The organism is Yoonia sp. (assembly GCF_017854565.1).
GTDB lineage: Bacteria > Pseudomonadota > Alphaproteobacteria > Rhodobacterales > Rhodobacteraceae > Yoonia.
The window spans coordinates 1-56,593 of record NZ_JAFMHJ010000013.1; the positions used below are offsets into that span (position 1 = coordinate 1).

Annotated in this window: 57 protein-coding genes (1 of these 57 cut by a window edge); 23 read left to right on the plus strand and 34 right to left on the minus strand. The window is 59.1% G+C overall.

Annotated elements, in window-relative coordinates:
- Window positions 1-262: 262 nt before the first annotated feature.
- Together QZ196_RS07395 and QZ196_RS07400 are read left to right on the plus strand one after the other, a co-directional pair.
- A complete protein-coding gene (locus tag QZ196_RS07395) occupies window positions 263-727 on the plus strand; it encodes a (2Fe-2S)-binding protein (protein WP_296425169.1) in 465 nt (154 codons plus the stop codon).
- Window positions 728-730: 3 nt separating this feature from the next.
- Window positions 731-2,965 (plus strand): molybdopterin cofactor-binding domain-containing protein, encoded by a 2,235-nt coding sequence (locus tag QZ196_RS07400; protein ID WP_296425170.1) that lies wholly within the window; start codon window positions 731-733, stop codon window positions 2,963-2,965.
- On the opposite strand, the gene QZ196_RS07405 is transcribed toward QZ196_RS07400, so the two are convergent.
- From QZ196_RS07405 to QZ196_RS07430, 6 genes are all read right to left on the minus strand, one after another.
- Window positions 2,962-3,657 (minus strand): D-lyxose/D-mannose family sugar isomerase, encoded by a 696-nt coding sequence (locus tag QZ196_RS07405; RefSeq protein WP_296425171.1) that lies wholly within the window; start codon window positions 3,655-3,657, stop codon window positions 2,962-2,964. The two genes, QZ196_RS07400 and QZ196_RS07405, sit on opposite strands and share 4 nt — an antisense overlap.
- A gap of 64 nt (window positions 3,658-3,721) precedes the next feature.
- Window positions 3,722-4,261 (minus strand): flavodoxin domain-containing protein, encoded by a 540-nt coding sequence (locus QZ196_RS07410; RefSeq protein WP_296425172.1) that lies wholly within the window; start codon window positions 4,259-4,261, stop codon window positions 3,722-3,724.
- 80 nt (window positions 4,262-4,341) lie between these two features.
- Window positions 4,342-5,109: a gamma-glutamyl-gamma-aminobutyrate hydrolase family protein gene (locus tag QZ196_RS07415; RefSeq protein ID WP_296425173.1), complete on the minus strand. Its 768-nt coding sequence runs from the start codon at window positions 5,107-5,109 to the stop codon at window positions 4,342-4,344.
- A gap of 130 nt (window positions 5,110-5,239) precedes the next feature.
- Window positions 5,240-5,668, minus strand: a complete 429-nt coding sequence (locus QZ196_RS07420) for a heme-binding protein (protein ID WP_296425174.1) — start codon at window positions 5,666-5,668, stop codon at window positions 5,240-5,242.
- 39 nt (window positions 5,669-5,707) lie between these two features.
- Window positions 5,708-7,855 (minus strand): malate synthase G, encoded by a 2,148-nt coding sequence (locus QZ196_RS07425; RefSeq protein WP_296425175.1) that lies wholly within the window; start codon window positions 7,853-7,855, stop codon window positions 5,708-5,710.
- Window positions 7,856-7,969: 114 nt separating this feature from the next.
- Complete coding sequence (locus QZ196_RS07430) at window positions 7,970-8,119, minus strand: DUF2256 domain-containing protein (protein ID WP_296425176.1); 150 nt, start codon at window positions 8,117-8,119, stop codon at window positions 7,970-7,972.
- Window positions 8,120-8,237: 118 nt separating this feature from the next.
- Between QZ196_RS07430 and pepN the strand changes: the two genes are divergently transcribed.
- Both pepN and QZ196_RS07440 read left to right on the plus strand, forming a co-directional pair.
- Window positions 8,238-10,856 (plus strand): aminopeptidase N, encoded by a 2,619-nt coding sequence (gene pepN, locus QZ196_RS07435; protein WP_296425177.1) that lies wholly within the window; start codon window positions 8,238-8,240, stop codon window positions 10,854-10,856.
- 102 nt (window positions 10,857-10,958) lie between these two features.
- On the plus strand, window positions 10,959-11,828 hold the full coding sequence (locus QZ196_RS07440) for a lysophospholipid acyltransferase family protein (protein ID WP_296425178.1): 870 nt from the start codon (window positions 10,959-10,961) through the stop codon (window positions 11,826-11,828).
- On the opposite strand, the gene QZ196_RS07445 is transcribed toward QZ196_RS07440, so the two are convergent.
- Window positions 11,776-12,528, minus strand: a complete 753-nt coding sequence (locus QZ196_RS07445; RefSeq protein WP_296425179.1) for a transglycosylase SLT domain-containing protein — start codon at window positions 12,526-12,528, stop codon at window positions 11,776-11,778. The two genes, QZ196_RS07440 and QZ196_RS07445, sit on opposite strands and share 53 nt — an antisense overlap.
- 140 nt (window positions 12,529-12,668) lie before the next feature.
- Between QZ196_RS07445 and gatB the strand changes: the two genes are divergently transcribed.
- Entirely contained in the window at window positions 12,669-14,180 is a 1,512-nt protein-coding gene (gatB, locus tag QZ196_RS07450) for an Asp-tRNA(Asn)/Glu-tRNA(Gln) amidotransferase subunit GatB (RefSeq protein ID WP_296425180.1), read from the plus strand.
- A gap of 103 nt (window positions 14,181-14,283) precedes the next feature.
- Entirely contained in the window at window positions 14,284-14,649 is a 366-nt protein-coding gene (locus QZ196_RS07455) for a DUF4177 domain-containing protein (protein WP_296425181.1), read from the plus strand.
- Here the strand turns inward: QZ196_RS07455 and QZ196_RS07460 are convergent, their stop codons facing one another.
- A complete protein-coding gene (locus tag QZ196_RS07460; protein ID WP_296425182.1) occupies window positions 14,650-14,901 on the minus strand; it encodes a BolA family protein in 252 nt (83 codons plus the stop codon).
- A gap of 78 nt (window positions 14,902-14,979) precedes the next feature.
- Between QZ196_RS07460 and QZ196_RS07465 the strand changes: the two genes are divergently transcribed.
- The gene (locus tag QZ196_RS07465) at window positions 14,980-15,615 is read left to right on the plus strand and encodes a DnaJ domain-containing protein (protein ID WP_296425183.1); all 636 of its coding nucleotides are present in this window, start codon (window positions 14,980-14,982) and stop codon (window positions 15,613-15,615) included.
- 82 nt (window positions 15,616-15,697) lie between these two features.
- Here the strand turns inward: QZ196_RS07465 and QZ196_RS07470 are convergent, their stop codons facing one another.
- From QZ196_RS07470 to QZ196_RS07495, 6 genes are all read right to left on the minus strand, one after another.
- Window positions 15,698-16,249, minus strand: a complete 552-nt coding sequence (locus QZ196_RS07470) for a hypothetical protein (RefSeq protein ID WP_296425184.1) — start codon at window positions 16,247-16,249, stop codon at window positions 15,698-15,700.
- Window positions 16,250-16,465: 216 nt separating this feature from the next.
- A complete protein-coding gene (locus tag QZ196_RS07475) occupies window positions 16,466-16,960 on the minus strand; it encodes a hypothetical protein (RefSeq protein ID WP_296425185.1) in 495 nt (164 codons plus the stop codon).
- A 404-nt stretch (window positions 16,961-17,364) separates the two neighbouring features.
- Window positions 17,365-17,823, minus strand: a complete 459-nt coding sequence (gene msrB, locus QZ196_RS07480) for a peptide-methionine (R)-S-oxide reductase MsrB (RefSeq protein ID WP_296425186.1) — start codon at window positions 17,821-17,823, stop codon at window positions 17,365-17,367.
- A gap of 129 nt (window positions 17,824-17,952) precedes the next feature.
- Complete coding sequence (locus QZ196_RS07485; protein ID WP_296425187.1) at window positions 17,953-18,519, minus strand: fasciclin domain-containing protein; 567 nt, start codon at window positions 18,517-18,519, stop codon at window positions 17,953-17,955.
- 97 nt (window positions 18,520-18,616) lie between these two features.
- The gene (locus QZ196_RS07490) at window positions 18,617-19,321 is read right to left on the minus strand and encodes an anti-sigma factor (protein WP_296425188.1); all 705 of its coding nucleotides are present in this window, start codon (window positions 19,319-19,321) and stop codon (window positions 18,617-18,619) included.
- Complete coding sequence (locus QZ196_RS07495; protein ID WP_296425189.1) at window positions 19,318-19,863, minus strand: sigma-70 family RNA polymerase sigma factor; 546 nt, start codon at window positions 19,861-19,863, stop codon at window positions 19,318-19,320. Before QZ196_RS07495 ends, QZ196_RS07490 begins: the two co-directional genes overlap by 4 nt.
- Window positions 19,864-20,015: 152 nt before the next feature.
- Here QZ196_RS07495 and cobS point away from each other — a divergent pair, with 152 nt between their 5' ends.
- Window positions 20,016-21,002 carry a cobaltochelatase subunit CobS gene (gene cobS, locus QZ196_RS07500; RefSeq protein WP_296425190.1) on the plus strand — a complete coding sequence of 329 codons (987 nt, stop codon included), beginning with the start codon at window positions 20,016-20,018 and terminating at the stop codon, window positions 21,000-21,002.
- Window positions 21,003-21,110: 108 nt separating this feature from the next.
- Window positions 21,111-21,497 (plus strand): hypothetical protein, encoded by a 387-nt coding sequence (locus tag QZ196_RS07505; protein WP_296425191.1) that lies wholly within the window; start codon window positions 21,111-21,113, stop codon window positions 21,495-21,497.
- A gap of 98 nt (window positions 21,498-21,595) precedes the next feature.
- Here QZ196_RS07505 and QZ196_RS07510 read toward each other — a convergent pair whose 3' ends face one another.
- On the minus strand, window positions 21,596-22,180 hold the full coding sequence (locus QZ196_RS07510; RefSeq protein ID WP_296425192.1) for an NAD(P)H-dependent oxidoreductase: 585 nt from the start codon (window positions 22,178-22,180) through the stop codon (window positions 21,596-21,598).
- Window positions 22,181-22,330: 150 nt separating this feature from the next.
- On the opposite strand from QZ196_RS07510, the gene cobT reads away from it, so the two are divergent.
- The 3 genes from cobT (at window position 22,331) to QZ196_RS07525 (ending at window position 26,490) form a co-directional block, all read left to right on the plus strand.
- Window positions 22,331-24,208 carry a cobaltochelatase subunit CobT gene (gene cobT / locus QZ196_RS07515; protein ID WP_296425193.1) on the plus strand — a complete coding sequence of 626 codons (1,878 nt, stop codon included), beginning with the start codon at window positions 22,331-22,333 and terminating at the stop codon, window positions 24,206-24,208.
- A 75-nt stretch (window positions 24,209-24,283) separates the two neighbouring features.
- Complete coding sequence (locus tag QZ196_RS07520) at window positions 24,284-26,068, plus strand: aminopeptidase P family protein (protein WP_296425194.1); 1,785 nt, start codon at window positions 24,284-24,286, stop codon at window positions 26,066-26,068.
- Between the two features lie 80 nt (window positions 26,069-26,148).
- Entirely contained in the window at window positions 26,149-26,490 is a 342-nt protein-coding gene (locus QZ196_RS07525) for a DUF427 domain-containing protein (RefSeq protein WP_296425195.1), read from the plus strand.
- 37 nt (window positions 26,491-26,527) lie between these two features.
- Here the strand turns inward: QZ196_RS07525 and QZ196_RS07530 are convergent, their stop codons facing one another.
- The 16 genes from QZ196_RS07530 to QZ196_RS07605 form a co-directional block, all read right to left on the minus strand.
- A complete protein-coding gene (locus QZ196_RS07530; RefSeq protein ID WP_296425196.1) occupies window positions 26,528-28,216 on the minus strand; it encodes a chloride channel protein in 1,689 nt (562 codons plus the stop codon).
- An 894-nt stretch (window positions 28,217-29,110) separates the two neighbouring features.
- Complete coding sequence (gene recN, locus QZ196_RS07535; protein WP_296425197.1) at window positions 29,111-30,760, minus strand: DNA repair protein RecN; 1,650 nt, start codon at window positions 30,758-30,760, stop codon at window positions 29,111-29,113.
- 36 nt (window positions 30,761-30,796) lie between these two features.
- On the minus strand, window positions 30,797-31,642 hold the full coding sequence (locus QZ196_RS07540; RefSeq protein WP_296425198.1) for an outer membrane protein assembly factor BamD: 846 nt from the start codon (window positions 31,640-31,642) through the stop codon (window positions 30,797-30,799).
- 132 nt (window positions 31,643-31,774) lie between these two features.
- Window positions 31,775-32,692 (minus strand): UDP-3-O-acyl-N-acetylglucosamine deacetylase, encoded by a 918-nt coding sequence (gene lpxC, locus QZ196_RS07545; protein ID WP_296425199.1) that lies wholly within the window; start codon window positions 32,690-32,692, stop codon window positions 31,775-31,777.
- Window positions 32,693-32,912: 220 nt separating this feature from the next.
- Window positions 32,913-34,487 (minus strand): cell division protein FtsZ, encoded by a 1,575-nt coding sequence (gene ftsZ / locus QZ196_RS07550; protein ID WP_296425200.1) that lies wholly within the window; start codon window positions 34,485-34,487, stop codon window positions 32,913-32,915.
- Between the two features lie 175 nt (window positions 34,488-34,662).
- Window positions 34,663-35,997: a cell division protein FtsA gene (ftsA, locus tag QZ196_RS07555; RefSeq protein WP_296425201.1), complete on the minus strand. Its 1,335-nt coding sequence runs from the start codon at window positions 35,995-35,997 to the stop codon at window positions 34,663-34,665.
- Window positions 35,997-36,884 carry a cell division protein FtsQ/DivIB gene (locus QZ196_RS07560; RefSeq protein WP_296425202.1) on the minus strand — a complete coding sequence of 296 codons (888 nt, stop codon included), beginning with the start codon at window positions 36,882-36,884 and terminating at the stop codon, window positions 35,997-35,999. Before QZ196_RS07560 ends, ftsA begins: the two co-directional genes overlap by 1 nt.
- On the minus strand, window positions 36,872-37,750 hold the full coding sequence (locus tag QZ196_RS07565; RefSeq protein ID WP_296425245.1) for a D-alanine--D-alanine ligase: 879 nt from the start codon (window positions 37,748-37,750) through the stop codon (window positions 36,872-36,874). The genes QZ196_RS07560 and QZ196_RS07565 overlap by 13 nt, the downstream gene beginning before the upstream one ends.
- 116 nt (window positions 37,751-37,866) lie before the next feature.
- Entirely contained in the window at window positions 37,867-38,805 is a 939-nt protein-coding gene (murB, locus tag QZ196_RS07570; protein ID WP_296425203.1) for a UDP-N-acetylmuramate dehydrogenase, read from the minus strand.
- Window positions 38,806-38,833: 28 nt separating this feature from the next.
- Window positions 38,834-39,070: a hypothetical protein gene (locus QZ196_RS07575; RefSeq protein ID WP_296425204.1), complete on the minus strand. Its 237-nt coding sequence runs from the start codon at window positions 39,068-39,070 to the stop codon at window positions 38,834-38,836.
- Window positions 39,071-39,114: 44 nt separating this feature from the next.
- Window positions 39,115-39,363 (minus strand): DUF2484 family protein, encoded by a 249-nt coding sequence (locus QZ196_RS07580; protein WP_296425205.1) that lies wholly within the window; start codon window positions 39,361-39,363, stop codon window positions 39,115-39,117.
- Window positions 39,360-39,614 (minus strand): DUF2484 family protein, encoded by a 255-nt coding sequence (locus QZ196_RS07585; protein WP_296425206.1) that lies wholly within the window; start codon window positions 39,612-39,614, stop codon window positions 39,360-39,362. The genes QZ196_RS07580 and QZ196_RS07585 overlap by 4 nt, the downstream gene beginning before the upstream one ends.
- Entirely contained in the window at window positions 39,611-41,008 is a 1,398-nt protein-coding gene (murC, locus tag QZ196_RS07590) for a UDP-N-acetylmuramate--L-alanine ligase (protein WP_296425246.1), read from the minus strand. Before murC ends, QZ196_RS07585 begins: the two co-directional genes overlap by 4 nt.
- Before the next feature lie 17 nt (window positions 41,009-41,025).
- Complete coding sequence (locus QZ196_RS07595) at window positions 41,026-42,123, minus strand: UDP-N-acetylglucosamine--N-acetylmuramyl-(pentapeptide) pyrophosphoryl-undecaprenol N-acetylglucosamine transferase (protein ID WP_296425207.1); 1,098 nt, start codon at window positions 42,121-42,123, stop codon at window positions 41,026-41,028.
- On the minus strand, window positions 42,120-43,289 hold the full coding sequence (gene ftsW, locus QZ196_RS07600) for a putative lipid II flippase FtsW (RefSeq protein WP_296425208.1): 1,170 nt from the start codon (window positions 43,287-43,289) through the stop codon (window positions 42,120-42,122). Before ftsW ends, QZ196_RS07595 begins: the two co-directional genes overlap by 4 nt.
- A gap of 220 nt (window positions 43,290-43,509) precedes the next feature.
- On the minus strand, window positions 43,510-45,066 hold the full coding sequence (locus tag QZ196_RS07605) for a bifunctional metallophosphatase/5'-nucleotidase (RefSeq protein ID WP_296425209.1): 1,557 nt from the start codon (window positions 45,064-45,066) through the stop codon (window positions 43,510-43,512).
- 164 nt (window positions 45,067-45,230) lie between these two features.
- Between QZ196_RS07605 and QZ196_RS07610 the strand changes: the two genes are divergently transcribed.
- Both QZ196_RS07610 and QZ196_RS07615 read left to right on the plus strand, forming a co-directional pair.
- A complete protein-coding gene (locus QZ196_RS07610) occupies window positions 45,231-45,563 on the plus strand; it encodes a DUF952 domain-containing protein (RefSeq protein WP_296425210.1) in 333 nt (110 codons plus the stop codon).
- A complete protein-coding gene (locus QZ196_RS07615; protein ID WP_296425211.1) occupies window positions 45,560-46,612 on the plus strand; it encodes a quinone-dependent dihydroorotate dehydrogenase in 1,053 nt (350 codons plus the stop codon). Before QZ196_RS07610 ends, QZ196_RS07615 begins: the two co-directional genes overlap by 4 nt.
- Here the strand turns inward: QZ196_RS07615 and QZ196_RS07620 are convergent.
- The 3 genes from QZ196_RS07620 to QZ196_RS07630 are packed head-to-tail and all read right to left on the minus strand — an operon-like array spanning window position 46,589 to window position 48,856.
- Window positions 46,589-47,935 (minus strand): MATE family efflux transporter, encoded by a 1,347-nt coding sequence (locus QZ196_RS07620; RefSeq protein WP_296425212.1) that lies wholly within the window; start codon window positions 47,933-47,935, stop codon window positions 46,589-46,591. The two genes, QZ196_RS07615 and QZ196_RS07620, sit on opposite strands and share 24 nt — an antisense overlap.
- Window positions 47,928-48,419 (minus strand): PaaI family thioesterase, encoded by a 492-nt coding sequence (locus QZ196_RS07625; protein WP_296425213.1) that lies wholly within the window; start codon window positions 48,417-48,419, stop codon window positions 47,928-47,930. Before QZ196_RS07625 ends, QZ196_RS07620 begins: the two co-directional genes overlap by 8 nt.
- The gene (locus tag QZ196_RS07630) at window positions 48,416-48,856 is read right to left on the minus strand and encodes a PaaI family thioesterase (protein ID WP_296425214.1); all 441 of its coding nucleotides are present in this window, start codon (window positions 48,854-48,856) and stop codon (window positions 48,416-48,418) included. The genes QZ196_RS07625 and QZ196_RS07630 overlap by 4 nt, the downstream gene beginning before the upstream one ends.
- Window positions 48,857-48,964: 108 nt before the next feature.
- On the opposite strand from QZ196_RS07630, the gene QZ196_RS07635 reads away from it, so the two are divergent.
- The 9 genes from QZ196_RS07635 to QZ196_RS07675 form a co-directional block, all read left to right on the plus strand.
- Window positions 48,965-50,104 (plus strand): putative manganese transporter, encoded by a 1,140-nt coding sequence (locus tag QZ196_RS07635; RefSeq protein WP_296425215.1) that lies wholly within the window; start codon window positions 48,965-48,967, stop codon window positions 50,102-50,104.
- A gap of 62 nt (window positions 50,105-50,166) precedes the next feature.
- A complete protein-coding gene (locus QZ196_RS07640; RefSeq protein ID WP_296425216.1) occupies window positions 50,167-50,535 on the plus strand; it encodes a MerR family DNA-binding transcriptional regulator in 369 nt (122 codons plus the stop codon).
- 215 nt (window positions 50,536-50,750) lie between these two features.
- On the plus strand, window positions 50,751-51,152 hold the full coding sequence (locus QZ196_RS07645) for a MerR family DNA-binding transcriptional regulator (RefSeq protein WP_296425217.1): 402 nt from the start codon (window positions 50,751-50,753) through the stop codon (window positions 51,150-51,152).
- A 46-nt stretch (window positions 51,153-51,198) separates the two neighbouring features.
- Window positions 51,199-52,977 carry an acyl-CoA dehydrogenase C-terminal domain-containing protein gene (locus QZ196_RS07650; RefSeq protein WP_296425218.1) on the plus strand — a complete coding sequence of 593 codons (1,779 nt, stop codon included), beginning with the start codon at window positions 51,199-51,201 and terminating at the stop codon, window positions 52,975-52,977.
- An 87-nt stretch (window positions 52,978-53,064) separates the two neighbouring features.
- Window positions 53,065-53,691, plus strand: coding sequence for a glutathione S-transferase family protein (locus QZ196_RS07655; protein ID WP_296425219.1), 627 nt, complete (start codon window positions 53,065-53,067; stop codon window positions 53,689-53,691).
- Window positions 53,692-53,712: 21 nt separating this feature from the next.
- Window positions 53,713-54,012: a hypothetical protein gene (locus QZ196_RS07660; RefSeq protein WP_296425220.1), complete on the plus strand. Its 300-nt coding sequence runs from the start codon at window positions 53,713-53,715 to the stop codon at window positions 54,010-54,012.
- A gap of 2 nt (window positions 54,013-54,014) precedes the next feature.
- On the plus strand, window positions 54,015-55,226 hold the full coding sequence (locus QZ196_RS07665; protein ID WP_296425221.1) for an acetyl-CoA C-acetyltransferase: 1,212 nt from the start codon (window positions 54,015-54,017) through the stop codon (window positions 55,224-55,226).
- A 17-nt stretch (window positions 55,227-55,243) separates the two neighbouring features.
- Window positions 55,244-55,654 (plus strand): hypothetical protein, encoded by a 411-nt coding sequence (locus QZ196_RS07670; RefSeq protein WP_296425222.1) that lies wholly within the window; start codon window positions 55,244-55,246, stop codon window positions 55,652-55,654.
- Between the two features lie 46 nt (window positions 55,655-55,700).
- Window positions 55,701-56,593 carry the start of a 3-hydroxyacyl-CoA dehydrogenase NAD-binding domain-containing protein gene (locus tag QZ196_RS07675; RefSeq protein WP_296425223.1) on the plus strand. 1,306 nt of this gene lie beyond the right edge of the window, so only the first 893 of its 2,199 coding nucleotides appear in the window; its start codon is at window positions 55,701-55,703; its stop codon lies off the right edge, out of view.

Below are 56,593 nucleotides of genomic sequence, written 5' to 3' on the forward strand. Positions count from 1 at the left end.
GCTACCACACTGGATTCACTAGATGAATCCCTCACAGAATTTGTGCAACAGAGCCGCTTCAAAGACAACATCCCCAAACTTCTGGAGCAGATCAACGGCCTCACACACCCATAGCCCAATTTCCCCCACCTTCTTCCGAGCCGAAATATCCCCGCCGGAGGCGCAGATCTGCCAAATGCGATCCCGCCTGCAGAAAAAATTGCCCGCCACCACAACCTCCGGTAAACTAAACTTACCTGTTCACTTTCGCACGAGGCCCCAAATGCCCACGACCCTCACAATCAATGGCACCTCCCACAGTGTCGACCTGCCCGGCGATGTCCCGCTTTTGTGGGTTCTGCGCGATGCCGTTGGCCTGACCGGCACCAAATTCGGCTGCGGCGTCGCCGCCTGTGGCGCATGCACCGTCCATATCAACGGCGAGGCGGTGCGATCCTGTCAGGTCGCCCTGTCGGACGTCTGGGGTGACGTCACAACCATCGAAGGCCTGGGAACCCCTGCCGACATGGCCATAATCCAACAGGCCTGGGTCGATCACCAAGTCGCCCAATGCGGCTACTGCCAGTCCGGGCAAATCATGCAGGCTGCGGCATTGCTATCCGCGAATCCCGGACCCACCGATCAAGACATCGACGAGGCCATGCAGGGCAACTTGTGCCGCTGCGGCACCTACCCCCGCATCCGCGCCGCGATCAAAACTGCGGCCCAAAAACTGCAAGAGGCGTAAATCATGGCCAGCATCGGAAAAGTCGCCCGCCGTACCTTCCTGATCGGCTCTGCCGCCATCGTCGGCGGCGTCGCCTTCGGGGTGTACCAAATCCGCAAGGATGCCCCCAACCCGCTGACGCCGGGCCCGGGCGAGGCCACGTTGAACGCCTATGTCCTTATCAACGCCGACGGTGTGACCATCATCGCACCCCGCGCTGAAATGGGACAGGGCGTGCATACCACCCTCGCGGCGCTTGTCGCCGAAGAGATGGACGTCGCATGGGACGATATCACCGTCCTGCACGGCCCCCCCGCTCAGGCCTATTACAATCAGGCCGTGCTGGGCCTTGCCCTGCCGTTCAAACATTACGCCGACACCGCATTCATCCACAATATGCGCCAGAATGTTGGCATGGTCGGCAAATTGCTGAACCTGCAAATCACCGGCGGCTCGACCTCGACCAAAGATGCGTTTGACCGGATGCGCCACGCCGGGGCCACCGCCCGCGAGACGCTCAAACTGGCCGCCGCCAACCAATTGGGCGTCGACGCGACGACCCTGCGCACCAAAAACAGCGCCGTGATCGCGCCCGACGGGACCACCCTGCCCTATACCGCGCTGGCCCGGGCCGCCGCCGCGATCACCCCGCCGGATGTGAACCTGCGCGACAAATCAGAGTGGAAATATCTGGGCACATCCATGCCGCGGACCGACATGATCGGCAAATCCACTGGCACCGCCGCATATGCGCTCGACTCCAAGCTCGACGGTATGAAATTCGCCACCGTGCGCATGAACCCGCGCCGCAGCGGCATGGTATCTTATGACGACAGCGTGGCCAGAGATATGGCAGGCGTTGCAGCGATCATCAATCTCGGTGACGGTATCGGCGTCGTCGCCACCAATACCTGGCTTGCCATTCAGGCTGCCGAAGCGGTTGATATCACGTGGGAAAAATCGAACTATCCCGAAACGACAGCTGATCTGCGTGCGGCTGTCATTGCCTCGCTTGACAATGAACCCGACAGCACTGCCCGTGACGATGGCGATGTCACCGCCGCCCTGGACGGCACCGAAATCACGGCGGAATATTTCGTCCCCTTTCTCGCCCATGCGACGATGGAGCCGATGAACGCCACGGCGCTTTACACCGGCGACGCGCTTACCGTGTGGTGCGGCAACCAAGCCCCGATCATCGCCCGCGACAAATGCGCCAAGGCAACAGGTCTGGCCGCCGAACAGGTCACCATTCACACCACATTCATGGGTGGCGGCTTTGGCCGACGGGCCGAATTTGACTTTTCCGTGCAGGCCGCCCGCATCGCCAAGGAATTCCCCGGCACGCCGATCAAAATGATCTGGAGCCGGGAAGAAGACATGCGCAATGACTTCTATCGCCCCGCCGCCAGCGCCCGGTTTCGCGGCGTGGTCCGCGATGGCGCCGCACAGCTGGTGGATGGCAAAATCGCCGCGCCCTCCGTCACCCATAACTCAAGCATGCGTCTGTCCGGTCAGGTTCCCCCCGGCCCTGACCGGGGCCATGTCGAAGGCGCGTTTGACCAGCCCTACAAGATCCCCAACTACCGGATCACCGGCCACCTGACCGAAATCGACATCCCACTGGGCTTCTGGCGCTCGGTCGGCAATTCCTTCAACGGATTTTTCTTTGACACCTTCATCGACGAAATGGCCCATGCCGCAGGCACCGACCCGCTGCAATTCCGGCTGGCACTGGCGCAGGACGAACACGCGCCCTCTGCGGGGGTCATTGCCGCTGTGGGCGAAATGTCGGGCTGGACGGGCCAAACCCCCGCCAATATCGGGCGCGGCATCGGCTTTACCTATTCCTTTGGCACCCCCGTCGCCGAAGTGATCGAAGTCGAAGACACCGGCAATGGCATCCGCATCAACAAGGTCTGGATCGCCTGTGACGTCGGCACCGCCCTGGACCCCGCCATCATCGAGGCACAGATGATATCAGGCGCGATCTATGGGCTTTCGGCGGCGATGCAGGGCGAAATCACCTTTGCCGACGGGCAGGCAGAACAGATGAACTTCTACGACTACGACGCCCTGCGCATGCACAACACCCCACAGTTCGCCGTGCAGATCCGCGAAACCGCGCCGCATCTCGGTGGCGTCGGCGAACCCGGCACGCCGCCCGCGATGCCCGCGCTTGGCAATGCATTGTTTGACCTCACCGGCATCCGCGCGCGCGAACTGCCATTGTTCAAAACCTTCGATCTGATCCTCTAAAGCGCCTGCCGCAGCCATGTCCCGTAATCGCTGACCAGCAAATGGGTCGGGGCTGCGTCCTCTTCCACCTGCGCAAAACGGCCAATCGGGTCGTGAAAGATGTTGTCGGTCTCATCGTCATTGACGGTCGAAACCTCACCGATCAGCACATCCCCCCCTTCGCCCCAAAACGCGTGCCAGTCGCCGGGCATCAGCGTGACACTCTCACCGGGGGCAAGTTTCAGCTTTTCGCCGGGTGTAAAATCACGCCGGAGCCCATCGCAAAAGACAGTGCCCCCCGCAGTTTCATCAAAATTCCCATCCGCGTCCGAACCATAAAGCGCGACCACCAATGTTGCCCCGCCCCGGTTGATGATATCTTCCGCCTTGATGACGTGGGTATGCATCGGCGACATCTGGTCCTGCTTTGAAATCAACAGCTTTTCAGCATAACACATGCCGCCGCCACGCCGCAGGTCCGCCAGCCGCCCATTGCGCAGCGTGAACAGAAACAACCCCATCGAATCATAGCGCCCCGCGCCATAATCGGTGATATCCCAACCGCAACGGGCGTCGATCACCGCCTTGGCGGCACTGGCCCGCGCCTGAAATTCCGCGGGGGTCCAATAGGCCCATGGCGGTAATACAAAGCCATAGGACCGGATCATCTGATCCGCCTGGGCCATAATCTCGTTGATGCGGGACCGTTTCATGCCACCTCCGTGAGCGCTTGGCAATTGATGCCGCAAACGTCGGTGGTGTACAAGTTGTGACGCCTCAGCGGGACGAAGCCGCGCTTATCCAATCGGATAATGCGATGCGCAATGCGGCCCAATCGGTGTATTCCTTATCCTTATGCGGATCGACGTCCTGACCCTTTTGCGCAGCGATCCAACGCATCGCCCAGGATTTGAGGAAATCATACTCCGAAAACCGAAATGCCCCGGCCACATGCATGACCCTTGCCGGGGACCACTCTGTCTGACTGACAAAGCGGTTCACGCAGTCCTCCAGTCCCTCCCAGTCGTCTTCATCGTCACCGGCAGCGGCCAATGATACCGACATGAACGCGGCACCCATATGCGCCAAGGCATCCGCCTGCCGACTTGCCAGTGCGATCAGCGGTTTTTGATATTTGCCCCCATGGACGGACCCGGCCAGCAAGGCCGCATCAAACTGCGATAAATCGGTATCAATCGCATCCTCAGCCGGCAGCAGTTCGACGCTGTGGCCTTCCGTCGTCAGATAATCGGCACAAAACCGGACAATCTTGCGGGTCTGCCCCTCGGTCGAGGCATAGGCGATCAAAATTTTCATGGTGCGCTCCAACGTGGTTTGGACACCATAATGCCCGCCACGTCGCACCGCAGGTTGATCCAGGTCAGTGCGAACCGACGCTAACCCGCCTTGCGCAGCGCCCCGGCGGCCCATGCACGGCACGCATCGCCAAAGGCCTCGAACAAGGGCCGCGACACCGGATCACCCAGCGCATTCCACTCTGGATGCCACTGCACGGACAGGGTAAATCCCGGTGCATCAGCGACATAGATCGCCTCTGGCGTGCTGTCGGGCGCATGGCCATCAATCACGATGCGCGGTCCGGGATCTTTGATGCCCTGCCCATGCAACGTGTTCGTCATCACCGCGCGGGTCCCCATCAGCCGATGAAACGGTCCACCCTCTGCAAACGTCACCTCGTGGCGCAGCTGAAACTTTTCCTCCATCGTACCGTCGGGCGGCATCCGGTGGTTATCACGCCCCGGCAAGTCACGAATTTCGGGATAAAGCGTGCCACCCATGGCCACGTTCACCTCTTGAAACCCCCGACAAATGCCAAAGATCGGCTGCCCCTGCGCCACGCAGGCCCGGATCAGGGGCAATGCAATGCGATCGCGGTCGCGGTCAAAAGCGCCATGCGCCTCGGTTGCCGCTTCGCCATACTCCTCGGGGTGGACATTGGGGCGGCCGCCGGTGAACAAAAACCCATCACAGGTTACCATCAACTCGGCCACCGACACCACAGCGGGGTCGGTGGGAATAATGATGGGAATCGCACCGGCAACATCAGAAAGCGCCTGCGCATTCATCTGCCCCGCACCATGGACAATATATTGGTCGTTGATCAGATGACTGTTACCGATAATACCAATCACGGGCCGCCGCATGAACATTCCTTTCGGGTTTCGCCCTTGTTACATCCGAATTTCTCGCAACGGAAGACACAGCATGCGCACACAGGCCGCAGCATCCCCGCACATGTGGTCCGTATAGCGCATTTGCCGAAGATTGAGGCGCCTAGGCTTCGCCCTGTAGCCCTGCCGCCTCGATGCCCGCCATCGCGGCAATGACATCATTATCGGATGTGTCGCCCGTCACGCCGACGGCACCCATCACCGCACCGCGCTTGTCACGCAGCAGCACACCGCCCGGAACCGGCACCACCTGCCCGCCGTAAACGCCGTTCACAGCGGCCATGAAATACGCCTGCGCCTCGGCCCTTGCCATCTGCGCGGTGCCCGCCATGCCCAGCATGACCGACCCATAGGCCTTGCCATGTGCGATGCCAAACCGCCCCGGTGCGGCGCCATCCTCGCGCTCGAACGCTTTGACATGGCCACCGGCATCAAGCACGACGACAGACAAGGGTTTGAACCCCATCTCATTGCCCTTGGCCAATGCCTTGCGGATGATGGTCCGCGCCTTGCTCGCTGAAATATCAGTCATTCGTTATCTCCCGTAGGGCGGGGTCATCCCCGCCAATCCTTAATGATTACGCTGCGCCTTCAACTCTAACCGCCGCTGATGCAAGACAGGTTCGGTATAGCCTGACGGTTGAATCCGCCCCTTGAACACCAGATCACACGCCGCCTGAAACGCGATCCCGTCAAAGTTCGGCGCCATCGGGCGATACGCCGGGTCACCCGCATTCTGTGCATCCACGACGGCTGCCATCTTTTGCATGGCCTCCATCACCTGTGCCTGCGTGACAACGCCGTGATGCAGCCAGTTCGCCAGAGCCTGACTGGAAATCCGGCAGGTCGCGCGATCCTCCATGAGGCCGACATTGTTGATGTCAGGCACCTTGGAACAGCCCACGCCCTGATCAATCCAGCGCACGACATATCCCAAAATCCCTTGGGCGTTGTTTTCGACCTCTTTGATCTTTTGTGCATCCGTCCAGCGCTGATACTGCGCCAGCGGAATATCCAGGATCGACGATACATAGGCACGCCGCCCGCCCGCGCGCAGCTTGGCCTGCACGGCCATCACATTGACCTTGTGATAATGCAGCGCATGCAGCGTAGCCGCCGTCGGGCTTGGCACCCATGCGCAGTTCGCACCGGATTGCGGATGGGCAATCTTCTGCTCCAGCATTGCGGCCATCAAATCGGGCATGGCCCACATGCCCTTGCCGATCTGGGCGCGCCCGGAAAACCCGCACTCCAGCCCGATATCGACGTTCTGATCTTCGTAGGCGCCAATCCACTGCTTGCGCTTGATGAAATCCTTGCGGCTGAACGGCCCGGCTTCCATCGAGGTGTGAATTTCATCGCCCGTCCGATCCAGAAAGCCGGTGTTGATGAACGCAACGCGGGTTTTCGCCGCGCGGATACACGCCTTGAGGTTCACCGTCGTGCGGCGTTCCTCGTCCATGATCCCGATTTTGACCGTGTCGCGCGGCAGGCCCAGCGCATCCTCGACCCCGGCAAAGATGTCGTTGGTAAAGGCAACCTCCTCCGGCCCGTGCATCTTGGGCTTCACGACATAGACCGACCCAAGCGCCGAATTCCCGCCATCACGCTTTAGATCATGCATCGCCACCAGCGTGGTGATCATCGCGTCCATCAGGCCTTCGTATACTTCAGCACCGCTGGCGTCCAAGACCGCCGGATTTGTCATCAGGTGGCCGACATTGCGAATCCACAGCAATGCGCGCCCCTTTAGGGTCAGCGTGCCGCCGTCCGGCGCAGTATAGGTCAGATCCTCGGCCAACCGCCGCGTCACCGTCTGGCCACCCTTTTGCAGATCAGCCGTCAGATCGCCCTGCATCAGACCCAGCCAGTTGCCATAGGCCTCTACCTTGTCTTCCGCATCCACGCACGCGACGCTGTCCTCGCAATCCATGATCGCGGAAACGGCGCTTTCCAGCCGCACATCGGCCAGCAATGCCTGATCGCGGCTGCCAATCGGGTGGGCGCGGTCGAACACCAGCTCGACATGCAAACCGTTATTCACCAAAACCACCGCATCAGGCGCCTTTGGATTGCCGCGATAGCCAACGAACTTGGCCGGATCGCGCAGCGGGTTATCATCAATCAGCAACGCACCGTCATGCACATAGTAGCGGCGCACATCCGCATGGCTGGCACCGTTGATCGGGAACGCCTCGTCCAGAAACACGCGTGACCGCGCCACGACCCGCGCACCATGACCGCGGTCATAGGGGCCCTTGGGCGGCTGCTCGCCCATGGCATCGGTGCCATAGAACGCATCATAAAGACTGCCCCAGCGCGCGTTCGCCGCATTCAGCGCAAAGCGGGCGTTGGTGATCGGCACGACCAGCTGCGGTCCGGGGATCTTTGCAATTTCAGGGTCGACATGTGTCGTCTCGATCTCAAAATCATCGCCCTCGGGGACAAGATAGCCGATCTCGCGCAGGAACGCCTCATAGGCACGGCGATCATGTGGCGCGTCGCGGTGGGCGATATGCCACGCATCAATCCTGGCCTGCAAATCTTCGCGCTTTTCCAACAGCGCACGGTTGCGCGGTGTCATCTGCGCAATCACCCCCGCAAAGCCAGCCCAGAAGGCGTCAGGCGCAATGCCCGTTCCCGGCAGGGCGCGGTCTTCAATGAATGAAGCCAGTTCAAGGGCTACCTGCAGCCCATGCTTTTCAATACGGTCGGTCATCACGTCTCCAATTTTCTGACGGCATACAACAGCACACAATCCTCGCCCGAGAATTAGAAGAAAAGTTTCCGATAGGCAACGTCTCTGGTCATATTCAATGACCAATTTACAAGATTATGGTTTCAGACGCGCCGCACGGCACCTATCGGAGCAATAGCGCACCTGCTCCCAAACCTGCGCCCATTTCTTGCGCCACGCAAATGGGCGGCCACAGGTGGCGCAGGTTTTCTGCGGGAAATCCGATTTTTTGCGCATCTTGGCCATTGCCGACAAACTAGCATGGCAGCCATGATTTTCAAAAAGCTTTGCGCGCCAAACCAGTGGCACATCCCCGTCAGGCAACATAGGTTCCGTGCAAACACCCTGTACAAGGATCACCGAAATGAAAGACGCAGCCCCCCAAACGATCTACCTGCGCGACTATACACCGCCCAGCTTTCTGGTCGACAGCGTCCACCTGACATTCAAACTGTCCGCCACCGCGACGCGGGTGATCTCGCGCATTGCCTTGCGGCCCAACCCCGACGCCACAGCGCGTGATTTCTTTCTGCACGGCGAACACCTGACCCTGATCAGCGCCAAGATCGACGGGCAAACCATCACCCCCGATGTCAGCGAAACCGGCCTGACCTGCCCGGCCCCCAACGGCCCCTTCACCTTCGAGGCAGAGGTCGAAATCAGTCCCGAAACCAACACCGCCCTCGAAGGGCTTTATATGTCGAACGGCATGTATTGCACCCAATGCGAGGCCGAAGGGTTTCGCAAGATCACATACTACCCCGACCGCCCCGACGTGATGAGCGTTTTCACCGTCCGCATCGAAAGCGACCTGCCGGTCCTTTTGTCCAATGGCAACCCGTCCGCCAGCGGCACGGGCTGGGCCGAATGGCACGACCCCTGGCCGAAACCCGCGTATCTGTTCGCGCTCGTCGCGGGCGATCTGGTCAACCACCCCGACAGCTTTACCACCATGTCCGGCAATGCCGTGGAACTGAATATCTGGGTGCGCCCCGGCGACGACGAAGGCAAATGCGCCTTCGGGATGGAAGCGCTCAAGAAGTCCATGAAATGGGACGAAGACGTGTATGGCCGCGCATATGACCTTGATGTCTTTAATATCGTCGCGGTCGATGACTTCAATATGGGGGCGATGGAAAACAAGGGGCTGAACATCTTCAACTCCTCCGCCGTCCTTGCGTCGCCCGAAACCGCGACCGATGCCAATTTCGAACGGATCGAAGCGATCATCGCCCACGAGTATTTCCACAACTGGACCGGCAACCGCATCACCTGCCGCGACTGGTTCCAACTGTGCCTCAAGGAAGGGCTGACCGTGTTCCGCGACCAGCAATTCACCGGCGACATGCGCGGCCATGCGGTCAAACGGATCAACGACGCGGTGGTCCTGCGCGCGCACCAGTTCCGCGAAGATAACGGCCCCCTCGCGCATCCCGTCCGCCCTGACAGCTTTGTCGAGATCAACAATTTCTACACCGTCACCGTCTATGAAAAAGGTGCCGAGATCATCGGGATGCTGCGCCGTCTGGTCGGCGAAGACGCATACGCCAAGGCACTGGACCTTTATTTTGAACGCCACGACGGCGACGCGGCCACGATCGAAGACTGGCTCAAGGTCTTTGCAGACGCCACTGGCCGCGACCTGACGCAATTCGCCGAATGGTACAGTCAGGCCGGCACCCCCCGCGTGACCGTCAGCGAAAGCTGGCAACCGGGCGAGCTGTCCCGGCCCCCGAGCCGGGACCTCGACGCAGAGGCCCCGCATCACGTCCGGGGCGCGGGGCGCTATACGCTGACGTTGACCCAACACACGCCGCCCACGCCGGGACAGGACCAAAAGCACCCTATGGTGATCCCCGTCGCCGTGGGTCTGCTGAACGACAACGGCGACGAGATCGTCCCGACCACCCTGCTGGAACTGACCCAGACCGAACAAAGCTTTACGTTCGAAGGTCTTGCCAGCAAACCGATCCCATCAATCCTGCGCGACTTTTCCGCGCCCGTGATCATCGCGCATGCCCAAACCAACGCCCAGCGCGCGTTCCTTTTGGCGCATGACACCGACCCGTTCAACAAATGGGATGCCGGACGCGCCTTGGCCCAGGACGTGCTGTTGCGCATGGTGCGTGACGGCGCGACGCCGGATGCGGATTATCTCGATGGTTTGTCTGCGGTCTTGCGCGACGACAGCCTCGACCCCGCGTTCCGCGCGCTGGTGCTGGGGCTTCCTACCGAAGACGACACCGCCCAAACGCTTGTCGATGCGGGCGAAACCCCCGACCCATCGGCCATCTACGACGCCCACGAAACGCTGAAACTCCATATCGCCCAGCATCTCCAGGATATGCTGCCACGGGTCTACGCCGATATGACCGTCACCGGGGCCTACACGCCCGATGCGGCGTCTGCGGGCCGACGCGCGCTTGGCAATACCGTCCTTGGGCTGATATCGCGGCTTGATGGTGCCAGACAGGCCGCCGCACAATACGCCAGCGCAGACAATATGACCCAGCAGCTTGCCGCCCTCACCGCACTTCTCAAGACCGGCAAAGCGGATGCCGCACTCAGCGGGTTCGCGGCACAGTGGCAAAACGACCGGCTTGTCATGGACAAATGGTTTGGCCTGCAAGTTGCCTGTGCCGCCCCCGATCAGGCCGCTGAAACCGCCGCCAGATTGACCGGACATCCCGCCTTTACCATGAAAAACCCCAACCGGTTCCGCGCGGTCTTCGGCGCGCTGGCTGGCAATGCTGCGGGCTTTCACCACCCCGGTGGGGCCGGATACGACCTGCTCGCGGATTGGTTGATCAAACTTGATCCGCTGAACCCGCAAACCACAGCCCGCATGTCCACCGCCTTTTCGACATGGCGCCGCTATGATGGTGCCCGCCAAGCCAAAATCCGGGCCGCCTTGCTGCGAATCGCCGACACGCCAAACCTGTCAGCCGACACAACCGAGATGATAACGCGCATTTTGGGCTGATTATGGCCGATCCAAGATGAAATTGCCGCAGCGTTCCGCCGCTGCGGCAAGTTTTAGCAAGATGTCGTGCAACTGTTACGCACCCGTGGCCAGATATGCGCCATGGAACATCGCATTGACCCGCTGATCGCAGAACGTGCGCGCTGGCTTTACAGTGATCGCCCCGGCACCCGCATCGCCCGGCGCTGCCTGCACAAGATGCTGGGCTATGATGCCACCGTCGCCATCGCCAAAATCCTCGAAGACGCGCCCGCCGATGCGATCATGAGGGCGATGGGACAGCGTCTGGCCCAAAATGTCACCGCCAGCGGGCTGGGCCATATCCCGGCCCACGGCCCAGCCCTGATTGTGGCGAACCACCCCACGGGGATCGCCGACGGCATTATCCTGCACCACCTGATCGCCGCCACCCGGCCCGATGCATATTTCTTTGCCAACCGCGATATCCTGCGGGTCTTTCCCCAGATGGAAAGCATGATCGCCCCGGTCGAATGGCGCAGCGAACTGCGCAGCCACGCCAAGACCCGCGAAACCATGGCCTACATGCGCCAAGCCACCAGCGAAGGGCGGCTTGGCGTTATCTTCCCCTCTGGACGTCTGGCGAAACGGCGCGGCCTGCGGCTTTTTGAACGGCCTTGGATGGCCTCGGCCGCGATGCTGGCGCGCAAATTCGATCTGCCGGTCATTCCGATCAACATTCAGGCGCGCAATTCGGCGCTGTTTTACCTGTTCGACCTGCTGCACCCGACCCTGCGCGATATCACCCTGTTCCACGAGACGCTGAACAAGGCCAAACAGCCGTTCCGCGTCACGATAGGCGAGCCGATTTCAGCCGCCTCCATGCCCAAGAACGCCGAGCAAGGCATTGATCTGCTGCGCCGTGCCACGCTGGCCCTTGGAGGCAAGGACGCGCCAGCGGTCAATCTGGTCGCGGCCTCACGCTCATGGTTGAAACGGCCGCAGGCAGATTAGGGCGCGCGACCGGGCGCACAGCTTCAACCGGCACACAATAGCTTTGCCGCCGGGTCCAGCCCGCCATTTCGCTGATTTTGGCGCTGCTTGTCATCGGTCCCCAATCCGCAGCAACGCCACGCCAACGCCCGTCATGCAACGCCACCGCGCGATCACGGGCCACGGTCACGGCCATGATCCGGGCCGCACAGCTCAGGTTTTCGGCGGGGTTCTTCAGCGCCTCTCCGGTCTGTGCCCGACAGCCATAGCGGCGCGCGGTATCGGGATATATCTGCAAAAGCCCGTACCACGAATCGCCCCCGCCGACGGCGCGCGGATCATAGGTGCTTTCGTGCTTGGACAGCGCCGACATCATCCCGGCCCAAAACGCACGGCGCCGATCCGGCGACGCGGCGGCATAGCCCGGACACCACACCGCTATATCGCGCGGCACCACCGACACCAGCGGCGCACCATGTGCCGCAATCGCCGCCATCGCGGCCCGGGTCCAGACGCGCCCGCCGGGCTTGCTGTCCCAGCGCGCGCGGGGCTGAAAACTGTCGCGGGCCACCGGACGCACGTCCGGCGTGCGCGTCTCGATCGTGACGGGATAGCGGACCATATGATCGGGGCGGGCGACGGGCCGCACCGATGCCACCTGATCGGCTTGCGCAAACCCTGCCGTTACGACCAGCGCGATGATGACCCATATCTGTCTCATGGCGGTGACGTTGCCCCGCAAAACCACGCCGCTCAATACCGTCCGGCGCCCGGCGGCAATTTTTGGCTGATGTCATGGCGACTTGAAGCCGCGCCCACGTTCTTTTAGACAGCATGCGAACCTGACCAAAGGATGCGCAGATGCTCGACCTGACCTATGACACCCCAACCCCCAAAGTGATCGCCGGTGCGCAGCACGACTGGGAACTTGTCATCGGGCTGGAGGTCCACGCGCAGGTCGCGACCAAGGCGAAACTGTTTTCGGGGGCCTCTACCCAATTCGGCGCGGAACCCAACAGCAACGTGGCCTTCGTGGACGCGGGTATGCCCGGCATGTTGCCCGTCATCAACGAAGGCTGCATCAGTCAGGCGGTCAAGACCGGGCTGGGCCTGAACGCGCAGATCAACCTTTTCTCGGCCTTTGATCGCAAGAACTACTTCTACCCCGACCTGCCGCAGGGCTACCAAATCTCGCAACTCTACCACCCTATCGTGGGCGAGGGCGAAGTGCTGGTCGAAATGGGCGACGGCAAGGCACGCCTCGTGCGGATCGAACGCATCCATCTGGAACAGGACGCGGGTAAATCAATCCACGACATGGACCCCAACATGTCGTTCGTGGACCTGAACCGGACCGGCGTGGCGCTGATGGAAATCGTCAGCCGCCCCGATATCCGCGGCCCCGAAGAAGCCGCCGCATATGTGCTGAAACTGCGCCAGATCCTGCGTTACCTGGGCACCTGCGACGGCAACATGCAGAACGGCAACCTGCGGGCTGACGTCAACGTGTCGATCTGCCGCCCCGGCCAATACGAAAAATATCAGGCGACACAGGATTTCAGCCACCTCGGCACCCGCTGCGAAATCAAGAACATGAACTCCATGCGGTTCATCCAACTGGCCATCGACGTCGAGGCGCGACGCCAGATTGCCCTGCTCGAAGATGGCAAGGAAGTCACCCAGGAAACCCGCCTTTACGATCCCGACAAGAACGAAACCCGGTCGATGCGATCCAAAGAAGAAGCCCATGATTACCGCTACTTCCCGGACCCCGACCTGCTGCCGCTGGAAATCGAACAGGATTGGGTGGACAGTATCAAAGCTGCACTGCCCGAACTGCCCGACGCAAAAAAGGCGCGCTTTATCCGCGATTTCGGCTTGGCTGACTATGACGCCTCGGTGCTGACGGCGGAACTGGCCAATGCGGTGTACTTTGAACAGGTCGCCGCTGGCCGCGACGGCAAACTGGCCGCCAACTGGGTGATCAACGAACTGTTTGGCCGCCTCAAGAAAGAAGACCATAGCATCGAAGACAGCCCCGTTTCCGCCGCGCAACTGGGCGCTCTGGTCGGCCTGATCAAATCCGGCGACATCTCGGGCAAGATCGCCAAGGATGTGTTTGAAATCTGCTATACCACAGGCCGCGACCCTGCTGAAATCGTCGCTACCGAAGGTATGAAACAGGTCACTGACACAGGTGCCATCGAGGCCGCAGTTGACGAAATCATCGCCGCCAACCCCGCGCAGGTCGAAAAGGCGAAAGCCAATCCAAAGCTGGCAGGCTGGTTCGTCGGCCAAGTCATGAAAGCGACCGGCGGCAAGGCCAATCCGGGCGTTGTCAACGAATTGGTCGCGGCAAAACTGGGGCTTTAGGGCGTGGGCATGTCACGCACCGCTCATACGGTCCCATTGCGAATACTTGGATTCGTGCCATACTTTTGCTATAGGCCCTAAGGGGGCCAACAGGGGTGACGTGATGTCATACGAATACAAAGTCGTGCCGGCGCCGATGCGCGGCGTGAAGGCCAAGGGCCTCAAATCGGTCGAATACCGCTTTGCCCACGCCCTTGAGACGACCATGAACGATTTGGCAGCGTTTGGCTGGGAATACCTGCGCACAGATACCCTGCCCTGCGAACAACGCGAAGGTTTGCTGGGCAAGACGACTGTGTTTCAGAACATGTTGGTGTTCCGCCGCACGAAACTGGCCCCACAGGTCGCAGCCCCGGCGCCGACGCTGACAGCGCCGCCAAAAACCGGGGCCGAACGTGTCGCGGCCAAGCAGCAGCAGACCCCCGTGACCGCACCACAGCGGCCCTCGCCGGACGTCGCTGCCGAATAATTACTGGATATCAATTGCCAGCGCGTGAATCCGCCCGATGATATCGGAGCCCAGCGCACTATGGATGGCGCGGTGGCGCCCGATGCGCGACAAATCGTTCAACCCCGGGGCCGTGATCACGATACGCCAATGGCTTTCGCCCGACCCATCATCGCCTGCATGTCCACTGTGCAGCGCGCTTTCGTTGATCACGTCCAGCTTGGTTGGCGAAAGTACCGTCAAAGCGGTACGAATTTCGGTGTCTAGTGCCATTATTTTCCCTCTGCCCTCTTCTATCTCTCGCTGGGAGGTTTAAGGTTTATTGGCCGAGTCTGAAAGGTAAGACACGCCATGAAAAAAAATGACCCCTTTGGCTTTGACATGTCAGTGTCGAGCTCTAAGAAGAAAAACCCGCGCGGGCGACGCGGTATGTCCGGCGCGTCCGAGACATCAATGCGCGTCTGCGACCACGACGGTTGCGCGCAGGCTGGAAAGTACCGCGCGCCCAAGTCGCCGGATATTCTGGATGACTATTTCTGGTTCTGTCAGGAACACGTGCGCGAATACAACCTGAAATGGAATTTCTTCGACACCACCTCCGAGGCCGAACTGGCCGCGCAGATGGAACAGGACCGTGTCTGGGAACGCCCCACAAAGCCGTTCAAGCGCACCGTTGAAGAACGCGCATGGGCGCGGTTGGGCGTCGATGATCCACATCAGGTACTGGGGCAAAACGCGACCCGGAACCCCGGTCGTGGTGCCGCTGTCGGGCGCAAACTGCCCCCCACCGAACGCCGCGCGATGGAAATCCTCGAAGCGAAGGACAATTGGTCGAAGCCGGAAATCCGCAAGGCCTACAAGGCACTGATCAAGATCCTGCACCCCGATATGAACGGCGGCGACCGCAGTCAGGAAGAACAACTGTCAGAGGTGGTCTGGGCTTGGGAACAGATCAAAGTCAGCCGGAATTTCCGCGAAAAAGACTAGGTGCCCGACCGCCCCCCATCAAACGCAAAAGCCACGCTGAAAATACAGCGTGGCTTTCACATTTCGAAACGCCGGCGCGGGCCTAGCGTCCGTGGGTATTGCGATACAGGTTCATCTGGGACAACCGGCTCAGTTGCGACACCGCACTTTGATCCATCCGGCTGTTGCCGCTTGTCTTCTCACCCGACCAGACGACCAACAAAAAATGCCCCGCCATCGCCACGGCCACCCAGGCCACGGCCAGCCACGGCTTGGCCAGAAACGCCGCCGCCAGCAAAAATGGCCCAAAGATGGTGCCCATGAATGGCGCGATCAGCGTGCCCGCGATCACCGCAGCCGCAAACGCAATGATCACCGCCCCGAAGGCTGCCCGCACAACACCGGCCACACCCGCCCGGCCCATCCAGCTTCGCGCCAGAAAAAAAGCCAGACCAGCCGCACAGCCCCCCGCGATAATGGCCCAATTGTCGTAAAAGGTTGGCTCTGGCGGGATCGCATTTTCACCCTCCAATGCCGACATCACAAGGATGGTAATTCCGGCCGACATCGCGATCACCATCGCATAGGCCATCACGAGCGCGCGTTCGCCGCGCGTCAATGTCCCGTGGCGGATCACCGACAATACATGATTCATTTTAACGCCCCCATCTCTTGCACGATCATATTGGCAGATGGTGGGTGCAAATGCTGTCAGGGCGACCACTTAGTTCCCTACGTATCGCACGCAACCGGCATCGGTATTACGCAGTCAATTTGCGCAAAATAAACGTTTATCGCGCTGATATTGCTTGAAAATGCGAAAGGGGCCCAAAATTTGGACCCCGATCAAACCCTTGCGGCATCTGTGTCTTCAGCGATGGTTGGGCGTATTGCGATACAGGTTCGCCTGCGACAAGCTGCTCAACTGGGACACCGCACGTTGCGCCCCGCCGCGGCCCGCGCCCCATGACCGCTCATTCGTCCGCATCACCAGCAGGAAATGCGCGCACATCGTGACAGCGACCCAGGCGACAGCCAACCATGGCTTTGCCGCGAATGTGACCGCCAGTAGAAACGGCGCAAAAATGGTCCCCTGCAATGGTGAAATCAATGTGCCTGCGATCATGGCTGCGGCAACGGTGATGATCGCCGTTCCGACCAGTGCCCGCAGCACGCCGATCACGCCCTGCTGCCCCATCCAGCTGCGCGCGAGATACAGTGCGATCCCTGCGCTGACGCCCCCGGCAATCACGGCCCAATTATCATAAAGCGTTGGCTCCGGCGGGATTGCATTGGCGCCATCAAGGCCCGACATGACCAGGATTGTGATCCCGGCAGACATCGCCACGACGAACGCATATGCCATTGCAAGGCCACGTTCACCGCGTGTCAAATGAATAGTTGCCATAAACTGCGCGAACATTGCGCTTACTCCCAAACTATAAAATAGCACAATCACGTAATTTCATATCGACTGTTCTCATTATGTGCAAAATGGCACATATCAACGCCTTATGAACGCCTCTTTAATGCCATATTCGGCAAAATATCGCAAGGCGAAACGGCTAAAATTCGCCACAAGACTCATAATATACTGATTTTAATTGATATTTTATAAATGAGCCGAGACACGTACGCTGCGCTGCGGCGTGCAGGCGCGACAGGAAGTGTTAACAGTTCGTTCATATTGCGTTAATCGTTTCCACATCGCGTGGAAAATATGGCGTGTCGCCGCGCCATATGTCCAATTGTTGCATAATCCCCGAATCTCTAGGCCCGAAACACAAGGCTGGCACCGTTCAGACAATGCCGCTTACCCGTCGGCGCGGGCCCGTCATCAAAGATGTGGCCCAGATGGCTGCCACAGCGGCGGCAATGCACCTCGGTCCGTACCGAAAACAGCCTGCGATCAGCCTTCGTTGCGACAGCCCCCGGCAGGCTTTCGAAAAAGCTCGGCCAGCCCGTGCCGCTGTCATATTTCGCCGCGGACCCATAAAGCGGCAGGTCACAGCCCCGGCAATGATACGTCCCCTCGGCATAGTTCCGATCAAGCGGCGAAGACCCCGACCGCTCGGTCGCTTCTTCCCGCATGACCTGATATTGCAGATCGGTCAGCATGGCGCGCCACTCTGCCTCGGTCCGGGTCACTTCGAATGTCTCGGCCGCCTGCGCGATCCCGGACATCGCAACGCCTGTCAGGGCGATCACCATAAAATTCCGACGGTTCATAATGATGTCCTTTCGTTATTGCTGAAAAGTATAGTGCATCGCCCTGTGACAGGCGATGCACGTCCATGCGAGCGGGTGCAGGCGCACGCAAACTGGGAAACAAACGGTCGCCACCCACCCACATGAAACCTAGGACTTGGTTGCGGGCAGCATGACCGTGTCGATCACGTGGATCACGCCGTTGGACTGCATCACGTCGGCGACTGTCACCGTGGCAACCTGCCCCTGCTCGTCTTCCAGCATGATCACGCCGTTGTCATACGTCGCCTGCAATGTGCAGCCACCCAGCGTTGGCACCGGATGCTTGCCGTTATCATCCGCGATCATCCCCTGAATGGCTTGGGACAGCGCATTTGTCCCCACCACGTGGCAGGTCAGCACCTGCACCAGACGGTCCTTGTTTTCTGGCAGCAACAGTTTCTCGACCGACCCTGCGGGCAGTTTGGCAAATGCGTCATCGGTTGGCGCAAACACTGTGAACGGGCCATCGCCGGCCAATGTGTCGGCCAGGCCAGCCGCGACCACGGCGGCGACCAATGTCGTATGGATTGGGCTGTTGGATGCGTTTTCAACAATGTTCATGCTCGCCAGCATCTCGGCGCCACCGACCGTCGGGTTGGTCATGTGACCTGCGGCAAAAGCTGTCGAAGCCATTGCGATTGCAGTTGTGGCCGCCAGAATAAGTTTATGTGTCATGTTGTATCTCCGGTTCATGGTGGGGCGTTTTGCCCGACCGATGCCCAAGGCACGGCAGTCCGATACAAACAGTTTCAGCGAAAAGTCATATTTTCGATCACAGACGCGTGACCGACCCAACGGCCAACACATCACCCGTCGGCAACCCGGTAGGCGAGCCACCCAGCGGCTCATCACTGATCGCCAAGACACCCTCGGCCATCGCCATGACCAGCGCATCACCCACCGCAAGCGTCACATTGGTCTGGTCCGGCAACACGCCCAACGACACAGGTGCCGCGTCGCCCGCAATCAGCCACAGCTGCAACGTGCGCCCCGGACGGGCCCCGCCTTCGGTCCGGCTGATCAACAGCTGCCGGGTCTCGACATCGAAACTGGCCAGAACAATCAGACTGTTATCTTCAGCGGCAATTTCAGCCCGGTAATCCGGCACCACCGTCGGCGCCACATCCGGTTGCAGCGTCACCCACAAGACCGTCAGCGCCATGATCGTCATCGCAAAGGCCAAAGGCCGCGATCCCAACCGCTCCAGAATGGTCCGCGGCTTGCGCTGCGCCCCGAACAAGGCGGCGTTGATGCGGTCCTCGACCCCCTTGGGCGGCGCCACGGGGGCAATATCATCCGTCAATGATGCCAACGTGGTCGCCCAGAACGCATAAGCCTCGCGGGCCGCCGGATCCGTGACCATCTGCGCCTCAAATGCGCTGGCGGCGTCAGGGGTCAGCAAGCCAAGCGCGTATTCCGCAGCCTGCTCCATCCCTGCGCTGTCGTCTCCTGCGCTTTTGTTGACATCATCGGTCATCGTGACAAACACTCTTTCAATTTCATCAGACTGCGGCGCAGCCATGTGCGGATCGTATTCAGCGGTTGGTCATAGCGATCGGCCAACTCTTGATAGGTTTCGCCCTCCAGATAGGCGCGGCGCACCGCATCTGCCCGATCGGGCGACAGTTCATTCATACAGGCCACAATCTGGCCCCGGTCCGACGCCGCCAGCGTCAATGCCTCTGGCCCGGGCCGTGTATCGGCCAACGCCTCGGCTTCATCCATCGAGCCGCCCCCGGCCTTGCGGCGGGCACGTAACCGGTCAATCGACAGATTCCGCGCTATGGTAATCAACCAGGTCATCGGGCTCAGCCCATTCACCTGATAGCGGCTGGCATTATGCCATATCTTCACGAAAACCTCTTGCAGGGCGTCCTCGGCCTCTGCCTGTTCCCCTAAGACACGCAGGCATACACCAAAAAGTTTCGCCGACGTCGCACGATAAAGCGCGGCAAAGGCATCTCTGTCACCAAGTGCCATGCGGGCAATATAATCTTCGATGTCATTCAGTTCTGTCATGGTGCCACAGGTTTGACAGATCAGCGCCGAAAGACAAGCACGCGCAAACCCCCGCCGCACAAAACCGATTGCATGCCTTCCCCTTGCAGTGCTGCACGTTATGCTGCATTTCCAAAGGCACACCGATGTGACATTGATAAAAGGCAACCGATATGGCCGACGGCGCGATTGATATGCAGGCAAAACCCACCGAGGATATCTCCGTACGCGAGGTGTTCGGCATCGACAGCAATATGAAGATCAAGGGCTTTGCCGAACGATCCGAGCGGGTCCCGGAGATCGACCCCACCTATAAATTCGATCCCGACACGACATTGGCGATCCTTGCGGGCTTTGGCTACAACCGCCGCGTCATGATCCAAGGTTACCACGGCACGGGCAAATCGACGCATATCGAACAGGTCGCGGCGCGGCTGAACTGGCCCTGCGTGCGGGTGAACCTTGACAGCCATATCTCCCGGATCGACCTGATCGGCAAAGACGCGATCAAACTGCGCGACGGCGTGCAGGTGACCGAATTCCACGAAGGCATCCTGCCATGGGCGCTGCGCAATCCCGTGGCGATCGTGTTCGATGAATATGATGCAGGCCGCGCCGACGTGATGTTCGTCATTCAGCGCGTCCTCGAGGCAGACGGCAAGCTGACCCTGATGGATCAAAACGAAATCATCACGCCCAATCCCTACTTCCGCCTGTTCGCCACCGCCAACACGGTCGGTCTGGGCGACACCACCGGCCTCTACCACGGCACCCAGCAGATCAATCAGGCCCAGATGGACCGCTGGTCGCTCGTCGCCACGCTGAATTACCTGTCCCACGACGCCGAATCGGCCATCGTGCTGTCCAAGGCGCCGACCTACAATACCGACAAGGGCCGCAAGATCATCAGCCAGATGGTCACCGTGGCCGACCTGACGCGCACCGCCTTCATGAACGGTGACCTGTCGACCGTGATGTCACCCCGCACCGTTATCGCATGGGCCGAAAACGCGCGCATCTTTCAGGATGTGGGCTATGCCTTCCGCCTGTCGTTCCTGAACAAATGCGACGAACTGGAGCGCCAGACAGTCGCCGAATTCTACCAGCGCTGCTTTGACGAAGAACTCCCCGAAAGTGCGGCAAGCCTCAGCTTGGGCTAATGTAGGGCGGGGTTTACCCCGCCTTCCCCGCCACCCCGAAACAGACACTTTCCAAAACGCCTTATTGTCCGGCAATATATTTACCCTCATGCTGTAAATATGTGCTGTATGAAAACACGCCTCTTGCTTGCGACATTTTGCCTGACCCTCGCCAGTCCATGCGCGCAGGCACAATCGCTGCGCGCTGACGACCAACTGCGCACCTTCGCCACCTGCGCCGGGCGCCTGTCTGCGGTGATGGAATATCAATGGATGTTTGACGGCCCCGCCTCTGATCACACCAAGGCGCAGCGCGCCGCAGTGCTTGATCTGATCGCGGCCATCGTGCCCCCGGACCAAACCCGCGCCGTGCTGCATTGGCGCATCGCCGCCAAGGCAGCGCAATCGGCGCTGCTTCGCCGGGCGACGTTTAATGATGATCCCGCAGATGCCGATTGGGCGCGCCGGACGTCGGCGCGGATGACCCGCGCGTGCGCGTCCCTGCTGCTGGGTTAACCGCCCCGGCGTACATGCGCGGTATGTACGGGTTATGTACGCGATATTTATACGAAAAAATGTGGGGCTGGGGTATCCCCGCCCCACATCGTCACTGGTTAACTGCGGGCCGCTTTCGTGGCATTGGCCCACCACACAAGATCGTCAAACGTACTGGTCGCTGACGCTGCCAGATGTTCTTCGATCGTCTCGATTTCGGCATTGGCACCCAGCGGGTGTACCGCGAAAAAGTCACTGCCGCCGATATGAACCGCGCTGCGGGTCGGGACCATCTGCAACTCGACCGCGATGTTGCGCAGGTGCTCCAACGCCCGGGTGCCGCCGACCGACCCATAGGCAATCGCCGCCATCGGCTTGCGGTTCCATTCGGTATAGGCCTGATCCAGCGCGTTTTTCAGCGCCCCCGTGATCGACCGATTATATTCAGCGACAACAAAGATATAGCCGTCGAACTCCGCAATTTTTTCTTGCCATTTCACCGCGCGTTCGTCGCTGGAGGGCACCCATGCATTGCTGGCCGCTTCGTCAAACAGCGGCAGATCAAAGTCGCGCAGATCAACCAGTTCGACATCCATGTCGTCACGGGCTTGTGCCTGTTTGAGCATCCACGCCGCAGGTTTATCGGCAAAACGGGTTGCACGGGTCGATCCGATGATCAGGGCAATTTTTGGTTTATTTGTCATTGTTGGCTCCATAAAAACGGTGACATCTCTGCGTTCTATTTCGCGGATCGTCCGCTGCGGCACAATCCACACCAAAGCGCAGCCCCTGTGCAGGAAAGAAGAAACGCGCCCCCTCTTGCCCCGGCACCGATCCGGTGCTTTATGAATTACATGAGCAAACCAAGCGACAACCCCGCCGACCTATTCAAAAAGGCACTCGCCGAGGCCACCAAGGTCATGGCGAACGATCCGGAACTGGCCGTGACCTTTTCCGTCGATCCCGCCGGGCAAACAGCCGATACAATCCGCCTGCCGCAGGTCAGCCGCCGGATGACACGCGAAGAGGTGTTGCTGGCACGCGGCACCGCCGATGCCTTTGCGCTGCGACACAAATTCCACGACCCCAAAGTCGCTGCCCGCTACATGCCCCAGGGTCAGATGGCACGCGACCTTTACGATGCGATGGAAACCGCCCGAATAGAGGCCGTGGGCGCGCAATACATGCCCGGCACTGCGGGCAATATCGACGCCAAGATCGCATCAGAGGCGCAGCGCAAAGGCTATGATCAGATCACCCAAGCCGCCGACGCGCCGCTCTCTGTCGCTGCGGGCTATCTAATCCGCCACCTCGCCACCGGACGTGACCTGCCCAAGGGCGCTGACAACGTCATGGAGTTGTGGCGCGGTTTCATCGAAGAACAATGCGGTGGCACGCTCGAAAACCTTGCAGATACGCTGTCCGATCAAAAGGATTTTGCCAAGTTCGCCCGCCAGCTGATCAGCGATCTGGGCTACGGTGACCAGTTGGGCGATGATCCCGACAACCTTGACGACGACCAGGACGACGAAGCCGAAGACGGCAGCGAGGATGATCAGGAACCTGATAGCAGCGGTGACGATGACAGCGAAGGTGAAGATGCCGAAGCATCCCCCGAGCAGTCCCAAGAGGACCAGCAAGACGCGTCTGGGGCGCAGGTCAGCATGGACGACCAAGCCGACGCCGAAATGGGCGAAGAGACCGAAATGCCCGAAGGCGAGGCACCGCCAGAGCCGCCAGCCCCGCAGCCGGTATCGGACGCGGACCCCGATTATAAAGTCTACACCACCGAATTTGATGAAGAAATCCGGGCCGAAGATCTGGCCGAACCGGTCGAACTGGAGCGTTTGCGCGCTTATCTCGACCAACAGCTCGAGCCGCTCAAAGGTGCGGTGAGCCGACTGGCAAACAAACTGCAGCGCAGGTTGCAGGCGCAACAGAACCGATCGTGGGAGTTTGACCGCGAGGAAGGTATCCTGGATGCGGGACGTCTGGCCCGTGTGGTGGCCAGCCCCACAACACCGCTGTCGTTCAAGGTCGAAAAGGACACCGAATTTCGCGATACGATCGTGACGTTGCTGCTGGACAACTCTGGCTCCATGCGCGGGCGCCCGATTTCGATCGCTGCAATCTGTGCCGATGTGATGGCGCGGACGCTGGAGCGTTGCGATGTGAAGGTCGAGATTTTGGGCTTTACCACGAAGGCCTGGAAAGGCGGGCAGTCGCGCGAAAAATGGCTGGGCGAGGGCCGCCCCGCGACGCCCGGACGCCTGAATGATCTACGTCATATCATCTATAAATCTGCCGATGCGCCCTGGCGCCGTGCGCGACCCAATCTGGGCTTGATGATGAAAGAGGGCCTGCTGAAAGAAAACATCGACGGTGAGGCGCTTGAATGGGCATATCGCCGGATGGTCAACCGGCCAGAGCAACGCAGGGTGCTGATGGTGATTTCCGACGGCGCCCCTGTGGACGATTCAACCTTGTCGGTCAATCCTGCCAATTATCTGGAAAAGCACTTGCGCGATGTGATTGCCATGGTCGAAAAACGCAAAGCAGTCGAGCTGGTGGCGATCGGGATCGGCCATGACGTGACCCGCTATTACGAGCGGGCAGTGACCATTACCGACGTCGAGCAGTTGGCGGGGGCAATGACCGAGCAATTGGCAAGCCTGTTTGATACCGACCCGCGCAAGCGCGCCCGTGTTCTGGGGATGCGAAAGGTCAGATAGGGGACGATTTTTCCAGAAAAATCGTGGCCTCCGGCGGGAGTATTTTTCGGACATAAGAAAAGGAACCTATCGCATATGTTTCAGACGTTTGAAGCACAATCCTCTGCAATGCAGGGGCCACCCCGGCTGGCCGCCCTCAGGCTTTTGATGGCCAAGCGTGGCGTCGATGCATTTCTTGTTCCGCGCAGTGATGCGCATCAGGGTGAATATGTCGCGGCCCGTGACGCCCGGCTGGAATGGCTGACCGGTTTTTCCGGCTCTGCAGGGTTTTGCGTGGTTTTGCAGCATGCGGCGGGGGTGTTTGTCGATGGTCGTTACCGCGTGCAGGTCCGATCTGAGATCGCCGACGTTTACACTGTGGTTCACTGGCCCGAAGTCCAACTGGCCCAATGGCTGAAAGAGCAGATGCCCCATGGCGGTACGCTGGCCTATGATCCCTGGCTGCATACGGTGGATGAAATATCGGGACTGCGCAAAAATCTGACCACCATCAGCCTGCTGCCGGGCGACAATCTGGTTGATATGATCTGGGAGGCTCAACCGAGCGCGCCGGATGCCCCTTTCACTGCGCATCCGCTGGAATATGCCGGCGAAAGCCATGCTGCCAAACGCGCCCGGCTGGCAGCGGATATGGAGCACAAGGCCGCAGTCATCACCCTGCCGGACAGCATCGCCTGGCTTTTGAATATCCGCGGCACCGATATCGAGCGTAATCCCGTGCCACAGGCCTTTGCCATCTTGCATGACACGGGCCGGGTTGATCTGTTTGCCAGGCCCGGCAAAGCAAATGCCATTGGTGCCCATCTGGGACCGGATGTGGCCCTGCATGATGTCGCGGACTTTCTGGCGGCGCTGACCCAACTGGAGGGGCCGGTCCGCATTGATCCGAAATCCTGTCCTGATATTGTTGCCGCAGCCATGCGCGACAGGCATATGGATATTATCGAGGGCCGTGATCCCTGCATCATGCCCAAGGCCCGCAAGAACCCGGTCGAAATTGCGGGTGCCAAGGCCGCACATGTACGTGACGGGACGGCGATGGTTCGGTTTCTGGCATGGTTGGACGCGCAAGCCCCAAAAGGCTGTTTGACCGAGATTGACGTCGTGAAAGCACTGGAAGGGTTCAGGATTGCGACCAATGTCCTGCGCGACATCAGTTTTGAGACGATCAGCGGCGCAGGCCCGCACGGCGCCATTGTACACTACCGGGTGAACGAGACCACGAACCGTGCGGTCCAATCGGACGAATTGCTTTTGGTTGACAGTGGCGGGCAATATGATGACGGTACCACCGATATCACCCGCACAATCATCGTCGGAACACCGACTGAGGAACACCGTTGCTGCTATACGCGGGTATTGCAGGGGATGATTGCGATCAGTCGTATCCGTTTTCCCAAAGGGGTCGGCGGGCAACATCTGGATGCCTTGGCGCGCGCGCCACTGTGGCTGGCGGGGATGGATTATGATCATGGCACCGGGCACGGTGTTGGCAGTTATCTGAGCGTGCATGAGGGACCGCAGGGGATTTCGCGGCGATCAGACGTGCCGCTGGAGGCCGGTATGATTCTGTCGAACGAGCCTGGATATTACCGGGAGGGGGCTTTTGGCATCCGGATCGAGAACCTGATCGTTGTGACAGCGGCACCGGCCATTCCCGGTGCCGATGCACGCGAGATGCTGTGTTTTGAAACGCTCACCCATGTGCCGCTTGATCGGCGATTGATCGACACTGCGTTGCTGACAGGGGCAGAACGGGACTGGATTGATCACTATCATGCCGATACACTGTCACTTCTTGGACCGCTATTGGATGACGCGACCAACGCTTGGCTGACGCAGGCCTGCGCCCCGCTTTGATCTCAAAGCGTCATCTACCGGATAACATCTTGCGGTGATCACAAAGACATCGACGCTTTTGCACGAAAAGGACTTACGTCATGCCAGACCATATCAAAATTCGCCCCGTCACCGGAACTTGGGTTGTACGTGCGGGCGGCGCTGTATTGGGGGAAAGCACGCAGGCGCTTGAGCTGACTGAGGGCGACTACCCACCCGTGATCTACTTACCGCGAAGCGATATTGCCATGGCGTTTCTTGAGGCTTCGGAGACAACATCAACGTGCCCGTTCAAGGGTACGGCCAGCTATTACTCCATCATTGCCAAGAGCGGCGAAATCAAAGATGCTGTTTGGTCCTATGAGGATCCCAAAGACGGTGTTGCCGACATCAAGGGATATCTTGCTTTCTACAGTTCCAAAGTGGCTGTCGAACAGGTTTAGGCCAGACGCTCTATTTTCGGCAAAGGTATTGCAGCAGTCAGGAATGTTCCTCGGCTGCGGTGGCGGCGAGTGCGCGGTTCATTGCCTGCAATGCGTCCACCTGAAACAACGCACCCCAAAGTTCGGGCGGCGTATCTTCGCCACCCAACGTGACCACGGGAATAAACGCTTGTCCTGATTGTTCGAAGATCGGCATCGCCTGTTCAAGCGTTGCGTTGCCATCAATATAGACCCCCTCGCGGACCAAATCCCAACAGGCCGCTTCGGGTGCTGCGCGCAGCGTGCCAGTCGCGCGCATCACGTTGGCCACTTTGAACGTCGCCAGCAGATATGCCTGCGGCCCAGCCGCCAGATGCACATTGCGCCGCTCAAGCTGGGTCAGGAAAAACGACCTATCCACCAAACGCGATGACAACGCCGTCGACAATGATACCGACACCATCACGGCCAGACCCGTCTGCCAGTCACCCGTTAGTTCGAAAACAATCAATGTGGTTGAGATTGGCGCGCCAAGCACAGCCGCCGCCACCGCCCCCATGCCGGCAAGCGCATAAAGCGTCCCCTCGCCGGATACATTCGGAAAAATTGATGTCGCGATCAGCCCGAACACCAGCCCTGTCAGCGCACCGACCATCAGCGACGGAGAAAACACACCGCCGCCCATCCGTCCGCCCATGGTAATGGCAACCGCGATCACCTTGAGAATGACAAAGACAATCGCCTCGTGAAACAACAGCTCGCCCGTCAGGGCGGCCGATGTCGTCTCGTAGCCAACGCCGATGATGTGGGGCCACCAAATGGCGAGCAGCCCCAACAGCCCGCCCGCAACCGCAGGCCGCAGGAACCGGGGCAAGCCGGTAGCATCTTGCAGATAGCTCGCCACATTGTCTGCCCAGAAAACGGCCTTCATCAAAAGCACGGCAACAAGACCGCATACCAAGCCAAGCAACAAAAACGCGGGCAGTTCCACATAGAAGGCGATGGCGTTTAGCCCCGGCAAGACAAACTCTGTCACATCCCCGAACGCGAGGCGATTGATCACAGTACCTGCGACCGACGCAATCACGATCGGCGCAAAGGCGTGCATCGCAAAATGCCGCAGCACGACCTCGAGCGCGAAAAGCGCACCGGCAATTGGCGCGTTGAAGCTGGCTGAAACCGCAGCCGCCACCGCGCATCCCAACAAATCGCGCCCTGTGATCCCGTTCGCCTTTATCAGACGGCAAATCCCGGTGGATATAACTGCGGCAAGATGCACCACGGGACCCTCGCGGCCGCTGGACCCACCGGTTGAAAGCGTGATCAAGGACGCCACCGCCGAGGCCAAACCACGCCGCATCTCGACCCGACCCTCGTTGAGGGCAGCACCTTCGATGACGTCGGCCACGGACCGCACGCGCCCGTCATCTGTCAGGCGGTCCAGAAGCACCCCCACGGCAAGTCCGCCGCAAATCGGGATCAGCAAAATCTGATACCAGGCAAGTCCGGCGGCAAAGCTGGCCAGATTTGCGGGATCGTCCGTGCCGTAAAGTGTGGATTGCACAGCCTCAATACCCAGACGAAACAATAGCGCGGCTGTCCCCGCCGCAATCCCAATCACCAGAGCAATGAACCAGAACTGCACCTGGCTCGGCCCACGCGTTTTCATCACATGTACGGCGGCACCACACGCCAAGCCGAAGTCCGCAAAGCCCTGCGCGATAAATGACTTCAGTGGCTTGCTCATCGCGCGCGGACCCATCTGTGGCGTCTGGTTTCACGTGATTTATATCTGATGGGCCAACGGAACCGCACCGCGCCCGGACAGATCAAACCGCGCATGCCCTGTTCTAGGAGATCGACTGGTGCGGTCCAAGCCTTCAAATCAGGATATTGTACGATTGCACAAAACTATGTCCGATGATCCGTCAATTCAGAATGACCAAGCCGCATCTTGCCAACACTCATCGGGTTTCACCGCCTTTGTTCAGATTTGAGAAACACCCAATTCCAAAAGTATCCATCGGCTGCTTGTTGCCGATCACGAAACCGCGAGCGCGCGCGTTTTACGGATCAAATATTGCCGACATTCAACCCACATGCGGCATCCGCAATGCAATTAAAAAGCGAGTTCAATTACCCTGCGCATCTGCATCGCGAAGTGGCCACCGAAATGTCGCCACAGCCCGCTTATAAGTGAGGAATGGTGGTTAATTTGATAAAATCGTCCCATTATTTGGCATTTTCACGCTCACAAAGCCGCCCGTCAGATGGCGATAAAACGTCGATTGCGACAAAAATGCGCAACTCAGGGACGTTATGTCAGCAATAGTGACATACTTTGGGACAGGTTGATCTGCATTATCCACCTCTGCTACTTCACATACATGAGGTCGGTTTGACCTTGTGTCGTTAACGAGTGAACGGGTCGACTTCCATATAACAGCGGAAATCGGCTTATGTTTTCGGAAGGACACGTTTGCGGGTCCTTTCAAATACACATTGAAAGATGTGCGTGACGGAGGTGAGTGGCCGAAGCGTACAGCGTTACGAGTGGGTTGGGTAACCCGTAAAGTCCTGGAGGCGATGCATGCGGATGGCAGCTTTTGCTGGCAATGCGAGCGTCGCCTCCAATTTATTTTTATGGGTTGATGAGCGCCTTTGCCGCTGCGCGTGCGGCATCGGTTACAAGGTCACCCGACAACATGCGCGCAATTTCATCAATCCGCGCCGCCGCATCAAGCGCCACCACTGTCGATGTGGTCGCATCTTTGTTTTGCTGCTTTTCCACGCGCCAGTGATGCCCACCAAGCGCGGCGACTTGCGGCGAATGGGTCACGACAAGAACCTGCCCGCCCTGCGCCAAATCAGCCAACCGGCGCCCGACAGCGGCTGCCGTTGCCCCACCGACCCCACGATCAATTTCGTCGAAAATCATGGTTAGGCCATCGCTTGCCTGTGTCAGGCAAACCTTGAGCGCCAATAAAAAACGGCTCAATTCGCCACCTGATGCGATTTTGTTCAGCGGTCCGGCGGGCGCACCGGGGTTTGTAGCGACTGTGAAAGCCACGGCATCGCGGCCTTCCGGACCAGCGTCGGTCAGGGTGATCGTGGTCGCAAAAACCGCACGCTCCATCTTAAGAGGGGCAAGCTCGGCGGCCATGGCTTTGTCTAACCGCAACGCCGCCGTGTGCCGTTCCCGTGTTAGCCGATCAGCCGCGGCATCATAGATCGCCTGCGCCGTCTGCACATTGCCGTTAAGTGCCTTGAGGTCGCCCGCGCTGCCATCCAGCATCGCCAGCCGCGCGCGCAAATCATCCGCAAAGCCGCGAAGGTCATCCGCCAGAACCCCGTGCTTGCGGGCCAGACCGCGAATGGCAAACAACCGCTCTTCAACATCCTCAAGCTCGGCTGGGTTGAACGACAGCGCATCAAGGCAACTGAGAACGCCCTGCTGCGCATCGTCAAGCGCGACCAAAACACGTTCAATCGCTTCCAGCGGCGCGTCCAGCTGTCCTTCGGCGCGATCTGCCACCCCTTGCAGCCAGCGTGATGCGTCGTTGATCAACCCCTCCGCCCCGTTCAGCCCCAGCGCGTCACCAGCCCGGCCAATATCGGTGCGGATTTTTTCGGCTGCCTGCATCAGGCGCCGCTGTGTATCCAACGTCGCCTCTTCCCCGATTTCGGGGCCCAGCGCATCCAGTTCGGCGACCGCATGCCGCAGGTAATCTTCTTCAGCCTTGGCTGCATCAACACGCGCCTCAGCCGCTAGGAGCGCCTTGCGGGTCTGACCAAGCGTCCGCCAAGCATCGCGCACTTTGGCAGGCGTGGCGTCAACGTCGGCATAGGTATCCAGCATTTGCCGATGTCCGCGCGGGTTCAAAAGGCCACGGTCATCATGCTGCCCATGCAATTCGACCAGCGTCTCGGATAAGGCGCGCAGCACTTCACCGCTGACACGACGGTCATTGATCCATGCCGTCTTGCGCCCGTCGCGGCTGTTCACCCGGCGCAAAATCAGCTCATCCTCGATGGTGATCCCGGCCTCTTCCAAGACGGCATGGGCCGGATGCCCGGCTTCCAGATCAAACCAAGCGGTTACTTCGCCCTGATCCGCACCTTGGCGGACCAGTTCCGCCCGTCCGCGCCAGCCCAGCACGAACCCCAACGAATCCAGCAAAATGGATTTTCCGGCACCGGTTTCCCCGGTCAACACGTTCAGACCCGGTTGGAACGCCAGTTCCAGCCGGTCAATAATCAGCATGTCCCTGATATCTAAGCCGCGTAGCATGTGACAGCCCGTTGGGCGGGTATCAACCCGCGATGCTTACAGCCATTCACCACGCACCACCTGCCGGTAAATTGATGCCAGCCAGTTGTCGCCCGCCGCGTCTGCAGCAAGACCACGTCCCGTCAGCAAGACGTAGCTCGACTGATACCACTCGCTTGACCGATAGTTATAGCCAAGAATGGCAGCCGCTGTCTGCGCCTCTTCGACCAGACCCAGTGACAAATAGCATTCGACCAACCGGTGCAGCGCTTCAGCGGTGTGGCTGGTCGTTTGAAAATCCTCGACGACGGTGCGGAAACGGCTCGCTGCTGCAGCATAGTGACCGCGCTTGAGGTAATACCGTCCGATTTCCATCTCTTTGGCAGCCAGATGATCAAAAGCCAGATCGAATTTCAAGACCGACGTGCGGGCATATTCGCTGTCAGGATAGGTTTCGATGACAGCTCGCAATGCTTGCAACGCCTGAAACGTCAGACCCTGATCGCGCCCGATTTCGTCGATTTGATCGTAATAGGACAAGGCCAGCAGATAAGCGGCATAGGGCGCGTCCTGCTCGGCTGGGTAAAAGTCCAAATAGCGCTGTGCCGCGGCGCGGCTGTTGGGATAGTCTTCGTCGCGGTGATACGCAAATGCCTGCATGATCAACGCGCGCTTTGCATATTCGGAATAGGGATAGAGCCGCTCGATCTCGCCAAAGGAAAACGCCGCGTCTGCGGGTTGTCCCTCTGCGATCTGCAACTCTGCGCGCTCGAATATCTGTTGCGCGGTCAGATCCTCAAGCGGGACCCCCTTAGCGCCGCTACAAGCGGCCAGCAGCGCCAACGCCAAAACGGCGCCCCATCGCGCAACCCGGTGGCTTTTGGTGTGATGACTGCCTGACATTAGTGATGTCCCCAGAAGTGGTCGCTCGCGTTACGGGCGCTTTGGCCCTTGGTTGACCAATCGTCTAGCATAGAAAAATCGGGTGCAAAATGCCTTTTGCGGCAACTGCAGATCAACTGTTTCTATGAAAATTCACGCGACCGCGTGCAAATCGGCCATGCTGACACCTACACCGGGCAAACGCGCGGCGATTTTAGCGTCGCAATTGACCCAGCGCCATGCATCTGTCTGATCAAACAAGGCATGCAACAGACGGTTGGTCATCGCATGCCCCGCCCGTTTGCCGGTATAACGCCCAATGATCGGCGCACCGGCGGTATAAAGATCGCCCAAGGCGTCCAGCATCTTGTGGCGGACCGCCTCGTCAGGGTGGCGCAGACCGCCGGGGGTCAACACCTTGTCACCGTCGACAACCACCGCGTTTTCCATCGTACCACCAAGCGCCAAACCATTGGCGCGCATCGCATCCACGTCCGCCGATCGGCAGAACGTACGGCTATCGCACAGTTCGCGGACAAAGGTGCCATTCGCCATATTCAGCGTCTTACGCTGCTGACCGATGGCGACATCTGCGAAATCAATCTCAAATTCGATCTGCAGGCTGGTTGCAGGGGACAGCGTCGCGACCGACAGCCCATCGACAACCGACACGTCCTTTAGCACTTCAATCGCGCGCAGGGGGGCAGACAGACGGGTCAGGCCAGTCGCCACGATCCCGCGCACAAATGTCGCAGCACTGCCGTCAAGGATCGGCACCTCTGGGCCATCAATATCAATCAGCGCATTATGCACACCGCAGCCGGAAAGCGCGGCCATCAGATGTTCGATTGTCGATACGGTCACACCATCCGAAGTCTTCAGACGCGTGTTAAGGGGCGACACGACGACGTTGTCCCATCTCGCAGCCAACTGTGGTTGCCCAGCCAGATCAACACGGCGAAACACAATCCCGGTCGATGCCGGCGCTGGATGCACAACCACACGCGCGGCTGCGCCGGAGTGGAGGCCGGCGCCAGAAAAGACGACCTGTGATTTCAGCGTTGTTTGCACGGGGTTGCACCCTTTCCGGCTTCCAAGTTGCCATTGCAGTAAAGCGGCGGGCAAAATGTCTCAACTCACTCTTTGCAACCGTCTGAAACATGGCGGGGCTATATTGTGGCGACGGCCTAACATCAGCCGTAAACACCTGAGTTACAACGCAAAAAAGGCCGCCATGCGGCGGCCTTCTCAGATTATTTACCTCACGTCAAAGCGGCATGCAGCAACCGGGTTAGTTTGCCTGCCGACGCAGGAAGGCTGGAATCTCGATCCGGTCTTGATCTTCATTCGCTTCCGGCTCTTGGCGCAGCGCGGTCACCTGCGGCTGGTGGCGCGACGATTGCTGCCCTGTCACATCAGCCTGTGCGCCTGTCATCCGGTTGATGAGCGAGTTAATCCCAAAACGTGACTTTTCAGCCTCCGCAGGCGCGGCGGCAACCGGGCGGCGCTGCTCTTGGGGCTTTGGCGCACGGTTCACAGCGGCTTGCAGACGCGCCATTGCCTCTGCCGAAGGTGTGCCGGGTGCAGATGGACGCGGCGCAACAAACGTATCCGCCTCGGACAATGCGGGTGCCGGACGCGGCGTATAGGCTGGCGGCGGCAGATCGTCAGCAACGGCTGCGGATCTTGGCGCAGGCTCGGCGCGCGGCTGGAACGCCGCAGGCTCTGGCTGGGCGCGCGGGACGTCCATATCCTCGAACAAGGTACGCTCTTCGGCGACGGTTGCAGCAACAGCGGGTGCTTCTGCAACCGACTGCGGCGCTGGTGCTTCTGCTGAGACGGACTGTGCCAAAGGCGACGCCATCGACCGACGCGGCAGTGGCGTAGCTGCATTGCTGACAGCCGCGTCGATACCTGTGGCGACAACGGACACGCGCATCCTGCCTTCCATGCTGGTATCCAGAGTGGAGCCGACGATGATGTTCGCCTCAGGGTCGACCTTTTCACGGATTTTATTGGCCGCCTCGTCCAGCTCGAACAGGGTCAGGTCATAGCCACCGGTGATGTTGATCAGCACTCCACGCGCGCCTTCCAACGAGATTTCGTCCAACAGCGGGTTCGCAATCGCTTTTTCAGCAGCCTGAATAGCGCGATTTTCGCCTTCGGCTTCGCCGGTCCCCATCATCGCCTTGCCCATCTCATCCATCACGGCGCGTACGTCCGCAAAGTCGAGGTTGATCAGGCCGGGGCGGACCATCAGGTCAGTCACACCTTTGACGCCCTGATAAAGGACATCGTCAGCCAAAGCGAAGGCTTCGGTGAATGTTGTGTTTTCATTGGCCAGACGGAACAGGTTCTGGTTTGGAATGATGATCAGCGTGTCCACAACCTTTTGCAGGGCCTCAATGCCCGCTTCAGCTTGCTTCATCCGCTTGGCGCCTTCGAACTGGAACGGCTTGGTCACGACGCCAACAGTCAAAACACCTAATTCACGCGCTGCCTGCGCGATGATCGGGGCAGCGCCGGTGCCGGTGCCGCCGCCCATACCGGCGGTGATGAAACACATGTGCGCGCCTGCAAGGTGGTCAACGATCTGTTCGATGCTTTCTTCAGCGGCGGCGGCACCCACGGTTGCGCGCGCGCCGGCACCCAGACCTTCGGTCACTTTCAGACCCATCTGGATTTTCGCGGTCGAGCGCGACTGCTGCAGCGCCTGCGCATCGGTGTTGGCCACCACGAACTCGACGCCATCAAGCTGTTTCTCGATCATGTTGTTCACAGCATTGCCGCCCGCACCGCCAACCCCAAACACTGTGATGCGTGGCTTCAGTTCTTCATGCCCTGGAAGGGAAAGATTCAATGTCATAGCTCGATCCGCCTTTTTTTATTTGCCCGTCCCACCAGGCGCCTGTCTGCTTATTACTGTAATCTTAACCGGGTGGTGCTGAAAGGTCACGACAAAAACATAAAATAGCCACCAAATCTGGACAATATTTTCTGCTTTTGCCCTCGATGTCGGCCCATAGGCAAGATGTTGCGCATTACCAGTTGTCTTTAAACCATTTGACGGCACGTTTGAGTGACCGCGCGGGATATCTGTCGGCCGGAATTTCGAAATCCCACCATTCGTCCTGCGGATTCGCCGCAAAAAGCGTCAGGCCGACAGCACTTGAAAACGCGGGCCCGATGGCCGCCTGCGGCAATCCCTGCACCCGAAGCGGACGGCCAAGGCGGACCTGCTGGCCCAGAATTTTGCTTGCCAAACCGTCTAGCCCAGGAATTTGACTGCCGCCGCCTGTCAGCACAATTTGCTGACTTGGTAAATGCTCAAACCCTGCGGCATCCAGACGCGCGCGGACTTCCTCAAGGATTTCCTCGACACGTGGGCGCATGATCCCGATCAGTTCGGCCCGGCTGACAGTGCGGCGATCATGTTCCCAATCGCCGGTATCGCCGCCGATTTCAATCATCTCGCGGTCGTCCATGCCCGTAGCCACAACGCCGCCATAGAACGTCTTGATCCGCTCGGCGGTGGCCGCAGGAATTTGCAAACCCATGGAAATATCACTGGTCACGTGATCGCCGCCCATGCGCACCGCATCGGTGTAGATCATATGCTTTTTCATAAAGACAGAAATGCCCGTCGATCCACCGCCGAGATCAATGCAGGCCGCGCCGAGCTCCTGCTCATCTTCGACCAACGTCGACATCCCCGACGCATAAGCCGACGACGCAAGCCCGGCCAGTTCCAGATCGCACCGCTTGATGCAGTAGAAAATGTTCTGAATGGCCGTCGCGTCCACCGTCAGCATATGCATATCCGTGGTCAGCCGATGGCCGATCTGGCCGCGCGGGTCGGCCAAACCAGAGCGGTGATCAAGCGAAAAATTCACCGGTTGCGCGTGCAGCACTTCGCGGTTGGCACCATAATCGGGCACATCGCAATTCGCCATCACCTGACTGATATCCTGTTCGGTGACCATGCCGCCCGCCACATCCAGCGCCCCGTCAAGACCATAGGACCGCGGCCGCGCACCTGAAAGGCACGCAATCACATGATCGACCCGGACATTCGCCATCTTCTGTGCGGCCTGTACCGCCGTGCGAATGGCGCGCTCGGTTTCCTGCATTGCATCCACTTCACCGAAACGCACACCGCGCGACCGGGTTGTTGCGGCCCCAATCACGCGAAACTGCGACTGACCCGCCATTGAGCCAACGCCATCGACGCTGCGAAGCCGCTCGGGGCCGTCAAAACGCAGCACAAGGCAGGCAATCTTGGAGGTGCCCACATCCAAAATGGCTACCACACCGCGCTGCATGGCTGCTTTGCGCATTTGCCGCATCGCGCGCTGGCTGTCGTATAGATCGCCCATTAGTTGTATGCCCCTGCTTCATTGACGCGGCGCAATGCGGCCGCAGCTTCTTCGTTCATGCGCAGCGTCGGACGGCTGGCGTTGCGCAAGTCCACAACCGCCACGTCCCGCTCCAACATTTCTTGCGCATCATTCAGTGCGATCACCCGGTCAAGTGCTGCAACCGCCCCATCGCTGGGCAATAATATGCGTTGATCCCGATCCAGAATGATATCCCAGCGCCGCTCGCCCATGCGGACAAGGCCGCGCACGCGGGTCCTCAAAGGGCCGGCGCCAGCATAAAGGGCCAGCGCCTCGGTAATCTTATGCTTTGCGCCATCGCCCGCGATCAGTGGCAGGTCAAGCCGTTCCGCGCGTACCGCCACAGCACCCGCCTGCACACCGCCCGCGTCAATCAGATGCAAAACGCCTCCATCGCGCCACAATGCGACAGGCACCCGTGGCGTGATTTTAACCGCCAACGCGCCATCCTGCCCAACCCGGACACTGGCGGATTTAACCGCATCCAGTGCCTCGATCGTTTTGCGCATTGCTTCCAGATCCAGTTCAAACGACGACACCGGAAAGGCATCGGGCAGCAGCGCTGCAGCTTGCAGTTGCAGCGACTCATCCGCGCCGGAAATCGCGATGGACTGCACCATAAACTGCGGACGTTCCTGAAAGCCCTGCTTTGCCTGCAAGATTTGCGTGTTCAGCACTTCGCGGTTGGCAGGTTTGGAAAACCAAGACCCTGCAATGATCGCGATCAACAGGATCGGCACACCAATCCGCACGGAACCGCGAAACCCCGACGTCAGCATCAGACGCTGATAGCGATAGCCAAGCTTTGACGGCGCCGGATCACGCGGCGCGGCGGCCGGGCGACGTGGGGCGGTCAGCGGTCGCATGATGCGTCCTCGACCATCCAGCGGCAAAGCTGGGGGAAACTGATGCCCACATGCGCCGCCTGTTCAGGGGTGAGGGATGTGGGCGTCATACCGGGCTGGGTATTGGTTTCCAGCAGGATCAGCCCGGCAAGACCACGGGCTTCATCCCAGCGAAAATCGGTACGGGTAACGCCCCGACAGCCAAGCGCATTATGGGCACGCAACGCGTAATCCATGCAGGCATCAAAAATATTGGTCGGAATATCAGCAGGCAGCACATGACGCGACCCACCGGGCTTGTATTTGGCGTCATAGTCATACCAGCCGTCCGTCAGGATATCCGTGACGGTCAGCGCGCGGTCGCCGACAACGGTCGTGGTCAGTTCGCGACCGGGGGCAAACGCCTCGACCATGACGTGCTCGGGCATGTCGTCGGCCAACTGCGGTGGGCCATTGGCGGCGTCATGCACAATGTAAATACCAACGCTCGATCCCTCGTTGTTGGGTTTCACGACATAGGGCGGGGCCATCACATGGGCGGCGCGCACGTCAGCCGACGCGGCGATCACGCTTTCAACGACTGGCAGGCCCGCCTTGCGGAACACATCCTTGGTGCGCTGTTTGTCCAGCGTCAGCGCCGAGGCAAGAATGCCGGAATGCGTATAGGGAATACGCAACCATTCAAGGATACCTTGCACCGCACCGTCTTCGCCCCAGCGGCCATGCAAGGCGTTAAAAACGACATCAGGAGCGATTTCGATTAGGCGCGCAGCCACGTCGCGGCCAGCATCGACCTCGATCACTTCACATCCACTGTCCCGCAAAGCCGCCGCACATTCACGGCCCGAGCTGAGCGACACTGCGCGCTCTGCCGATGGGCCACCCATCAATACAACAACTTTCGGGTTTGCCCTGCTCGACATACCCTACCGCCTCAATCGCGGGTCTTTGGCGACCCGTCGTTTATCATGGTCCTGCCTTGGACCCTGGCCGTTCTGGCCAATTATTTTATGGTATCAGCGCCCAGACGTTTGCCGACCCGCATAATTTCCCACTCTAGCGTGATCTTGCTGGAATCGTAAACCTTTTTCCGCACCTGCTCGCCCAGATCTTCCAGATCGGCGGCTGTTGCACCACCGGCGTTGGTCAGGAAGTTGGAATGTTTCAAATTCATCACAGCGCCGCCTATAGCCGCGCCGCGCATTCCCGCGTCATCAATCACCTTCCACGCCTTTAATTCATGGGTGTCATCCGCAAGGCCGGTGGATGAAAATCCAGCCGGATTGCGAAATGTCGACCCTGCGGTACGATCCTTGGTCGGCTGTGTTTCATCGCGTTTGACCAACTGGTTCTGCATCTGTCGGACAAGCGTGACGGGGTCAGCCATAGGTGCAAGAAACCGTGCAGAAACGATAATGGCGCAATCTGGCAGTACGCTGCGGCGGTAGGCCAGCTGCAGTGCATCTGACGCCATTTCAACGATGCTGCCGTCACGTTGCACCACCAGAGCTGACGTCAGTACATCGGCCACATAACGTCCATAACACCCCGCATTCATCCGCAGCGCGCCACCGATTGTCCCCGGAATGGTGCGCAGAAATGTCAAATCCAGCCCCGCCTCAGCCGCCTTGCGCGCCACATGGGCATCCAGTGCGGCGGCCCCGGCGACGACGGTTTCGCCTGCAATTTCAATGGCGTTAAAACCGCGCCCCAGCCGAATCACAACGCCAGAAATACCACCATCACGCACGATCAGGTTGCTTCCGACCCCCATGGGGAAAACGGGCACGGCCGGATCCAGTGCCGCCAGAAACCCAGACAGGTCATCCATATCCGCAGGCTGAAACAACACCTCCGCAGGTCCGCCCACGCGCATCCATGTCAGGTCCGCAAGAACCCGGTTCATGGTCAGCGTTCCGCGCACCTGTGGCAAATCAAACATTCTGCAGTCTCTCAGCTTCATCCGAAGTCTATCTATTGCGGCGACGGTCGATCATCCAACCCAATGCCGCGCCCGCCAGTCCGCCGACGAACGCAGGCGCAAGTCCCACACTCGTGACGGCCAAAACACGCAGGGCCTGTGCCTCTGGTGACCGCGCCGCAATGAAGAACCCAACCAACACCGCCGCCCCCAGCACGCTGATCTGCGTGATCGCCAAACCTGTCCGGCCCCGCTCTGTCGCGCGAAACAGCAGTGCGAATCCCATCAGACAGGCCCCACAAAGCAGCGCTGCCAATCGCAATTCCGCCATCATCTGGCGACTGTCCGGCGCAGCCAGCGCCAAAAATACAGCAGCGGCCAGCGTAAAACCAGCCCCCCCACGACAAGCGCCAAGGCCCCGGCCCACACCCCGTCACGCCATGTCACCCAGACCAGCAAGGGTAGACCGACAGCAATCAGCACATACGCACGCCGCCAATGATTGTCATTTGACGGGATCGCCTGCATCACGAATGCAAGCACAACCCAAAGACAAATCACGCCCAATGACCCGATCATTTTGGAATCTCGGGATGCTGCCCGCATGCACGGCGATAGATGTAAATAAGAGGATTGCGGAACATTGAACCAAAGGCCAACGTGCCCAGAACGCCAAAAAACCAACCGTAGTCATAGCCGATCCAAATGATCAGGAACGGTGCGGCGATCAACAAGGTCACGCCCGGCGTGTATTGATATCGCATGGGCAGCAAAGCGACCACTGTCGCGGCAAGTACCCAAAAGCAGCCGATGATCGCCGATGGCGTCATTTTGCCAACCGTGCCGGCAGCCCATTGGCCCAAGCACTGATCGTGCCCGCGCCAAGACAGACGACCATATCCCCCGCTCTGGCTTGTTCACGCACAAGGCGTTCCAGATCGTCTTCGGATTCGACAGCGCGCGCATGACGATGCCCATGGCGGATCAGTCCAGCAACCAGATCATCGCGTCCGGCGCCAGCAATCGGGTCTTCGCCAGCGCCAAAGACATCCGCAATGCCAACAACGTCTGCATCGTTGAAACAGGCGCAGAATTCGTCAAAGTGATGCGACAGACGACTATAACGGTGTGGCTGATGCACAGCAATCACACGACCGGTCGTCGCTTGACGTGCCGCCTTGAGCACGGCAGTAATTTCGACGGGGTGGTGGCCGTAATCATCAATAATCGTCACGCCATCAACTTCGCCGACTTTCGTAAAGCGACGGTTTACGCCTTTGAAGCCCCTGAGCGCGGCACGGATTTCATCCTTTTTCATGCCCAGATGGCGCGCCACGGCAACCGCTGACAATGCATTGGACACGTTGTGATCCCCCGGCATCGGCAGCTCACAGCCGTCGATGACCGCATCTTCGCTTTGCAAGGCGATATCAAAATGGGCCACACCCGCCTTGTAGCTCAGGTTGACCGCGCGCACGTCGGCTTGCGCGTTGAACCCAAATGTCACAACGCGGCGATCCGTAATTTTGCCCACCAGCGCCTGCACTTCGGGATGATCGGTGCAGCAAACGGCAAGGCCGTAAAACGGGATATTCGACACGAAATCATAAAAGCCTTGGCGCAGGTTTTCGATTGTACCCCAATGTTCCATGTGTTCGGGATCAATATTCGTCACGATCGCTATGGTCGCAGGCAGGCGGTTAAAGGTGCCGTCGCTCTCGTCGGCCTCAACCACCATCCATTCGCCCTGCCCCATCCGCGCGTTTGAACCATAGGCGTGAATAATCCCACCATTGATCACCGTAGGATCAATACCGCCCTCGTCCAGCAAGGCGGCAACCATCGTCGTGGTGGTTGTCTTGCCATGGGTGCCTGCGACCGCCACGTTGGATTTCAAACGCATCAGTTCGGCCAGCATTTCGGCCCGGCGCACAACAGGCAGACCACGCTTGCGAGCCTCGTCCAGTTCGGGATTGCCCGGCTTAATGGCCGAGGAAATAACGACAACGTCAGCGCCAGCCAGATTATCGGCACGCTGGCCTTCGAATATCACGGCACCAAGCGCTTTCAGGCGATCTGTGATCTTCGATGCCTTCAGATCGGACCCCTGTACGATATAACCATGGTTCAACAAAACCTCGGCAATGCCGGACATGCCAATGCCACCGATCCCGACAAAGTGGATCGGACCAATATCAAGCGGAAGCTTTGTTGCTGCGTTCATCACCAGGTTCCCATCCATCAGTTGCTCCGCCCCTCTGCCAGATTTTCCACCAATTGCACAAGGCGGTCCGTGGCGTCCGGCACACCACAGCGCAATGCAGCTTGTGCCATTTTCATCGCGCCTCTTTCGTCGCTAAGCACAGTTTCGATCTGATCGGTCAGCACGGAAACCTGAAATTTGCTTTCGGGGATCAGGATTGCGGCGCCAGCATTAGCCAACTGGCGTGCATTTGCCGTCTGCTCGTCCCGGATCGCAATCGCCAAGGGGACCCAGATCGCCGGGCGTCCAATGATGCTGACATCGGCAACGGTCGATGCACCGGACCGCGCAATGACCAGCTGCGCCTCGGCCATCCGCTGGGGTACATCGGTAAAGAACGTCTGGACATCCGCCGTGATCAACTCGCTCGCATAGAAATCAGCAACACGCGCCAGATCCTCGGTGCGGGCCTGATGGCTCACGCGGATGTTGCGGCGCATATGTTCCGGCAGGGCCGCAATCGCAGGCGGGACGATATCGGACAGAATACGCGCGCCCTGACTGCCGCCCATCACGAGGATCGACATCGGGTAGTCCCCAGGCGGAATATAGGGTGCGCCTTCGCGTTCCAAGATGGCAGCACGCACCGGATTGCCAGTGTGCACGCCCTCCACGCCACTGGGCAGTTCAGTCGGCCAGGTACCGCACGCCACAATATTCACACGTTTGGCGAAGACCTGATTGACCCGCCCCAAAACGCCGTTCTGCTCGTGGATCATCCGCGGAATGCGCAACGCCCATGCCGCCGTCATAGCCGGGATCGCGGGATAGCCACCAAACCCCACAACCACGGTCGGCCGTTCACGCAACATCCGCCATTTCGCCGCAGCGATACCGCCCAAGATGCGAAACGGTGCAAGAAGTTTCGCGGCGATACCACCGCGCGCAAACGTGGCACTACCGACAACGGACAACGCGACGGCCTCGGGAAAGCCACCCGTATAACGCACGCCACGCGCATCCGTGGACAGCCGCACCCGCCAGCCCTTTTTCAGCATCGCCTCGGCCAAGGCCTGCGCAGGGAACATATGCCCACCGGTGCCACCTGCGGCGATAATCAACAAGGGGGCGGTCATCGGTTCGCCCTGCGCAGCAAGATGTCACCCATCTCGCCCTGCGGGCGCGTCCGGGTAAACGCCAGCAGCATCCCAACCGCAATGCCCCCCGCAATCAACGACGACCCCCCGTAACTGACAAACGGCAAAGTCATTCCCTTGGCTGGCAGCAAACGCACAGCCACGCCCATATTGATCATCGCCTGCACACCAAACGCACAGGCCAGCCCAGTGCCCGCAAGCCGAATAAACGGATCACGCTCTTTCATCAGGCGCAGCAGCGACCGGACGACGATCACTGTATACAATGCGATGATGACCAAGACGCAAATCAGCCCGTATTCCTCAGCCGCGACGGCAATGATGAAATCGGTATGGGCATCAGGCAGTGACCACTTCACCTGCCCCTCGCCCACGCCGACGCCAAAGAACCCGCCTTCGCGGATCGCGTTTGTCGCATAGCCAAGCTGAGTCGTCGGATCCAGATCCGGTGACAGAAAACCATCGATCCGACGGGCAAAATGTTCGGAATTGGCATAGGCAACCGCGCCACCAAAGACCACCAACGCGGCCAACACAAACAGCAACAGCATCGGCGCACCGGCGACAAAATACATCACCCCCCACGAAAACAAGATCAGACAGGCCTGCCCAAAGTCCGGCTGCAATGCCAAAATCAGCACAATAACCACGGTCAGAACAAAGGAATAGGATTTGCCAGGCGGTCCACCAACCTGCTGAGACGCCGAAAGCAACCAGGCCGCCATGACAATGAACCCAGGCTTGAGAAATTCCGATGGCTGGACCGATGCAAAGCCCAGCGAATACCAGCGCACCGCACCTTTGCCAAAATCAGTACCAAAGACCGGCAGCATCGCCAGCGCAGCAAATGCCGCCAGAAACCCCAGCACGGCCAGCCGGCGGACCAGCGTAGGCGACATCATCGACACCGCAAACATCACGGCCATGGCCATACCGCCAAAAATTGCCTGCCGGATCACATAGTAAAAAGGCTCCAAGCCATTCTTGGCCGCAAGCGGTGGCGAAGACGCCAACCCCAACAGCAAGCCGATCCCGCAAAGAACAAGAATGCAACACATCGACCACTTGTCAATTGTCCGCCACCATCGTGGAAGAACCGGGTCACCGGATTGAACCGGGACCGTCCCATAGACCATTTCCGTCATGGATCACCGCCAATACTGCCTCAACCGCCCGTTTTCCGGGTCTACGTTCACCATAGCGCGCATTGCCAGACGATTCCACTGAAAATCCGGGGACCCCCTGCACTTCTTCCGAGCCTAAATATCCCCGCCGGAGGCATCAATTTTCCAGAAAATTGACCCACCCCATACGACAAAGGTGCGCCGCGGATGCCCGCAGCGCACCTGCCCCCGCCAAACGGCTTCACTTCACAGTAATACGACCGTCCTTATAAGGCGCATATGGCGTGTTGGTGGCAATGAATTCTGCTGTCACATCGGCCAGATCGGGGCCAAAGTCGTAGGCATTGCTGGCATCGCGAAACATCACATACCCATCACCGCCATTGCGGACAAAGTTGTTGGACACCACACCATAGGTTGCAGCAAGATCAATCGAGCCACCCTCGACCATCACATCAGAGACCCGCGCACCGACCTCAGCCGCAGGATCGACAGTGAACGTTATGCCAGCCACCTGCGGGAAACGACCTGCGCCCTCTTCGATCTGGCTCACGCCATTTTCCAAAGCCGCGACAATCGTCTCGCCGGTCACCTGGAACGTGGACAACGTGTTCTGAAACGGCAGCACGGTCAGCACTTCACCCATCGTCACTGGCCCCGCATCAATAGACGCGCGGATACCGCCACCGTTCTGGATGGCGATTTGAATGCCCTGCCCCCTTACGCGCGCCAACATGGCGTCGGCAATCAGGTTGCCCATGGAACATTCGACCGCACGGCACTCCTCACGATCACCGACAATCTCGGTCGCGGTTTCGGCCACGACCTTGTTGCGGATCTCGTCCAGCGGCAGGGCCAGTTCAGCGATCCGGTCAACAGTGCCTGTATCCTCGGCTACTGTCCCGTCCAAGCTGATCGGCTGACCCGACGCTTCAGTGATCTCGCCCTGATCGTTGAAGGTCACGTTCAGCTCGCCCAAAAATTTGCCATAGGCATAGGCTTGAACGATCGCAGTTGCCCCGACCATTGTCGGATAAGGGCCCTTGGCACCTTCCATATCGCCCAGAAGGCTGTTGTCGTGACCGCCGACGATGACATCGACGCCCGTCGTATTTGCCGCAACGCGCTGATCCACGGCATAGCCTGAATGGGACAACACGATGATCTTGTTCACGCCCATCTCCGTCAGCTTATCGACTTCGCTTTGCACCGCATCGGATGGATCGGTAAAGATGACATTGTCGCCCGGGCTTGACAGCTCGTCCGTGTCTTGTGGCGTCAAACCGATCAGGCCCAGCATTTCACCGCCGCGTTCAATCACGGTGGACTTGGCAAGGGCCTCAGCCAGCAGCGGCTCGCCCGAGAAATCCGCATTGGACATCAAGACCGGGAAGTCGACCCTATCCATAAAACCGCGCAGTACCTCGGGGCCGTCATCGAATTCGTGATTGCCGACCGTCATGGCGTCATAGCCAAGCTTGTTCATGAACTCGGCCGCCATCGCACCCTTGTAGTAGGTGTAGAACAGCGTGCCTTGAAATTGGTCGCCGCCGTCGACAAGGATCGCATTGTTCGACCGGGTCCGCGCGTCGGCAATCGCCGTCACCAGACGAGCGGTGCCACCAAAGCATTTGCCATCGGTGTTATCTTCGGCAGAGCAGCCACTGTCATATTTGCTTACTGGCTCGAAACGCGCGTGAAAGTCGTTGGTATGCAGGATTGTCAGGGAATAGTCGGCCGCAGCCGCCCCTGCCGTCAGCGCAAGCGCACAGGTTGTCGTCAGAATTCGCGAAATCATTGGATACGTCCCCCAGGGTTGGAATGACATCAGATTGGCAACCGCTCACTGCAGAGTCAAATACCTAACGCAGACACGAGCGGGGTTCACCTTACGTCAACGCCGCACAAAACAGCGGCAATGCAATGCTTGACCATTTTCCTTGCAAAGTTCATGACGCAGTTATGTTGATATACAAGATTTTCCGCGCGTCCGAATGGGCCGAGCTGCAAGCCAAAGGCGAAACTTCCGGCGCCCCGATTGATATCGCAGATGGCTATGTTCATTTTTCAACGGCGGCGAATGTCGCCGAGACCGCCGCGAAATACTTCGCCGATGAGGACGGCCTTGTCCTGCTCGCCGTCGAGGCGGATGGGCTGGAGCCGTTGAAGTGGGAGCCTGCGCGTGCGGGCGTGCTGTTTCCGCATCTGTACCGCACCTTGCGCATGGCTGATATCACATGGCATGTCCCGCTGCCGCGCACTGACGGCGTGCATCAATTTCCTGATCTGGAATGAGCAACCTTGAGAAAATAGGCTTGGCAGCGCTGCGTCGGTTAGAAGCCGAAACCGCCCATGGCCTGGCACTGACGGCGTTGAATGCCGGGCTTGGTCCGCGCGGAGGGCCATTCACGACCGCGCGCCTGCGCACCGGCATTGCGGGGCTTGATTTGCCAAACCCGATTGGCCTTGCCGCAGGTTTTGACAAGAATGCGACGTCATTGACCGCCTTGGCGCGCACCGGATTTGGCTTTTTGGAAGTCGGCGCGGCGACCCCACACCCCCAGCCTGGCAACGCCAAACCGCGCCTTTTCCGACTGGCGCAGGATCAAGCAGCGATCAACCGCTTTGGCTTTAACAATGACGGAATGCAGGCGATTTGCGCGCGGCTTGCCCAGCGCCCGAGCGGCGCAATCATCGGCCTGAACCTTGGCGCCAACAAAGATAGCGCAGATAAGGCGGCCGATTTTGCGACAGTGCTGCGCCATTGCGGGCCACATGTGGATTTCGCAACGGTAAACGTTTCATCGCCCAACACCGAAAAACTGCGGGATTTGCAGGGCAAAGCCGCCCTAGCCGCTTTGCTTGAGGGCGTCATGGCTGCCCGTGCGACACTTGATCATACCATTCCCATTTTCCTCAAGATTGCGCCCGACCTGTCACATGACGAGATCGCAGAGGTGGCAGATGTCGCCAACGCCTCTGGCATTGCCGCGATTATCGCGACCAATACAACGCTCGACCGCACGGGCCTGCACGGCCCCCATGCCGCCGAACAAGGCGGCCTGTCGGGTCAGCCGCTTTTTGAAAAATCGACGCGGGTACTGGCGCAACTTGCTGGCCTGACCGACCTGCCCATTATCGGGGTTGGCGGCGTTGGTAGTGCCGAACAGGCCTATGCCAAAATTCGCGCAGGCGCGTCCGCTGTGCAGCTTTATACGGCGCTGGTTTATGGTGGGCTGTCGTTGGTCGATGAAATTGCCAAAGGACTGGATGACCTGCTTGCCCGCGATGGTTTTGCCAATGTCAGCGATGCAATTGGATCAGGCCGCAGCGGCTGGATCTAGCGGACGCTGCGCCGCTTCGGCCTCAAGGGCGGGGTATTTCCAAGCCAATGTTGCACCGCGGACCACAAAGCTGATCAACAGACCCATCCATAACCCGTGGTTGCCAAAGGCGGCCATCAGCGGGATCACGGTTGCGAAATAGACGACGGTCGAGATGATCATCATATTGCGCATGTCCTTGGTCCGCGTCGCCCCAATGAAAATGCCATCAAACATCCATGCCGCCACACCGACGATCGGTGCCGCGACCATGTATGGCAAGTAAGTCCGCGCAGCCATTTGAACCGGGGCAGATTTTGCCATGATGTCGATCACCGCACCGCCGAACACCGCAAAAAAAATCGCCAGAGCAACGCAAATGCCAGCCCCCCACCCAGCGCTGAGGATCGCACTGCGCCGCAGGCTATCGCGCGCCTTGGCACCCAGCGCCCGCCCCACCAGCGCCTCTGCAGCGAAGGCAAAACCGTCAAGCGCATAAGCGGTGACATTGAGGAACTGCATCAGGATCTGATTTGCTGCCAGCTGCACATCACCGAAATCAGAGCCGTAGAACAAAAAACTCACAAATATCGCTTGCAGTAGCACCGATCGGATTAGGATGTCGGTGTTAACGATCGCCATGTGCGCCAGCCGCACCCGGTCAAAGACACGGTCCACCGACCGCCACGCCCGACCCGCAAAGGCGTCACGGCAAAGCCATAGCCCCAAACCAAGCCCCGACCATTCCGCGATGAACGTCGCCCACGCCACGCCCTGCACGCCCCAGTCGAAGCCCAGCACAAACACCACATCAAGACCGATATTTGCCCCGTTCATCAGCACCTGCACAGCCAGCACGGCACCCGTGCGTTCCTGTGCGATAAGCCAGCCCGTAATCCCGTAAAGCGCGATTGTGGCAGGCGCAGACCAGACCCGGATCGCCATATAATCCCGGGCCAGCGTTTCGACCTCGGCACTGGCCGGGGACAGCATGAACGCCCCCCGAAACAACCATACCTGTGTCATGATAATAACCGCACCGGCGGCAAAACCGATCAGCAAGGCACGCGACAGCAGTGCATGCACCTCGTCCGCATCCCCTGCCCCACTGGCCTGCGACGTCAGGCCCGTGGTGCCCATGCGCAGAAAGCCGAACACCCAATAAAGTGCCGAAAGAACGATCGCACCGATGCCAACGGCGCCAATCGGGGCGGCTTGGCCCAGTTGGCCAACAACACCCGTGTCCACAATACCAAGGATCGGCACAGTCGCATTGGACAGCACGATCGGCAGCGCGATGGTCAGCACGCGTCGGTGGGTCAGTGGGCCGGTGGCCCTAGTCATCACGGCTCGGCATCAAAAAATGACCTGTGGCCTGCGCGAAAAGGCGGCTGCGATTGTCCTGCCATGCCTCGACGTGCACGGACGCATAGCGGCGGCCAGACCTGTTCACCCGCGCCCGCGCATAGGCATCGCGCGGCAGCCCGGTACGCAAATAGTCGACCGTGAAATCAATCGTCTTGGGCAGACGGAACCGGGGGGCATCATTTGTCGTTTTGCCAGCTTCCATATCTTCCCAGATCATGGCCCAGCTTAGTTCCATGATCGCGGTCACCTCAAGAAACGCAGCGGTCACCCCGCCATGCAGCGCAGGCAGCATCGGATTGCCGATGTGTCGCTCCGCAAAAGGCAGCACCGCCGTCAGCTCATCCCCGCGACGGTCGATCTTGATCCCGAGATACTGGATGTAGGGCACACCGGACACCAGTTTTTGCAGCGTGGCATCGCGACGTTGTTTGATGATCTGCACTGGCTCTGGCTGCTTCATGGCTTTGCCCTTTCGATGGTAAAGGCCCCGGTGGCGGTTGCGACCGGTCGGTCGGGGTCACCATCGGTGGCTGTCGCGCGCACAAAGGCCACGGACCGGGTCACATGATAACACTCCGCTGTGGCAGTAATCCGATCACCGGGTTTGGCCGGTCGCATGTAATCAATACGCAGATCAAGTGTCGCGGTGCCGACAGGGGCTTCGGGATGTGACATCACGGCCGCGCCACCGCAGGTATCCATAAGCGCGGACACTGCCCCGCCATGGATAACCCCGGTTTCTGGATCACCGACAAGACGCAGATCATAAGGCATGTCGATCACAGCACGCCCGTCACCAATATCAATCAAGGTCATGCCCAATGCACCTGCGTGCGGAATCGATTCGATGAATTTTCTGGCAAGCATGTCGCGGCGTGCCTTTTTTGCGTCTGACATCGTCATTCCTTTGTACGCCGATCATTCGGCTGAAACCTGACACTTGCAGTTGGGACTGCAAGTGCTATATCTGCAATTAAGAATTGTTCGCAACAAAGGATTTGTCCATTGGACACGACGACCAACTTACCAAGTGTTGTTCTGCCTCGGCTTTTGGGGCCGTTTCGCCCAAGGCGTCTCATCGTTGCGCTGATCCTGTTGGGGCTGGCCATTGCGCCCGGCATCTTGGGCGAAGTGACCCGCGGCTTGATGGTGGACGCCTACGTTCAGGTTTCCGCCTTTGTTGCGGCCACCCTGCTGCTGTTTTACGGCGCCGAACGGTTGTTCAACTTCGATATCGGTCAGTCGCTGAAAAACGCCAAAGGCTGGCAGGTTCCGATGGCCGCACTTTTGGGCGCGACGCCCGGCTGCGGCGGGGCCGTTGTTGTTGTGGCCGCATATTCGTCCGGCAATGTGGGCTTTGGTGCCGTCGTCGCGACGTTGACGGCCACGATGGGTGACGCCGCGTTTCTGCTTATTGCCACCCGCCCGGACGCCGCAATCGTCGTGCTGCCGTTGTCGTTCGCAATTGGGATCATATCTGGCTGGGTCGTCGATGCACTTTCGGGGGATACGATGGTGCCCGATAAGATGGCGCAATGCGACATGGCACCATTGGTTGGCCGGACCCGCGCCAAGGATTATGCGTTTCTGGCGCTTGTCATGCCCGGTCTGGTCATCGGCATTACCCAACTGAGTGGGGCCGATGTCTATGAAGTCTACGGCCCGTTTGTGACGGTTGTCGGCCTGATCGGCACTGTCATCAGCCTTGGCGTCTGGACAACGTCCAAACTGCACGCCATGACCAACGGCGGCGATAGCCCCGTGACGCGGATGGCAGAAGAAACGGCTTTCATCTCGGTTTGGGTGATCGGGGCCTATCTGAGCTATGACTATATCGTGACTTTTACCGGTCTTGATCTCGAAGCCAGCTTTGGCACGATTGGACCACTTTTGCCGCTGATGGGTATTCTGATCGGTTTGATACCGGGATGCGGGCCACAAGTTCTGGTAACGACGCTTTATGTGAACGGGCTCATTCCCTTTGCTGCGCTGATGGGCAATGCAATATCGAACGACGGCGACGCGTTGTTCCCCGCCATTGCATTGAACCCCAAGGCAGCAATCTGGGCGACCATTTACTCCACCGTTCCGGCCTTGATTGCAGGCTATAGCTTCTATTTCTTCGCCCCCGGCTTCATGAACTAAGCGCCGCTTCCGCCGTTGCCCCCTTCGCGACTTGACGCTACGATACGGTCAAGGAGGTGCTCATGAACGAAAAACGCCTGTCATTCAAAGAGATGTGCGCAAAATTCGATGTGACGCCGCGCACGCTCCGTTATTATGAATATATTGAACTGCTTTCGCCCGAGAAAGAAGGCAGATCCCGCTTTTACGGCGCTACGGAACTGGCCCGTATGACGTTGATTTTACGTGGCCGCAGGTTTGGGTTCTCGCTTGAGGATATTCGCCAGTGGCTGATGATCTACGAGCACGAAGGCACCCAAGCACAGATGCGCGAATGGATAGAGATGGCCGACAGACAATTGGTCGAGCTTCAAGAACAGCGCAAACAGCTTGATGAAACCATGGCGGAGCTGAAGTCGTTGCGAGACGAAACAGAAAAGACACTGGACTGATCGGCCAATACTGTTTTGCACGTCCCGCGCCGAGCGCCCGCCCCCATCCCCGCCAAGGATTGCAAAATTGCGCCTGCCCTTTGGAAATCGTTGCTGACCTTTCGTCAACCGGATCATGACGCCACGTTACGTTTACGTTAACGTCAACGTTACTTGTAAGGTAAGTCCAAACTCCGCATCTGTGTCGTACCGCTGCACACTTTAGGAATGGACTGATGGCCGCCGAAACAATGAACATACGCGAAATGTGTGACGCCTTTGATGTGACGCCGCGCACGCTTCGCTTTTACGAATCCAAGGAACTGCTGTTCCCAACCCGCGATAGGCAGAAGCGTTTGTTCACGAAACGTGATCGGGCCCGCCTGAAGCTGATCCTGCGCGGCAAACGCTTTGGCTTCAGCTTGGAAGAAATCCGTCAACTGCTTGACCTCTACCACATGGACGACGGCCAAGAAGCGCAGCTTTCAAAATCCTACGAACTGGCCGGGCGTCATCTTGCCGCCATGGAAGCGCAAAAAGCCGAGTTGGAAGAAGCCATTGGCGAGCTGAAACAACAGATGCATTGGGGCGCTGAAAAGCTTGCCAAATTGGCCAAACACAAATCGACCGCCGCCTGAAAAACCCGCAGCCACCACAGACGACCGATCTTAGGGAGATACCGAAATGCCGATCTACAACGCACCCACAAAGGACCTGCAGTTCGTCCTGCACGACCTGCTGAAAGTCAGCGAGCAGGACATCGCGGGCTATGATGATCTGGACCGGGACTTCACCGGGGCCGTTTTGGAAGAAGCCGGCAAAGTCGCGACCGAGGTGCTGCATCCGCTAAACGTTGTGGGCGACAAAGAGGGCTGCGTGATGGAAAACGGTGTGGTGCGCACGCCGACGGGATTTAAAGCCGCCTTTGCGCAGATGAAACAGGGCGGCTGGACCGCGATGGACTGTGATCCCGAATATGGCGGTCAGGGGCTTCCCTATGTGATGAACACCGCCGCACAGGAACCCTTTGTGTCGGCCAACATGGCGTTCAACATGTATCAGGGCCTGACCCACGGTGCCTATTCCGCGATCCATGCCCACGGGTCAGACGAACAGAAGCAAAAGTACCTTCCCAAGATGGTCACCTGCGAATGGACCGGCACCATGAACCTGACAGAGCCACATTGCGGCACTGATCTGGGCCTGATGCGGACCAAAGCCGTGCCAAACGATGATGGGTCATACAAAATTTCGGGCCAAAAGATTTTCATCTCGGCTGGTGAACACGACATGGCCGACAACATCATCCACCTTGTGCTTGCCAAGATCCAAGGCGGACCTGAGGGGATCAAAGGCGTGTCCCTCTTCATCGTGCCGAAATTCCTCGTGAATGACGACGGCAGCCTTGGGGCGCGCAACGGCGTGACATGTGGCAAGATCGAAGAAAAAATGGGCATCCACGGCAATGCGACCTGCGTGATGAACTATGACCAGGCAACGGGTTTTCTTATTGGTCAGGCACACAAAGGCATGCGCGCCATGTTCACGATGATGAACGAAGCGCGCATCGGCGTCGGCCTGCAAGGTTACGCACAAGCCGAAAGCGCCTATCAAAACGCCGTGGCCTATGCCAAGGACCGCCTGCAGGGCCGCGCTGTCACAGGTGCTGAAAATCCCGACGGCCCTGCCGATCCATTGATTGTTCACCCCGACATCCGCCGCAACCTGATGGACCAAAAATCATTCGTCGAAGGCGCGCGTGCCTTTACGCTTTGGGGCGCATACCTGATTGATCGCGCACACCGCAACGACGACAAAGACGCCGAAGGCCTGATTTCTCTGCTGACGCCTGTCATCAAAGGGTTTCAGACGGACAAAGGGTTCGAATATGCCACAGCAGCCCAGCAGGTTTACGGTGGCCACGGTTATATCGAAGAATGGGGCATGTCCCAATATGCCCGCGACGCCCGCATCGCGATGATCTACGAAGGCGCCAACGGCATTCAGGCGCTAGATCTGGTCGGTCGCAAGCTGACCCAAGATGGCGGCAAGCACGTGATGGCATTCTTTGAGATGATCAAGACGTTCATCAAGAAAAATGACGGCAATGAAGCCCTGAAAACCGGCTTTCTTGATCCACTCAAGGCCGCATCCAAGGACCTGCAATCCGCCGGTATGTACTTTATGCAGAACGGCATGAAGAACCCCAACAATGCGCTGTCCGGTTCCTATGACTTCATGCACATGATGGGGCATGTCTGTCTGGGCCTGATGTGGGCGCGGATGGCCAAGGCCGCGATGGACGCACTGGAAGGCGGCGCATCCGACACCGACTTCTACAAGACCAAGATCGCGACAGGCCGCTACTATATGGCCCGCCAATTGCCCGCGACATCCATGCATCTGGCCCGCATCAACACCGGTGCGGATACGGTCATGGCGCTTGAGGCGGCAAACTTCTAAGCTGACGATGGGTTCGCGCAAAACGTGCGCACCCTCATCCGGTTTTTCGTTTGAAAGACCGACGGCACGGGTTGGGAGGCCTATACGATGACCATGAAACTACATTGCTTTGGCGAAAGCGGAAACGCCTACAAGGCCGCCCTGACCCTCACCTTCGCCGGTGAGGAATGGGAACCGGTGTTCGTCGATTTCTTCAACGGCGCGACACGCAGCCCCGAATTTCGCGCACTCAACATCATGGGTGAAGTGCCCGTGCTTGAGGATGGGGATACAATTCTGACCCAATCGGGCGTCATTCAGGATTACATCAGCTCCAAGACGGGCAAGCTGGGCGGCAAATCTGCGGACCAGCGCCGCGAGGTTCTGCGCTGGATGTTCTTCGACAACCACAAGGTGTCCGGTGTGGCCGGCCCCTTGCGGTTCAACATGAACTTCCTGCCCGAAGACAAACGCAACGCGGATGTGAACGCGTTTATGGCGATGCGGCTTGCCTCCGCGCTCAAGATTATGGACGCGCATCTTGAGGGTCGCAACTGGCTGGCCGGGGAAGAGATGACAATCGCCGACATCGCCTGCGCCGGTTACCTGTTTTACGACGAAAACTTCACTTTCGACCGCACCGATTACCCCAATATTGACCGCTGGCTTGACCGGATCGCCGCCCAGCCCGGCTGGAAACACCCATACGATCTGATGCCGCGAGCATTAGACTAATATCCATAGGAAGGACTTCTAATGGCATACATAAACGAAAAGCTTTTCGCTGCCGTGTTGGGCATGGCGACATCGCATGCCCCACTGCGCCAAAGGCTAAAAGACGCCTATATTTATAATCTGATGCACGCGGATTACCCCACGCATGAGTGGGGCAGTGAAATTCAAGAGCAACTGACCGAAATTCGAGAGCTGCTCACTAAAATTGAAGACCCCAAAGAGGGTTCAGTTAGCGCAACGGTAGATCAGATGACCGACCAAGAAGTCGAAGAATGCATCGAGAAAATCTGCGGTATTATCTTTCTTTTGGGGGCAAAATAACTATGACCGAAGCCTATATCTACGACACCGTCCGCACCCCGCGCGGCAAGGGCCGCAAGGACGGCAGCCTGCACGAGGTGACATCCGCGCGCCTGTCAGCAGGTGTGCTGAACGCGCTGAAAGAACGCAACAACCTGCAAGGCCACGCGGTCGAGGATGTGATCTGGGGCAACGTCACGCAAGTCGGCGAACAGGGCGGCTGCCTTGCGCGGACCGCCGTTCTGACCTCCAACCTTGACCAATCCATCCCCGGTCTGGCGATCAACCGCTTCTGCGCCTCGGGCATGGAGGCCGTGAACCTTGCGGCGAACCAAGTCAAAGGCGGGGCGGGTCAGGCCTATATCGCCGGTGGCGTGGAAATGATGGGCCGGGTGCCCATGGGCAGTGACGGGGCGGCGATTGCCGTTGATCCCTCGATTGCCATGGACACCTATTTCGTCCCGCAAGGCATCAGCGCAGATATCATAGCGACGGAATACGGGTTCAGCCGCGACGATGCCGACCAACTTGCCGTCGAAAGCCAAAAGCGTGCCAAGCATGCGTGGGATGAAAAGCGCTTTGCCAGATCCATCGTCACCGTGCGCGATATCAACGGCCTCGCGATCCTTGATCATGACGAATATATGCGCCCCGGCACCGACATGCAGACGCTTAGCGCGCTCAACCCTGCCTTTCAGGCTATGGGCGAAGTGATGCCCGGCTTTGATAAGGTCGCGCTGATGAAATACCCGCATCTGGAGCGGATCAACCACATCCACCACGCGGGCAATTCATCGGGTATCGTGGATGGCGCAGCAGGCGTGCTGGTCGCGTCCAGGGAATGGGGCGAGGCGATGGGCATCAAACCCCGCGCCGTGATCCGGGCCACAGCGAAAATCGGCACGGACCCCACCATCATGCTGACCGGTCCCGTGCCAGTAACCGAAAAGATATTGGCAGATTCAGGCATGTCGATCAGCGACATTGACCTGTTTGAAGTCAACGAAGCGTTTGCATCCGTGGTGCTGCGGTTCATGCAGGCCTTCAATGTGGACAACAGCCGGGTCAACGTCAACGGCGGCTCTATCGCCATGGGGCATCCGCTGGGCGCGACAGGGGCCATCATCATCGGCACCTTGCTGGACGAGCTTGAGCGGACAGGCAAGGGGACGGGTCTTGCGACCTTGTGCATTGCATCCGGCATGGGTGCTGCAACGATCATCGAGCGGGTCTGACGAAAGGCGAAAACAGCATGGCAGACACGTTCTTTCAGCAGTGGCTTGATCGCGTCGGCGATGCATTTTTCAGCGACCGCTTTGAAATTTTTCGTGCGGCCATCCGGCTGCCTCTTGAAATAACAAGTGAGGACGGGGGCAGGACCATCACCGATACGGACGGCTTGCAGGCCCAGTTCGACATGTGGATGGACATGATGAAAACACAGCGCGTGACGGACATGATCCGGGTTGCGCACAATGTCCAATGGATGAGCCCCGACATGATCTGCGGCGACTACTACACGGAACTACTTTCGAACGGACAACGGATCATGGATCGGTTTCAATCTTCCATGATCCTGGAGAAACGCAACGACAGCTGGCTCGCCACGCATGTCGCAACGGGGATCACCCGCGACATTTGGCCACCGATCCTACCGAATTAAACGGCCCGGCAGGCCGGATAGACACATCTCTAAGGGAGCCCCTTCCATGACCGATTTCACAATGACCACTGACGCCGATGGCGTTGCTACGATTGTCTGGGATACCGTTGGCAAATCCATGAACGTGATGAACCAACAAGGGTTTACCGATTTGGATGCACTGATTGATCAAGCACTGGCCGACGACGCCGTCAAAGGCGTCGTGATCACCTCTGGCAAGGACGGCTCTTTTGCTGGTGGCATGGACCTGAACATCATCGCGCGCATGAAAGAAAGCGCTGGCGACGACCCCGCCCGTGGGTTGTTTGAGGGTGTGATGGGGATGCACGCCATTCTGCGCAAGATCGAACGTGCAGGCATGGATCCCAAGACCAACAAAGGCGGCAAACCGATTGCAGCCGCCCTGCCCGGCACCGCACTTGGCATCGGCCTGGAAATTCCGCTGGCCTGCCACCGTATCTTTGCCGCTGACAATCCCAAGGCCAAAATTGGCTTGCCCGAGATTATGGTCGGGATCTTTCCGGGTGCTGGCGGCACGACCCGTCTGGCCCGTAAACTGGGTGCCATGGGCGCATCGCCGCTTCTGCTGGAAGGCAAGCTGAATGACCCCATAAGGGCCAAGGCCGCCGGTGTGATCGACGAAGTCGTACCCGCAGCTGACCTGCTTTCGGCGGCAAAGGCATGGGTTCTATCCGAACCCAATATTGTCAAACCATGGGACGAAAAGGGCTATAAAATGCCCGGCGGCGCGCCCTATCATCCTGCCGGTTTCATGACATTCGTCGGCGCATCCGCGATGGTCAACGGCAAGACCCAAGGCGTCTACCCCGCCGCCAAGGCCCTGCTATCAGCGGTTTACGAAGGCGCATTGGTGCCTTTCGACACCGCCCTCAAGATCGAGGCGCGTTGGTTCACGCATGTCCTCATGAACCCGTCATC

Excerpts from the sequence above, each read along its gene's own strand:
- QZ196_RS07395 (WP_296425169.1), top strand. The coding sequence starts at position 263 with ATGCCCACGACCCTCACAATCAATGGCACCTCCCACAGTGTCGACCTG.
- QZ196_RS07400 (WP_296425170.1), top strand. The coding sequence starts at position 731 with ATGGCCAGCATCGGAAAAGTCGCCCGCCGTACCTTCCTGATCGGCTCT.
- QZ196_RS07405 (WP_296425171.1), bottom strand. The coding sequence starts at position 3,657 with ATGAAACGGTCCCGCATCAACGAGATTATGGCCCAGGCGGATCAGATG.
- QZ196_RS07410 (WP_296425172.1), bottom strand. The coding sequence starts at position 4,261 with ATGAAAATTTTGATCGCCTATGCCTCGACCGAGGGGCAGACCCGCAAG.
- QZ196_RS07415 (WP_296425173.1), bottom strand. The coding sequence starts at position 5,109 with ATGCGGCGGCCCGTGATTGGTATTATCGGTAACAGTCATCTGATCAAC.
- QZ196_RS07420 (WP_296425174.1), bottom strand. The coding sequence starts at position 5,668 with ATGACTGATATTTCAGCGAGCAAGGCGCGGACCATCATCCGCAAGGCA.
- QZ196_RS07425 (WP_296425175.1), bottom strand. The coding sequence starts at position 7,855 with ATGACCGACCGTATTGAAAAGCATGGGCTGCAGGTAGCCCTTGAACTG.
- QZ196_RS07430 (WP_296425176.1), bottom strand. The coding sequence starts at position 8,119 with ATGGCCAAGATGCGCAAAAAATCGGATTTCCCGCAGAAAACCTGCGCC.
- pepN (WP_296425177.1), top strand. The coding sequence starts at position 8,238 with ATGAAAGACGCAGCCCCCCAAACGATCTACCTGCGCGACTATACACCG.
- QZ196_RS07440 (WP_296425178.1), top strand. The coding sequence starts at position 10,959 with ATGGAACATCGCATTGACCCGCTGATCGCAGAACGTGCGCGCTGGCTT.
- QZ196_RS07445 (WP_296425179.1), bottom strand. The coding sequence starts at position 12,528 with ATGAGACAGATATGGGTCATCATCGCGCTGGTCGTAACGGCAGGGTTT.
- gatB (WP_296425180.1), top strand. The coding sequence starts at position 12,669 with ATGCTCGACCTGACCTATGACACCCCAACCCCCAAAGTGATCGCCGGT.
- QZ196_RS07455 (WP_296425181.1), top strand. The coding sequence starts at position 14,284 with ATGTCATACGAATACAAAGTCGTGCCGGCGCCGATGCGCGGCGTGAAG.
- QZ196_RS07460 (WP_296425182.1), bottom strand. The coding sequence starts at position 14,901 with ATGGCACTAGACACCGAAATTCGTACCGCTTTGACGGTACTTTCGCCA.
- QZ196_RS07465 (WP_296425183.1), top strand. The coding sequence starts at position 14,980 with ATGAAAAAAAATGACCCCTTTGGCTTTGACATGTCAGTGTCGAGCTCT.
- QZ196_RS07470 (WP_296425184.1), bottom strand. The coding sequence starts at position 16,249 with ATGAATCATGTATTGTCGGTGATCCGCCACGGGACATTGACGCGCGGC.
- QZ196_RS07475 (WP_296425185.1), bottom strand. The coding sequence starts at position 16,960 with ATGGCATATGCGTTCGTCGTGGCGATGTCTGCCGGGATCACAATCCTG.
- msrB (WP_296425186.1), bottom strand. The coding sequence starts at position 17,823 with ATGAACCGTCGGAATTTTATGGTGATCGCCCTGACAGGCGTTGCGATG.
- QZ196_RS07485 (WP_296425187.1), bottom strand. The coding sequence starts at position 18,519 with ATGACACATAAACTTATTCTGGCGGCCACAACTGCAATCGCAATGGCT.
- QZ196_RS07490 (WP_296425188.1), bottom strand. The coding sequence starts at position 19,321 with ATGACCGATGATGTCAACAAAAGCGCAGGAGACGACAGCGCAGGGATG.
- QZ196_RS07495 (WP_296425189.1), bottom strand. The coding sequence starts at position 19,863 with ATGACAGAACTGAATGACATCGAAGATTATATTGCCCGCATGGCACTT.
- cobS (WP_296425190.1), top strand. The coding sequence starts at position 20,016 with ATGGCCGACGGCGCGATTGATATGCAGGCAAAACCCACCGAGGATATC.
- QZ196_RS07505 (WP_296425191.1), top strand. The coding sequence starts at position 21,111 with ATGAAAACACGCCTCTTGCTTGCGACATTTTGCCTGACCCTCGCCAGT.
- QZ196_RS07510 (WP_296425192.1), bottom strand. The coding sequence starts at position 22,180 with ATGACAAATAAACCAAAAATTGCCCTGATCATCGGATCGACCCGTGCA.
- cobT (WP_296425193.1), top strand. The coding sequence starts at position 22,331 with ATGAGCAAACCAAGCGACAACCCCGCCGACCTATTCAAAAAGGCACTC.
- QZ196_RS07520 (WP_296425194.1), top strand. The coding sequence starts at position 24,284 with ATGTTTCAGACGTTTGAAGCACAATCCTCTGCAATGCAGGGGCCACCC.
- QZ196_RS07525 (WP_296425195.1), top strand. The coding sequence starts at position 26,149 with ATGCCAGACCATATCAAAATTCGCCCCGTCACCGGAACTTGGGTTGTA.
- QZ196_RS07530 (WP_296425196.1), bottom strand. The coding sequence starts at position 28,216 with ATGAGCAAGCCACTGAAGTCATTTATCGCGCAGGGCTTTGCGGACTTC.
- recN (WP_296425197.1), bottom strand. The coding sequence starts at position 30,760 with ATGCTACGCGGCTTAGATATCAGGGACATGCTGATTATTGACCGGCTG.
- QZ196_RS07540 (WP_296425198.1), bottom strand. The coding sequence starts at position 31,642 with ATGTCAGGCAGTCATCACACCAAAAGCCACCGGGTTGCGCGATGGGGC.
- ftsZ (WP_296425200.1), bottom strand. The coding sequence starts at position 34,487 with ATGACATTGAATCTTTCCCTTCCAGGGCATGAAGAACTGAAGCCACGC.
- ftsA (WP_296425201.1), bottom strand. The coding sequence starts at position 35,997 with ATGGGCGATCTATACGACAGCCAGCGCGCGATGCGGCAAATGCGCAAA.
- QZ196_RS07560 (WP_296425202.1), bottom strand. The coding sequence starts at position 36,884 with ATGCGACCGCTGACCGCCCCACGTCGCCCGGCCGCCGCGCCGCGTGAT.
- QZ196_RS07565 (WP_296425245.1), bottom strand. The coding sequence starts at position 37,750 with ATGGGTGGCCCATCGGCAGAGCGCGCAGTGTCGCTCAGCTCGGGCCGT.
- murB (WP_296425203.1), bottom strand. The coding sequence starts at position 38,805 with ATGTTTGATTTGCCACAGGTGCGCGGAACGCTGACCATGAACCGGGTT.
- QZ196_RS07575 (WP_296425204.1), bottom strand. The coding sequence starts at position 39,070 with ATGGGATTCGCACTGCTGTTTCGCGCGACAGAGCGGGGCCGGACAGGT.
- QZ196_RS07580 (WP_296425205.1), bottom strand. The coding sequence starts at position 39,363 with ATGATCGGGTCATTGGGCGTGATTTGTCTTTGGGTTGTGCTTGCATTC.
- QZ196_RS07585 (WP_296425206.1), bottom strand. The coding sequence starts at position 39,614 with ATGACGCCATCGGCGATCATCGGCTGCTTTTGGGTACTTGCCGCGACA.
- murC (WP_296425246.1), bottom strand. The coding sequence starts at position 41,008 with ATGAACGCAGCAACAAAGCTTCCGCTTGATATTGGTCCGATCCACTTT.
- QZ196_RS07595 (WP_296425207.1), bottom strand. The coding sequence starts at position 42,123 with ATGACCGCCCCCTTGTTGATTATCGCCGCAGGTGGCACCGGTGGGCAT.
- ftsW (WP_296425208.1), bottom strand. The coding sequence starts at position 43,289 with ATGACGGAAATGGTCTATGGGACGGTCCCGGTTCAATCCGGTGACCCG.
- QZ196_RS07605 (WP_296425209.1), bottom strand. The coding sequence starts at position 45,066 with ATGATTTCGCGAATTCTGACGACAACCTGTGCGCTTGCGCTGACGGCA.
- QZ196_RS07610 (WP_296425210.1), top strand. The coding sequence starts at position 45,231 with ATGTTGATATACAAGATTTTCCGCGCGTCCGAATGGGCCGAGCTGCAA.
- QZ196_RS07615 (WP_296425211.1), top strand. The coding sequence starts at position 45,560 with ATGAGCAACCTTGAGAAAATAGGCTTGGCAGCGCTGCGTCGGTTAGAA.
- QZ196_RS07620 (WP_296425212.1), bottom strand. The coding sequence starts at position 47,935 with ATGACTAGGGCCACCGGCCCACTGACCCACCGACGCGTGCTGACCATC.
- QZ196_RS07625 (WP_296425213.1), bottom strand. The coding sequence starts at position 48,419 with ATGAAGCAGCCAGAGCCAGTGCAGATCATCAAACAACGTCGCGATGCC.
- QZ196_RS07630 (WP_296425214.1), bottom strand. The coding sequence starts at position 48,856 with ATGTCAGACGCAAAAAAGGCACGCCGCGACATGCTTGCCAGAAAATTC.
- QZ196_RS07640 (WP_296425216.1), top strand. The coding sequence starts at position 50,167 with ATGAACGAAAAACGCCTGTCATTCAAAGAGATGTGCGCAAAATTCGAT.
- QZ196_RS07645 (WP_296425217.1), top strand. The coding sequence starts at position 50,751 with ATGGCCGCCGAAACAATGAACATACGCGAAATGTGTGACGCCTTTGAT.
- QZ196_RS07650 (WP_296425218.1), top strand. The coding sequence starts at position 51,199 with ATGCCGATCTACAACGCACCCACAAAGGACCTGCAGTTCGTCCTGCAC.
- QZ196_RS07655 (WP_296425219.1), top strand. The coding sequence starts at position 53,065 with ATGACCATGAAACTACATTGCTTTGGCGAAAGCGGAAACGCCTACAAG.
- QZ196_RS07660 (WP_296425220.1), top strand. The coding sequence starts at position 53,713 with ATGGCATACATAAACGAAAAGCTTTTCGCTGCCGTGTTGGGCATGGCG.
- QZ196_RS07665 (WP_296425221.1), top strand. The coding sequence starts at position 54,015 with ATGACCGAAGCCTATATCTACGACACCGTCCGCACCCCGCGCGGCAAG.
- QZ196_RS07670 (WP_296425222.1), top strand. The coding sequence starts at position 55,244 with ATGGCAGACACGTTCTTTCAGCAGTGGCTTGATCGCGTCGGCGATGCA.